This window comes from Hymenobacter daeguensis (assembly GCF_054780555.1).
Map to the genome: position 1 here is coordinate 1 of NZ_BAAGWC010000012.1, position 57,671 is coordinate 57,671.

General features: G+C 63.7%; 37 protein-coding genes, 2 tRNA genes and 1 pseudogene (1 of these 40 running past the window's edge). 24 read left to right on the forward strand and 16 right to left on the reverse strand.

Going from position 1 to position 57,671, the window contains the following annotated elements; translation table 11 throughout:
• Nucleotides 1-515 (forward strand): annotated as a pseudogene (locus tag ACYVHT_RS14010) (transposase); the annotation flags it as partial.
• Between the two features lie 67 nt (nucleotides 516-582).
• Here ACYVHT_RS14010 and fabF read toward each other — a convergent pair.
• From fabF to ACYVHT_RS14040, 6 genes are all read right to left on the reverse strand, one after another.
• Nucleotides 583-1,836 carry a beta-ketoacyl-[acyl-carrier-protein] synthase family protein gene (gene fabF / locus ACYVHT_RS14015; protein WP_460552819.1) on the reverse strand — a complete coding sequence of 418 codons (1,254 nt, stop codon included), beginning with the start codon at nucleotides 1,834-1,836 and terminating at the stop codon, nucleotides 583-585.
• Between the two features lie 116 nt (nucleotides 1,837-1,952).
• Nucleotides 1,953-3,512 (reverse strand): efflux MFS transporter permease, encoded by a 1,560-nt coding sequence (locus ACYVHT_RS14020; RefSeq protein WP_460552822.1) that lies wholly within the window; start codon nucleotides 3,510-3,512, stop codon nucleotides 1,953-1,955.
• Between the two features lie 48 nt (nucleotides 3,513-3,560).
• Nucleotides 3,561-4,157: a TetR family transcriptional regulator C-terminal domain-containing protein gene (locus ACYVHT_RS14025; RefSeq protein WP_460552825.1), complete on the reverse strand. Its 597-nt coding sequence runs from the start codon at nucleotides 4,155-4,157 to the stop codon at nucleotides 3,561-3,563.
• A gap of 182 nt (nucleotides 4,158-4,339) precedes the next feature.
• Nucleotides 4,340-5,395: a glycoside hydrolase family protein gene (locus ACYVHT_RS14030; RefSeq protein WP_460552828.1), complete on the reverse strand. Its 1,056-nt coding sequence runs from the start codon at nucleotides 5,393-5,395 to the stop codon at nucleotides 4,340-4,342.
• Nucleotides 5,396-5,443: 48 nt separating this feature from the next.
• Nucleotides 5,444-6,928, reverse strand: a complete 1,485-nt coding sequence (locus ACYVHT_RS14035; protein WP_460552830.1) for a glycosyl hydrolase family 28 protein — start codon at nucleotides 6,926-6,928, stop codon at nucleotides 5,444-5,446.
• A 263-nt stretch (nucleotides 6,929-7,191) separates the two neighbouring features.
• Nucleotides 7,192-8,520: a rhamnogalacturonan acetylesterase gene (locus ACYVHT_RS14040; protein WP_460552833.1), complete on the reverse strand. Its 1,329-nt coding sequence runs from the start codon at nucleotides 8,518-8,520 to the stop codon at nucleotides 7,192-7,194.
• A gap of 155 nt (nucleotides 8,521-8,675) precedes the next feature.
• Between ACYVHT_RS14040 and ACYVHT_RS14045 the strand changes: the two genes are divergently transcribed.
• The 7 genes from ACYVHT_RS14045 (at nucleotide 8,676) to ACYVHT_RS14075 (ending at nucleotide 26,836) form a co-directional block, all read left to right on the forward strand.
• Complete coding sequence (locus ACYVHT_RS14045; protein WP_460552836.1) at nucleotides 8,676-9,755, forward strand: glycoside hydrolase family protein; 1,080 nt, start codon at nucleotides 8,676-8,678, stop codon at nucleotides 9,753-9,755.
• 575 nt (nucleotides 9,756-10,330) lie between these two features.
• Nucleotides 10,331-13,528: a SusC/RagA family TonB-linked outer membrane protein gene (locus tag ACYVHT_RS14050; RefSeq protein WP_460552839.1), complete on the forward strand. Its 3,198-nt coding sequence runs from the start codon at nucleotides 10,331-10,333 to the stop codon at nucleotides 13,526-13,528.
• A gap of 91 nt (nucleotides 13,529-13,619) precedes the next feature.
• A complete protein-coding gene (locus ACYVHT_RS14055; RefSeq protein ID WP_460552842.1) occupies nucleotides 13,620-15,179 on the forward strand; it encodes a RagB/SusD family nutrient uptake outer membrane protein in 1,560 nt (519 codons plus the stop codon).
• 176 nt (nucleotides 15,180-15,355) lie between these two features.
• Nucleotides 15,356-18,373 (forward strand): glycoside hydrolase family 2 protein, encoded by a 3,018-nt coding sequence (locus ACYVHT_RS14060; protein WP_460552845.1) that lies wholly within the window; start codon nucleotides 15,356-15,358, stop codon nucleotides 18,371-18,373.
• A gap of 191 nt (nucleotides 18,374-18,564) precedes the next feature.
• Entirely contained in the window at nucleotides 18,565-20,988 is a 2,424-nt protein-coding gene (locus ACYVHT_RS14065) for a glycosyl hydrolase 115 family protein (RefSeq protein WP_460552848.1), read from the forward strand.
• A 221-nt stretch (nucleotides 20,989-21,209) separates the two neighbouring features.
• Nucleotides 21,210-24,581, forward strand: a complete 3,372-nt coding sequence (locus ACYVHT_RS14070; RefSeq protein ID WP_460552851.1) for a DUF4450 domain-containing protein — start codon at nucleotides 21,210-21,212, stop codon at nucleotides 24,579-24,581.
• Nucleotides 24,582-24,739: 158 nt separating this feature from the next.
• Nucleotides 24,740-26,836 (forward strand): hypothetical protein, encoded by a 2,097-nt coding sequence (locus ACYVHT_RS14075; RefSeq protein ID WP_460552854.1) that lies wholly within the window; start codon nucleotides 24,740-24,742, stop codon nucleotides 26,834-26,836.
• A 226-nt stretch (nucleotides 26,837-27,062) separates the two neighbouring features.
• Here the strand turns inward: ACYVHT_RS14075 and ACYVHT_RS14080 are convergent.
• Both ACYVHT_RS14080 and ACYVHT_RS14085 read right to left on the reverse strand, forming a co-directional pair.
• Nucleotides 27,063-27,137, reverse strand: a tRNA-Val gene (locus ACYVHT_RS14080).
• A gap of 90 nt (nucleotides 27,138-27,227) precedes the next feature.
• A tRNA-Val gene (locus ACYVHT_RS14085) sits at nucleotides 27,228-27,302 on the reverse strand.
• A gap of 258 nt (nucleotides 27,303-27,560) precedes the next feature.
• Between ACYVHT_RS14085 and ACYVHT_RS14090 the strand changes: the two genes are divergently transcribed.
• On the forward strand, nucleotides 27,561-28,460 hold the full coding sequence (locus ACYVHT_RS14090) for a tellurite resistance TerB family protein (protein WP_460552857.1): 900 nt from the start codon (nucleotides 27,561-27,563) through the stop codon (nucleotides 28,458-28,460).
• Nucleotides 28,461-28,556: 96 nt separating this feature from the next.
• Here ACYVHT_RS14090 and ACYVHT_RS14095 read toward each other — a convergent pair whose 3' ends face one another.
• Together ACYVHT_RS14095 and ACYVHT_RS14100 are read right to left on the reverse strand one after the other, a co-directional pair.
• Complete coding sequence (locus tag ACYVHT_RS14095; protein ID WP_460552861.1) at nucleotides 28,557-29,672, reverse strand: mechanosensitive ion channel family protein; 1,116 nt, start codon at nucleotides 29,670-29,672, stop codon at nucleotides 28,557-28,559.
• An 89-nt stretch (nucleotides 29,673-29,761) separates the two neighbouring features.
• Nucleotides 29,762-31,024 (reverse strand): ABC transporter permease, encoded by a 1,263-nt coding sequence (locus tag ACYVHT_RS14100; RefSeq protein ID WP_460552864.1) that lies wholly within the window; start codon nucleotides 31,022-31,024, stop codon nucleotides 29,762-29,764.
• A 302-nt stretch (nucleotides 31,025-31,326) separates the two neighbouring features.
• On the opposite strand from ACYVHT_RS14100, the gene queA reads away from it, so the two are divergent.
• Both queA and ACYVHT_RS14110 read left to right on the forward strand, forming a co-directional pair.
• Entirely contained in the window at nucleotides 31,327-32,376 is a 1,050-nt protein-coding gene (gene queA / locus ACYVHT_RS14105) for an S-adenosylmethionine:tRNA ribosyltransferase-isomerase (protein WP_460553129.1), read from the forward strand.
• A gap of 102 nt (nucleotides 32,377-32,478) precedes the next feature.
• Nucleotides 32,479-33,198 (forward strand): IspD/TarI family cytidylyltransferase, encoded by a 720-nt coding sequence (locus ACYVHT_RS14110; protein ID WP_460552867.1) that lies wholly within the window; start codon nucleotides 32,479-32,481, stop codon nucleotides 33,196-33,198.
• Nucleotides 33,199-33,261: 63 nt separating this feature from the next.
• On the opposite strand, the gene ACYVHT_RS14115 is transcribed toward ACYVHT_RS14110, so the two are convergent.
• Nucleotides 33,262-34,098: a hypothetical protein gene (locus tag ACYVHT_RS14115; protein ID WP_460552870.1), complete on the reverse strand. Its 837-nt coding sequence runs from the start codon at nucleotides 34,096-34,098 to the stop codon at nucleotides 33,262-33,264.
• 183 nt (nucleotides 34,099-34,281) lie between these two features.
• Here ACYVHT_RS14115 and ACYVHT_RS14120 point away from each other — a divergent pair, with 183 nt between their 5' ends.
• Nucleotides 34,282-34,881, forward strand: a complete 600-nt coding sequence (locus ACYVHT_RS14120; protein WP_460552873.1) for a DUF4142 domain-containing protein — start codon at nucleotides 34,282-34,284, stop codon at nucleotides 34,879-34,881.
• Between the two features lie 51 nt (nucleotides 34,882-34,932).
• Entirely contained in the window at nucleotides 34,933-35,535 is a 603-nt protein-coding gene (locus ACYVHT_RS14125; protein WP_460552876.1) for a DUF4142 domain-containing protein, read from the forward strand.
• 92 nt (nucleotides 35,536-35,627) lie between these two features.
• Here ACYVHT_RS14125 and uvrA read toward each other — a convergent pair whose 3' ends face one another.
• Nucleotides 35,628-38,492 (reverse strand): excinuclease ABC subunit UvrA, encoded by a 2,865-nt coding sequence (gene uvrA, locus ACYVHT_RS14130; RefSeq protein WP_460553132.1) that lies wholly within the window; start codon nucleotides 38,490-38,492, stop codon nucleotides 35,628-35,630.
• A gap of 492 nt (nucleotides 38,493-38,984) precedes the next feature.
• On the opposite strand from uvrA, the gene ACYVHT_RS14135 reads away from it, so the two are divergent.
• The 5 genes from ACYVHT_RS14135 (at nucleotide 38,985) to ACYVHT_RS14155 (ending at nucleotide 43,715) form a co-directional block, all read left to right on the forward strand.
• Nucleotides 38,985-39,704: a hypothetical protein gene (locus ACYVHT_RS14135; protein ID WP_460552879.1), complete on the forward strand. Its 720-nt coding sequence runs from the start codon at nucleotides 38,985-38,987 to the stop codon at nucleotides 39,702-39,704.
• 108 nt (nucleotides 39,705-39,812) lie between these two features.
• Nucleotides 39,813-40,232, forward strand: a complete 420-nt coding sequence (locus ACYVHT_RS14140; RefSeq protein ID WP_460552882.1) for a hypothetical protein — start codon at nucleotides 39,813-39,815, stop codon at nucleotides 40,230-40,232.
• Nucleotides 40,233-40,353: 121 nt separating this feature from the next.
• Nucleotides 40,354-40,848, forward strand: coding sequence for a hypothetical protein (locus tag ACYVHT_RS14145; protein ID WP_460552885.1), 495 nt, complete (start codon nucleotides 40,354-40,356; stop codon nucleotides 40,846-40,848).
• A gap of 114 nt (nucleotides 40,849-40,962) precedes the next feature.
• Entirely contained in the window at nucleotides 40,963-42,390 is a 1,428-nt protein-coding gene (locus ACYVHT_RS14150; protein ID WP_460552888.1) for an MBOAT family O-acyltransferase, read from the forward strand.
• A 47-nt stretch (nucleotides 42,391-42,437) separates the two neighbouring features.
• On the forward strand, nucleotides 42,438-43,715 hold the full coding sequence (locus ACYVHT_RS14155) for an alginate O-acetyltransferase AlgX-related protein (protein WP_460552890.1): 1,278 nt from the start codon (nucleotides 42,438-42,440) through the stop codon (nucleotides 43,713-43,715).
• A gap of 24 nt (nucleotides 43,716-43,739) precedes the next feature.
• Here the strand turns inward: ACYVHT_RS14155 and ACYVHT_RS14160 are convergent, their stop codons facing one another.
• Nucleotides 43,740-43,874 (reverse strand): amino acid--tRNA ligase-related protein, encoded by a 135-nt coding sequence (locus tag ACYVHT_RS14160; RefSeq protein ID WP_460553135.1) that lies wholly within the window; start codon nucleotides 43,872-43,874, stop codon nucleotides 43,740-43,742.
• A gap of 286 nt (nucleotides 43,875-44,160) precedes the next feature.
• On the opposite strand from ACYVHT_RS14160, the gene ACYVHT_RS14165 reads away from it, so the two are divergent.
• The 3 genes from ACYVHT_RS14165 to ACYVHT_RS14175 all read left to right on the forward strand — a co-directional run bounded on the left by ACYVHT_RS14165 (nucleotide 44,161) and on the right by ACYVHT_RS14175 (nucleotide 47,060).
• Nucleotides 44,161-44,376: a hypothetical protein gene (locus tag ACYVHT_RS14165; RefSeq protein WP_460552893.1), complete on the forward strand. Its 216-nt coding sequence runs from the start codon at nucleotides 44,161-44,163 to the stop codon at nucleotides 44,374-44,376.
• Between the two features lie 211 nt (nucleotides 44,377-44,587).
• Entirely contained in the window at nucleotides 44,588-45,898 is a 1,311-nt protein-coding gene (locus ACYVHT_RS14170) for an alginate O-acetyltransferase AlgX-related protein (RefSeq protein ID WP_460552896.1), read from the forward strand.
• Nucleotides 45,876-47,060: an alginate O-acetyltransferase AlgX-related protein gene (locus ACYVHT_RS14175; protein WP_460552899.1), complete on the forward strand. Its 1,185-nt coding sequence runs from the start codon at nucleotides 45,876-45,878 to the stop codon at nucleotides 47,058-47,060. Before ACYVHT_RS14170 ends, ACYVHT_RS14175 begins: the two co-directional genes overlap by 23 nt.
• Nucleotides 47,061-47,155: 95 nt before the next feature.
• Here ACYVHT_RS14175 and asnS read toward each other — a convergent pair whose 3' ends face one another.
• Nucleotides 47,156-48,550: an asparagine--tRNA ligase gene (asnS, locus tag ACYVHT_RS14180; RefSeq protein WP_460552902.1), complete on the reverse strand. Its 1,395-nt coding sequence runs from the start codon at nucleotides 48,548-48,550 to the stop codon at nucleotides 47,156-47,158.
• Between the two features lie 166 nt (nucleotides 48,551-48,716).
• On the opposite strand from asnS, the gene rpoN reads away from it, so the two are divergent.
• Nucleotides 48,717-50,309 (forward strand): RNA polymerase factor sigma-54, encoded by a 1,593-nt coding sequence (gene rpoN, locus ACYVHT_RS14185; protein ID WP_460552905.1) that lies wholly within the window; start codon nucleotides 48,717-48,719, stop codon nucleotides 50,307-50,309.
• A 124-nt stretch (nucleotides 50,310-50,433) separates the two neighbouring features.
• Nucleotides 50,434-53,208, forward strand: coding sequence for an ATP-binding protein (locus tag ACYVHT_RS14190; protein WP_460552908.1), 2,775 nt, complete (start codon nucleotides 50,434-50,436; stop codon nucleotides 53,206-53,208).
• Nucleotides 53,209-53,633: 425 nt separating this feature from the next.
• On the opposite strand, the gene ACYVHT_RS14195 is transcribed toward ACYVHT_RS14190, so the two are convergent.
• Nucleotides 53,634-54,335: a hypothetical protein gene (locus tag ACYVHT_RS14195; protein WP_460552911.1), complete on the reverse strand. Its 702-nt coding sequence runs from the start codon at nucleotides 54,333-54,335 to the stop codon at nucleotides 53,634-53,636.
• Between the two features lie 137 nt (nucleotides 54,336-54,472).
• Nucleotides 54,473-56,590: a TonB-dependent receptor gene (locus ACYVHT_RS14200; protein ID WP_460552914.1), complete on the reverse strand. Its 2,118-nt coding sequence runs from the start codon at nucleotides 56,588-56,590 to the stop codon at nucleotides 54,473-54,475.
• Nucleotides 56,591-56,760: 170 nt separating this feature from the next.
• Here ACYVHT_RS14200 and ACYVHT_RS14205 point away from each other — a divergent pair, with 170 nt between their 5' ends.
• Nucleotides 56,761-57,671 carry the beginning of an OmpA family protein gene (locus tag ACYVHT_RS14205; protein WP_460552917.1) on the forward strand. 1,153 nt of this gene lie beyond the right edge of the window, so 911 of the gene's 2,064 nt are visible here — the first part of the coding sequence; the start codon lies at nucleotides 56,761-56,763; the stop codon falls past the right edge of the window.

The following is a 57,671-nucleotide window of genomic DNA, read 5'->3' on the forward strand; positions in this document are numbered from 1 at the left end:
CGGCCCGGGACAAGCGGCGGGCGTGGGCGGGCCAACCGCCAGTTTGTCGAAGCCGTGCCGTGGCTGGCCCGCAACGGGGGGCGGTGGCGGGCCCTGCCGCCGGAGCGGGGCAACTGGCATGCGACGAACACGCGGTTCCAGCGCTGGGCGGCCCCGGGCGTCTGGCAACGCGTGTTCGAGGCCGTGCAGGACGAGGCCGCCCTGCACACGCTGCTGGTGGACCCGCCCCCCCGTGCGGGCGCACCAGCACGCTTCGGGAGCGCGCACAAAATACGGACCGCAGGCCCCGGGGCGCAGCCGCGGCGGGCCGACGACGAAAGTGCACGTGGCCGCCAGCCCCGCGCCAGCCCCGCGCTTGCGCGGGGCCCCGCTACGCTCAGCGCCACCCCGCCGAGCGGCTTTTTAGCCGCCTTAAACAATTTCGGCGCGTAGCCACCCGTTACGACAAGCTGGACCGGCCTTTTCTGGCGTTTATGCACTTAGCCGCAACCCTGCTTTGGTGGCGCCATTGTTAACACCCCCTAGTTGCGCGAGCGAGATGCCTAGGCTGCGCTCGGCACCACGGGCTGAGAAGTCACTGCGTTATTCGGCGAACTTCTTCACAATCAGCGTGGCCGTGTGGCCGCCGAAGCCGAAGGAATTGCTCATGGCGTACTCGATGGGCCGGTAAGCAGGCTGGCCCAGCGTGAGCTGGAGGTGGCCGGCAATGGCCGGGTCGGGGTGGGTGGTGTTGATGGTGGGCGGCACTCGGTCTTGCTGCACGGCCTGCACGCAGGCAATGGCTTCCACCGCGCCGGCGGCGCCCAGCAGGTGGCCGGTCATGCTCTTGGTGGCGCTGATGTGCAGGTGCGGCGCCGGCCCAAACACCCGCCCGACGGCCCGCAATTCGCTGGCATCGCCCAGGCCCGTGGAGGTGGCGTGGGCGTTCAGGTAGTCAATCTGGGCGGCGTGCAGGCCGGCATCGTCCAGCGCGGCCTGCATGCTTAGGTAGGCACCCTCGCCCTCGGGGTGGGTGCCGGTAAGGTGGTAGGCATCGGCGGCCATGCCGCCGCCCACCACTTCGGCCAGAATGGGGGCGCCGCGCCGCCGGGCGTGCTCGTATTCTTCCAGAATCAGGGCGCCCGCGCCTTCGCCCACCACAAAGCCATCGCGGGCTACATCGAAGGGCCGGGAAGCAGTGGCCGGGGCGTCGTTGCGGGTCGAAAGTGCCCGCAACGCGTTGTAGCTGCCGATGCCGGTTTCATTGATGGCCGCTTCGGAGCCGCCCGAAATCAGCACGTCGGCCTTGCCCCAGCGGATGTAGTTGAAGGCGTCAATCAGGGCCGTGGTGGAAGTAGCGCAGGCCGAAACCGTGGCGAAATTCAGCCCCCGCAGCCCGTGCTTGATGGAAATAAGCCCGGCCGCGATGTCGATTATCATCTTCGCGCCCAGGAAGGGGTTGAAGCGCGGCGTGCCGTCGCCGTGGGCAAACTCCGAAATCTGCTCCTGCAAGGTGCCCAGCCCGCCCACCCCCGAGCCCCAGATAACGCCAATGCGGTTGCGGTTCAGCTGGTCGAAATCCAGCTCCGCGTGGCGAATGGCCTCTTCAGCCGCCACCAGCGCATACTGCGTGAACAGGTCGTACTTGCGCACCTCCTGGCGGTCGAGGAAGTTGAGCGGGTCGAAGTTCTTCAGCTCGCAGGCAAAGCGGGTTTTGAATTTCGACGCATCGAAATGGGTGATGGGCGCGGCCCCACTCACGCCCGCCAGCAGCGCCCGCCCAAAGCTGCTGGCATCATTGCCAATAGGCGTAAGGGCACCCACGCCCGTAATAACCACCCGTTTGTAATCAGGCATAACGTTAGAAACAATGAGTAAAAAATGTAGGGTGCGGGGCTTGCCCCCGCCCGTCGTTGCACAGAACCGTTGAGGCGGGATTGACTCAAATGGCAGGCGGGGCTTGCCCCCGCCCTTTAGTGGTCCGACAAACTCACCTTCACGGGTCCGCCCGGCTGCCGCTTCACCACCAGCAGCAGCAGCGGCATGGCGGCCAGGAAAAAGCAGCCCACCAGCAGAAAAGCGTCGTTGTAGCTCATGATGCCGGCCTGCTGGTTCACGGCCGCGTCAAGCAGGCCATAGGCGCGGCGCTGGGCTTCCAGCATGGGCTGGCCCAGGCGCACCGCTACCAGCCGCGCCCCGGCGGCCAGGCGCTCGGCCACGCCGAGGTCGCCGGCCGTGAGGTGCGTCACCAGCGCCTGCCGGTGCACCGCAAACTGCGTGGCCAGAAACGTGTTGACGATGGCAATGCCAAAGGAGCCGCCCAGCTGGCGCATCATGTTGTTGAGGGCCGCGCCCTGGGCAATATCCCTGAGCGGCAGGCCCGACACCGCCAGCGCCGTGAGCGGCACCGTGAGCAGGGCCAGCCCCGCCCCGCGCAGAATCAGCGGCAGGTAGAAGTCGCCCTTGCCCGCCGTGCCATTCAGCAACGCCATGCGCCAGCTGAAGGCGAAAAACAGCAGAAACCCCAGCGCCACCACCACCGGAATCGGGACGCCGCTTTGCAGGGCGCGGGCGGTGAGTATCAGGCAGAAAATGGCCAGCACCGCCCCCGGCAGCAGCAGCAGGCCGGTATCGAGCACCGGAAAATGGAGCAGGCGCTGGGCAAAAACCGGCGTGAGATACACCGACGTAAACAGCCCCATGCCCGTGACGAACGTGAGGATGGCCGCCACTGCCAGCGAGCGGCTTTTCAGCACGCGCAGGTTCACGATGGGGAATTCGGTGGTCAGCTCCCACCAGATGAAGGCCCCGATGCCCACCGCCGCCGCCACGCTCAGCTGCGTGATGTAAGCGGTTTCAAACCAGTCTTCTTCCTGCCCGCGCTCCAGCACCACCTGCAGCGCGCCCACGCCCACTATCAGCAGAAACAGGCCCACCCAGTCCATGCGCAGCGTGTTGCGCGCCACCTGCACGGCCGGCTCCTTCACCAGAAAAAACGACGCCAGGGTGACCGCCACGCCGATGGGCACGTTCACCAGGAATATCCAGTGCCAGGTGCTCACGTCCAGAATGTAGCCCCCCAGCGTGGGCCCAATCGTGGGCCCGGTAAACACGCCGATGCCGAACAAGGCACTCGCCACCCCGCGCTTCGCCGGCGGAAAGGCTTCGAATACAATGGTCTGCGAAGTCGAAAGCAACGCCCCGCCGCCCAGCCCCTGCACGAAGCGGAAGACCACCAGCGTCCAGATGTTGCCCGCCGTGCCGCACATCACCGATGCCAGCGTGAAGAGAATTATCGACCCAATGAAGTAGCGCCGCCGCCCAAACCGCGCCGCTAAAAAACTGGTAATCGGGATGATAATGATGTTGGCAATGGCGTAGGACGTGATAACCCACGAGGTATCGGCCAGCGTGGCGCCCAGGTTGCCGCTCATGTGCGACAGCGCCACGTTCACGATGCTGGTATCAATCAGCTCCATTACGGCGGCGGCAATGACGGTGGCGCAGAGTAGGAAAAGGCGCAGAGGGCTCATTAGATAATGAATTTTATACCAATCGGTATAATTTTGAACAAAAAAATATCAGGCCACCAGCTCGGTTTCAATCAGGTGCTCGATGTGGTCGAGGCTGATGAAAAGGGCCGTGGAGCTGCCGGTGGCTTTCGAAACCAGAATGCCGCCTTCGGTGAGGGCGATGAAGAGGGTGGCGTAGCGGCTGGCGTCGGCGGCGGGCTTGATTTCGCCGGTTTGCTGGCCTTTTTCGATGAGGCGCACCACGTTGCGGTGCCAGCGAGCGAAGCTGTCCTGCACGCGCTGGAGCAGGGCGCTGGGCGGCGCATCGTCGGTTTCGACGGCGGCGTTGAGGATGGGGCAGCCGCCGTTTTGCCGGAGCAGCGGGTAGCGCTGGCGGTAGAATTGGGGCATGGCCAGCAGCTGCTCGCGCACCGGGGCGCTGCTGTTGGTGCCGGCGCGCAGGCCTTCCAGCACCAGCCCGAGGTTGTAGTCGAAGGCGGCCAGGGCCACTTCTTCCTTGTTCTCGAAGTTGCCGTAGATGGCGCCTTTGGTGAGGCCGGTGGCGGCCGTGAGGTCGTTCAGGGACGTGCCGGCGTAGCCCTGCTTGTTGAAAACAGGGGCCGTTTGCTCGATGATGAACTGGCGGGTGCGCTCGGCTTTGGACATGACGACGGTGCAAATATACCGTTTGGTATTTAAACTGCGGGGGAGCGGAAAAAGTTTTGGTTGGGCTGAAATTTTGCTTTGCCAGAACGATGTAGAGACGCGACGCTTCGCGTCTCGTCGTCTGCGCCATTAGAATCGCCTGCTTTGCATCGTTCAACGAGGAGACGCGAAGTGTCGCGTCTCTACATTCCTTTCAGCTTTTGCAGCCGCACAAACGTCGGTTTGTCGCGGTCGCAAGTCAGCTTTCCATTGTTGAATTCCAGCTCGGCTACCTGAATAACGCTGCGCCTGGCGGCGATGGAATTGGTAGGGGCGGGGTTGATTTTGGCGCGGCCGGGGTGGGTGAAGTAGAACACGTAGGCGCGGCCGTTGCTCACCACCACGTCGCAATGGCCGCCGATGGCCTGGTCGTCGCGGCCCTGGCCGGGCTGCTCAAGGAGGCGCTCGGGCTGGGGCTGCCAGTGCAGCAGGTCGGGGGAGTGGTACACGGCCATGCCTTTCCACTGGTCGATAATCATCCAGTACTGCTCGTGCCAGCGGAATACTTTGGGGCCTTCGCCGCGCTCGTTCAGGGCCTGGCCGTGGTCGGTCCAGTGGCGCAGGTCGGGGCTGTCGGCGTAGTAGATGGATTTGTGGTCCCGCTCGTTGTTGTACCACAGCCGCCAGGTGCCGTCGGGCAGTTTGAACACGCTGGCATCGATGACTTTATCAGTGACGAGCGGCAGGGTTTGCACGTACTGCCAGTTCAGCAAGTCGCGGCTGGTGAGCTGGATGATGACGCGCGAGTGGTTCCAGTCAGTGAAGGTGCCGGGCACGTAGGTCAGGAACATGTGGTACAGGCCCTTGTCCTCCACAATATCGGGCGCCCAGTGGGTGTAGCCTCTATCGGGCCGATAGTTGATGTTGGCCGTGTCGCGGTAGGTCCAGGTGGTGCCGCCGTCGCCGGATTCGGCAATGCCGATGCGGGTGCCGTGCACCCAGGTCACGCCGTGGGCGGTGGTGTCGGTGGCGCGGCGGTTGGTGTAGAACATCCACCACTTCTGCCGCTGCCTGTTCCAGACGAGCACGGGGTCGGCCGCGCCGTCGTAAACGGGGTCGCTGTAGAGGGGTTTGGGGGCGGGCTTGGCGGTTGCCTTAGGTGCTGAAGCCGCTTTTGAGACGTTGGCGCCGTTTTTCTGCTGCGCGAAAGCAGCGGATGCTCCGAAAAACAACAGGTAAAGCAGGAGTAGTTTATTCATGGCTCGCGGGCGTTTTCAATATGGCCGGCCAGGCGCTGCACGGCTATTCTAATACACAATGTCCGCGCTATCAGCAGCTGCATAATCGGGCTTTGCGCCAGTTGCCGATTTCACGTCCGTGAATTTCACGCGCTCGGCATCGTTGATGACCACCCTGGCGCGCTCGGGCATGAGGATGTTGCTGAATGCGACATTGCGCAGCCGGTGGGCCGGGTCTTTGAAGCCGTTGATGTTGATGGCCGGCTCAGCGGCCGAGGCTTCGGACAGGTCAATGTTCTGGAAGACGAAGTTCTCGAAGGTGGGCACTTCCGGGGCGGGCGCGCCGTCGTTGTTGTAGTTGACGGCCGAGAAAATGGTGATTTGGCGCAGCTGGCAATCCGTCACGGTGACGTTGCGCACGTAGCCGCCCCGGTCTTTGGTGCCCTTTATCTGCATGCCGTGCAGCAGGGGGCCGGCCTTGCAGTCCTGCACCAGCACGTCGCTCACGCCGCCGCTCATTTCGCTGCCGATGGAAATGCCGTGGCCGCGCCGGAAGTCGCAATCCGTAATCCGCACGTTGCGCGTGGGCTTGCCAATGGCGAAGCCTTCGGGGTTTTTGCCCGATTTGATGGCGATACAGTCGTCGCCGGTGTCGAAGCTGCAGTTGAAGATGTAGGAGTCGAGGGACGAATCGGGGTCGATGCCGTCGCCGTTGTGGATGCCTTTGGTGATGATGCTCAGGTCGTGGCAGCTGATGTTGCGGCTGTAGATGTAGTGGATGGTCCAGCAGGGCGGCTCCGTCACGGTGAGGCGCGAAATGCTTACGTCCTGGCAGCTCAGCAGGCAGATGAGGCGGCCCCGGCTGCGCAGGCCGTGGGCTTTGGTCATGGCATCGCCCAGCCGCCGCCCGCCGCCCGAGATGGTGCCGCCGCCCGTGATGCGCAGGTTGCTGACCGTGTAGCCGTTGCGGTCGAGCGTGCCGGCATTGAGCAGGCTGGCGTAGGTTTTCAATTCCCAGCCTTCGAAGCGGTTCAATATCATCGGCAGGTAGTCGTCCGGCGCGGTGGAGCCTTTCAGCACGCCTTCGATGCGCAGCGTCATGTTGCTTTTCAGAAAAAGCGCGCCCGATACGAAGGTACCTTGGGGAATCAGCACCGTGCCGCCCGCCGCGCAGGCATTTATGGCCGCCTGAATGGCTTTGGTATTGACAATGGCCGTGTCGCTTTTCGCGCCGTAGTCGAGCACGCTGTACACTTTGCTTCGGGCAGCGGTTTTGAAAGTGAGCAGCTTGCCGGCGTTGGCCGCATTGCCGGACGCCTGCTTCACGCGGAGCTGCAGGGCATACTGCGTACCGGGCGTCAGATGCGACAGGGTGTAATTCGTCTTGCTGGTAGACGCCAGGGCTTTGCCATTCAGCATGATTTCGTAAACTACTTTGGCCCCCACCTGCTTGTCCCACACGACGGTCACGGACTCGTCGGTGAGCGTGCCGGGCGCAATCAGCAGGTGCAAGCTGCCGACTGGCGCGGCCGTTGCCTGAGTTGCAAAAGCCACGAAGAAACTTAGCCAAAGCAGGCGGAAAATTGGGCTTGGAGAGGGTTTGCCAGTCATTTCAGGTGGATTTGTGTTATCGTAAGTCAAGTACGCCGAGCATCTCGCTCGCGCCGCCTGACGCCGAAACCTCCCCCCGGCCCCTCTCCCGCGGAGAGGGGAGCCGGACGATTTTTTAATGGGCATTGCCGGGGCCCCTCTTTTCTGGAAATGCGCTTCAAGCATTTTTCGGGGGCGGGGGTGAGGTTTTCGCAGGGCGACGTTTGCTAATTCCCGTCGGGCTTGGTGACGGCGCTGCGGGGGCTGTCGGGCCACACCCAGGCGGCCAGCGCATCCGGCCGGGCGGGGTCGAAGGCGGGCGTGTCGTTTTTCAGGAATTTCACCAGGCCCAGCTTGTTGGCTTTGATGCCTTCGACCACGCATTTGGCCAGCTCGTAGGCGCCGTAGGGGTTGAAGTGGGTGTTGTCGGCCAGCGGCTCGGGCTGGTTGGGGTAGGTGTTGGCGGGGTAGTGCACGAGGGCTTTTTTCGAGCCTTCCACGCCGAGGGCTTCGTAAAACTTCGCCGACATGGCGTTGAGGTCGATGAGGGCCACTTTCTCGTCGGCGGCGGCTTTGCAGGCGGCGGCGGGGAAGTCGCCGAGGCTGTTTTCAATCTTGCCGTCGGCCCCGAAGGTGCGGCGGCTGGTGGAGGTGACGATGACCGGGATGCCGCCCTTTTTGCGGGCCTCCTGCACGAAGAGGTGCAGCCGCTCGGTGTAGGCTTTCCAGGCGCCGTCGTTTTCGCCCTTGTCCTTCTGGTCGTTGTGGCCGAACTCGATGAACAGGTAGTCGCCCGGCTTCATCACGCTCAGCACTTTGGCCAGGCGCTTGGAGCTGAGGAAGCTGCCCAGCGTGAGGCCCGATTCGGCGTGGTTGGCCACGGCCACGCCGGGCCCCAGGAAGCGCGGCAGCATCTGGCCCCAGGCGGCCCAGGGCTCGTCGTCCTGGTTCACCACGGTGGAGTTGCCGGCCAGAAAAACCGTGGTGGCCTGCGGCGCGGGCGTGATTTCCAGCGCCGCCAGGCAGGGGTTGGTGCCGTCGAATTCGAGAGTGAGGCGGTCGTCCCAGTCCAGCTTGTGCAGCTCGCGGGGCTTGAGGGCCACGGTTTCGGTGTCGTTGATGCGGCGGCTCTTCACGTTGAGCGTGAAGGTTTGGGTGGTGAACTGGCCGGGCCTGGTGGCGGTGGTTTCGAGCAGCAGCCGGCGCGATTCGGCCTTCAGAAAGGTGCTGCTGGGGCCTTTCAGGTCGCCCAGCGTCACGGTCACGTTGTAGTTGCCTTCGGGCAGCTTCACCGAAAAGTAAAACGGCTGTTTGCTGGTCACGAAGTCGCTGCGTAGCGCATCCTTGCCGCCGCGGTCCACGCCCTCGACGGTGGTGCCGAAATCGAAGCCGTAGCCGGTGGCGTCGGAATAAGCTGCCGTGGGCAGCACCGGCTGGTAGCCGGCGGCCGTTTTGCCGGGCCCGAAGTCGAATTTGAACGTGGTGCGGGGCGTTTGGGCGGCTGCGGAGGCAGCCAGCAGCAGGCTGGCCCCGATGGTGAGGAAGGGAATTGTCATGGGGTGGGAAGTAACGACCGAGCTAAAAGTACCGGCCGCTTCTGCGGGGGCTTACCTGCACTGTCATGTTGCGGCAGAGTGCAGGAGAGTGCGGGGGGCACCAGGGGCTTTCTTGCTTCGTTTCCGGCTCATTCTCCCCACTCCCACCCTCGCTCATGCTGGCTCGCCGCACGTTTCTGACTGGTTTATTGCTGGCCCCGCTCACGCGCGCGCTGGCCGGTTTCGCGGGCCGGCTGATTGATTACCCCAAGGCCGATTTCTCGAAATTCAGCAAGCACCTGCGGCCCGTGGGCCGGGCCCTGGAGCTGCCCGACTACTACGTGTGGTGCAACTCGCCCATCTACGGCCCCGATGGCAAGGTGCACGTATTCTTCTCGCGCTGGGATGCCAGCAAGGGCATGGGCGGCTGGCTGAACGGCTCCGAAATAGCCCACGCCGTGGCCGAAAAGCCCGAAGGCCCCTATCAGGTGCTCGAAACCGTGCTGGCCCCGCGCGGCCCCGGCTATTGGGACGCCACCACCTGCCACAACCCCAGCATTCAGTTCGTGGACGGCAAATACTGCCTGTTTTTCATGGGCAACTCCAACGGCAAAACCGACACCAAGCGCATTGGCCTGGCCACCGCGCCCACCCTCAACGGCCCCTGGACGCGGCCCGACGCGCCGCTGCTGCTGCCCGGCCCCGCCGGCGCCTGGGACGACCATTGCACCACCAATCCGGCCTTCATCAAGCACCCCAACGGCCAGTACTGGCTCTATTATAAGTCGTGGAATACCAGGGAGTACGAAGAAGCCAAGGGCCGGGAAATTCGCGGCAACCGCAAGTATGGCCTCGCCATCTCGGATAAGCTGGAAGGCCCCTACCAGAAATTCGACGGCAACCCGGTCATCGACTTCTCGAAGCAGGGCAACAACAAGCAGTTCGAGGACGCCTTTGTGTGGCGGCAGCACGGCAGGTTTCAGCTGCTGGCCCGCGACATGGGCGTGTACAGCCAGGAAGTGGGGCTGTTTCTGGAATCGGAAGACGGCAAAACCTGGACCTTCCCCAAAATCGCCTTCCTGCCCCTGCGCGACTACGGCGTGACGGAGCCGCCCGCCCCGCCCAAGCTCAAGCGCTACGGGCGCCTCGAACGGCCGCAGCTGCTGCTGCGCGACGGCCGGCCGGAATACCTGTTCTGCGCCTCGCAGGGCGGCAAAAGCATGACGGCTTCGTCGTTTATTCTGAAAGTGGGGTAGTGGGGCGGCAGCGCGGCGGCGGCCTGCCGGGAGCACAGCGCTTCAGCAGAAAACCACCGGGACCGGACCGGGCGGGGCCTACTCAGTGACTGGCGGGGTGCCGGCCCCGCCCTTTCGCACCAGCCATTGGTGGGCACTCACTCAGAGAAAAGGTTGATTTGGAAGCGCCTGGGCCGTGAGCAGGAGGGTGCGGGAAGGCTACGCAATTGAGAAAGAGCAGCTTTGTGCAGCATTGGAAATTTGAGAGATGCCCCTCTCCGGCACTCAATGAAGCAGCCACTCACCGGCGGCTCTCCCCTGCACCTGCCTGCCTGTGACCGGGGGCTCACCGAAATCGGGCCGCCAAGCGGGCCTTTTGGGGGCCGATACCCGCCGCCCGGCTCCCGGCCCGGCTGCTTCCATGCTGGAACATACCTGCTAAGAAGCTACAAAAATTCCCCAAGATTTCATCTAAATGCCCCTGAGCAGTACGCTACAGGAGAGTAGGGGTAAAACAGGCCTCTAATATTGGCCTCAGTTCCGCCTCCCACGCGCTGCTTTTTTTCTTTTAAAAATCTCACCCACTCATTTCCCACATGACTAAATTTTACACCTGGCAACGTTTGCGGACTGCGGCGTGCCTGCCCATGCTTTTGGTAGCGGTGCCGCCTGTGGTGGCCACGGCCGCTGCCCACCCGGTTCGGCATGTAGCGGCTGAGTGGCCACTCACCGGCAAAGTAACCTCGCCCAACGGCGAAGGCCTGCCCGGGGTAACGGTGGTGGTGAAAGGAACCACGCTGGGCACTACCAGCAATGCCGACGGCTCGTTCAGCATTTCGGTGCCCGACAAGGCCGGCACGCTGGTGTTCAGTTTCATTGGCTACCAGACGCAGGAAAAATCGTACGCCGGCCCCGGCAACTACAGCATTAAAATGGCCGACGACACCAAGAGCCTCGACGAGGTGGTGGTGGTGGGCTACGGCACGCAGAAGCGCGCCGACGTGACCAGCGCCATTGCCACGATGGATGCCCGCAAGCTGGAAGAGCGGCCCATTGCCCGCGTCGACCAGGCGCTGGTGGGCCAGCTGGCCGGCGTGGTGGTGAAGCAGACCTCGGGCGTGCCCGGCCGGCCCTTCAGCATTCAGGTGCGGGGCGCGGGCTCTATCTCGGCCGGCAGCGAGCCGCTGTATGTGATTGACGGCTTCCCGCTCGAAACCGTGGGGGCCAGCGCCAACGGCCGCTTCGGCAGCGGCAACCCGCTCGACAACATCAACCCCAACGACATTGAGAAGATTGAGGTGCTGAAGGATGCGGCGGCGGCTGCCATCTACGGCTCGCGGGCAGCCAACGGCGTGGTGCTCATCACCACCAAGCGCGGCCGCACGGGCAAGCCCCAAATCAGCGTGAACTCCTACGTGGGCGGCTCGCGGGCGGCCAAAAAGCTGGACCTGCTGAGCGGCGAGGAATGGGCTTCGCGCGCCACCGAAATCATCAACAACAACTGGGTGAAATCGGGCGCGGGCCGCACCGCCGACCAAACCACGGCGCAGCGCCGCACCATTCTGGGCCTCACCGGCAACAACGTGAACCCCGACCTGATGCTGGACGACCGCTGGGCCATCCCGGGCCACCCCGGCCTGCAGTACATCGACTGGCAGGACCAGCTCTACCGCACGGGCATCAGCCAGAACTACCAGGTGAGCGCCTCCGGCGCAACCGACAACGTGAACTACTTCGTGTCGGGCAACTACAACGACCAGCAGGGCTTTGCCCTGGGCCTGGACTACAAGCGCTACACCATTCGGGCCAACGTGGAAGTGAAGGCCAGCGAAAAGCTGAAGTTCGGCGCCACCATCAACCCCAGCTACTCCGTTTCGACCGACCCCGGCATTGAGGGCAAGGACAACCGCTTTCACCAGCTGCTGTCGGAAACGCCGATTGTGGAAGACACGGCCGGCATCAACACCGCCTACGGCAAGAACGAGGCCTACCGCTGGGGCGTGAGCACGGCCAGCCCCATTGCCGTCATCAACAACTACTCGGGCGACACGCGCAACTACCGCACGCTGGGCACCCTGTTTGCCGAGCTGCAGCCCATCAGCGGCCTGCGCCTGCGCTCCACGCTGAACTTCGACAACAACGAGTCGACGTCGAAATCCTACCAGCCGCCCACCCGCAACCTGAGCACCTCGCTGGCCAGCGGCTCCTACAGCACTTACCGCCGCCAGACGTTTGTGAACGAAAACACGGCGACCTACAACAAAACCCTGGGCAAGAACGACTTCTCGGTGCTGGGTGGCTTCTCCTACAACTTCACCAAGCTGGACAACAACAGCCAGTCGTCGTCGGGCGGCTTCATCAACAGCACGGTGCAGACCCTGAACGGGGCCGTGCTCGTGAACAGCCCCGGCCCCACCGAGTCGCAGAGCGTGCTGATTTCGTACTTCGGCCGCCTGCAGTATTCCTATGATGGCAAGTACCTGCTCTCGGCCAGCGTGCGGCGCGATGCTTCGTCGCGCTTCGGCTTCGAAGACCGGGCCGGCGTGTTCCCGGCCGTATCGGCGGGCTGGCGCATTTCGCAGGAGCCCTTCCTGCAGCCCGTGACCGCGCTAAGCGACCTGAAGCTGCGCGCCAGCCTGGGCTACTCCGGCAACAACACCATTGGCGACTACAGCAGCATTGCCACGCTGGGCGCCTACAACTATACCTTCGGCGGCCTCATTGCCCCCGGCCAGGCCCCCAACAAGGTGGGCAACTCGCAGCTGAAGTGGGAGCGCAACCGCACCGTGGACTTCGGGGTTGATTTCGGCGTGCTGAAAAACCGCATCACGGCGTCGTTTGACTACTACACCAAAAACAGCCAGGACCTGCTCCTGAACGTGCCCGTGCCCACGGCCTCGGGCTTCGGCACCAACCTGCAGAACATTGGCGAGGTGCGCAACACCGGCTGGGAAGTGGAGCTGAACACCCGCAACCTGGAAGGCGCCCTGACCTGGACGACCTCGTTCAACGTGAGCCACAACGAGAACAAGGTGGTGCACCTGGGCCCCGGCGATGCCCGCATCGAAGTGCCCAACGGCCTCGATACGCCCAGCAACATCCTGCAGGTGGGCCTGCCCATCTACAGCATTTTCGTGGTGAAGCAAACCGGCATTCTCAGCCAGGCCGACATCGACAACGGGGCGGCCAAGTTTGGCAACGAAACCGCCGGCGACCCCAAGTATGAAGACTACAACGGCGACGGCAAAATTGACGTGAACGACCGCCAGGTGGTGGGCAACCCCAACCCCACCTACACCTACGGCATGACCAACACGCTGCGCTACAAGGGCTTCGACCTGAGCTTCCTGGTGCAGGGCCAGTACGGCGGCTCCATCTACTCGACGCTGGGCCGCGCCATCGACCGCACCAGCGTGGGCTACAAGGAAAACGCCTTGGGCCGCGTGCGCGACCGGTGGTTCTCGGCCGAAAACCCCGGCGACGGCATCAAGGGCAAAGCCACGGGCAGCTTCGGCTTCATCCGCAACACCGACTGGCTGTACTCGTCGAACTACTACCGCGTGCGTACCATCACGCTGGGCTACGACCTGGGCCTGCTCATCAACAAGCGCATTGCGCAGGGAGCCCGCGTGTATGTGACGGCTGAAAACTGGTTTGGCCACGACAGCTACTACGGCGGCCTCAACCCCGACGCCCTGAACACGGGCAACACGGGCACCTTCGTATCGGGCTCGGACTACGGCGGCCTGCCCCTGGCCAAAACCCTGGTGCTCGGCCTCAACCTCACCTTCTAATTAAATGTGGATGGGCTAAGAAAACGGTCCTGCTGAGCTTGCCGAAGCAGGACCGTTCTGCAACTCGCCTTTCTTACTCGAAAAATTCCCCATGAAAAAGATATTCCTCAGCTTGTCTCTGGCCTGCGCCCTCGTCACCCTGGGCGGCTGCGAAAAAGACCTGGACCAAACGCCCATCTCGAACGGCTCGGTGCCGGACTTCTACAAAACGGCGGCTGACTTCGACCAGGCCATGTCGTCGGTGTACAGCTCGCTGCGCGGCTTCCCTGACCGGGAGGTCATTCTTTCGGAACTGCGGTCCGACAACATGTTTGCCGTGAGCTCCATCGGCTCGCGCGACTGGGACCCCGTCAACAACTTCTCGGCGGCCCTGCTCACCATCAACCCCTACGTGGCCGATGCCTGGGCGTCGGACTACAGCACCATCTTCCGGGCCAACACCATGCTCGACCAGCTGGCCCAGAACGGGGCCGTGACGGGTTCGCTGCGCACCCGCTACGAAGGCGAAACCAAGTTTCTGCGGGCCTTTGCCTACCTGGATTTGGTGCGCAAGTTTGGCAAAGTGCCGGTGATTGACAAGCCGCTGATTCCGCAGGAAGTAGCCAAAATTTCGCGCAGCGAGGTAGCCGCCGTGTACGCCCTGATTGAGTCGGACCTGCGCACGGCCATTGCCAGCCTGCCCACGGCCTACACCAGCAACGGCGTGGGCTCGACCCTGGGCGTGGGCCGCGTGACGGCGGGTGCCGCCAAGGGCCTGCTGGCGCTGATGTACCTCACCAAATCGGGCCCCACCTACGGCATCAACGGCCCCGGCCTGGCCAGCAACGAGTACGACAAGGCTAATGTGCTGCTCGATGAGATTATCAGCGCCACCGGCACGGCCCGCTACGCCACGCAGGCCTCCTACGCCAACATTTTCTCGCCCACCAACGAAAACAACTCGGAGGTAATCTTCGACTTCCAGTACATCTCCAACGGCCTGGGCACGCTGGGCTCGTCGTTCATGAACGTGGTGGTGCCCGATACCTACTACACCGGCACCGTCGCCAACGGCAACCTGGGCCTGACTTTTTCGGCTGGCTCAGTCGAAATCAAGCCCGTTTCCAACGACCTGAACAACGTATCGTACGCCCTCACCGACACCCGCCGGGCCGTCAACATCCAGCAGGGCTACACCAATGCCGGCACCACCGATACCCGGCCGTTCTTCAAAAAATACGTGAACGTGGCCGGCAAAGGCACCAGCCGCACCGACTGGGCCACCAACTACATTGTGATGCGCTACGCCGACATTCTGATGATGAAGGCGGAATGCGAAGTGCGCGGCATCGGCGGCACGCCGGCCAGCGCGGCGGCCCGGCTCACGCCCCTGCGCACCCGCGCCGGCCTGCCGGCCCTCACCACCCTCACCCTGGAAACCCTGATGGAGGAGCGCCGCCGCGAGTTTGCCGGCGAAAACCTGCGCTGGAACGACCTCATGCGCTCGGGCCTGGCCCTGACCGTTATGAACGCCTGGGCGGTGCGCGAAGACGCGGCGCCACCGAACAATAAAATCGTGCGCCCCATCACGGCCAACCTGCTGCTGCTGCCCGTGCCGCAGGTGGAGCTGAGCTCGGCCCCCGGCCTTTACGACCAGAACCCCGGCTACTAAGCGCATTGAGTAGCCGAGGCGCTGCGCCCGGTTTTGGCTTCTGTCGGCAACCTGCCGGCAAAGCCAAAACCGGGCGCAGTTGCGTTTGGGCGGTGGCGGGCCGGCGCTACCGCACAGTACAGGAGGGTGCGCCCCGGAGCAGCCGCTTCTTTTGTTTCCTCCCCTATTCCCACTCAATGCTGAATCGCTCTTCTCGTTTGCTTGCGAAAGCAGGGCTGGCCGACTGGCTGACGCTGGCGCTGCTGTGCAGCCTGAGCGTGCGCGCGTGCGCCGCCCCGCCCGCCGCCGCGCGCCGGCAGTACAGCTTCAACCCCGGCTGGCAGGTGCGGGTGGGCGACGCGCCCGGCGCGGAGGCTGTCACATTTGACGACGCGCAGTGGAAAAAGGTGACCCTGCCCTACGCCTGGAACGAGGACGAAGCCTTTAGCAAGGACATCAAGGATTTGAGCACGGGCGTGGCTTGGTACCGCAAGCATTTCCGGCTGCCGGCCGGGGCGGCGGGGCAGCGGGTGTTCGTGGAGTTTGAGGGCGTGCGGCTGGCCGGCGAGTGCTGGCTGAACGGCCAGCGCCTGGGCCTGTCCGAAAACGGCGTGATGGCCGTGGGCTTCGACCTGACGCCCTACCTGAAGCCCGCGCCGGCCGACAACGTGCTGGCCGTGCGGACGGATAACGACTGGGATTACAAGGAGCGCGCCACCGGCCAGCTGTTTCAGTGGAGCAACCGCAACTTCAACGCCAACTACGGCGGCATTCCGAAGAACGTGTTTCTGCACGTCACGAGCCCGCTGCACCAGACGCTGCCGCTGTTTTCGATGCTGGGCACCACCGGCGTGTATGTGTATGCGCAGGATTTTGACGTGGCCGGCGGCCGGGCCACGGTGGTGGCCGAGGCGCAGGTGAAAAACGAGTTTCCCACGGCCCGCACCTTCACGTTCGAAACCTCGGTGGCCGATGGCGCGGGCAAAACGGTAGCGACTTTCAGCGGCGGCGAAACGACGTTGCAGCCGAGCGAAATGAAAACGGTGCGGGCGCAGCAGGCGCTTGCGGGGCTGCACTTCTGGAGCTGGGGCTACGGCTACCTGTACACGGTTTCGACGCGGTTAGTCGTCGATAAGCAGGTGGTCGACGAGGTGAAAACCCGCACCGGCTTCCGCAAAACGGAATTTGCCCACGGCCTCATCAAGCTCAATGACCGCGCTATAATGGTGCACGGCTACGCCCAGCGCACCAGCAACGAGTGGCCCGCCGTGGGCCTGGGCGTGCCCGCCTGGCTCTCCGACTACAGCAACGGCCTGATGGTGGCCGGCAACGCCAACCTGGTGCGCTGGATGCACGTCACGCCCTGGAAACAGGATATCGAAAGCTGCGACCGGGTGGGCCTGCCCCAGGCTATGCCCGCCGGCGACGCCGAAAAAGACGTATCCGACCGCCGCTGGGACCAGCGCCGCGAATTGATGCGCGACGCCATCATCTACAACCGCAACAACCCCAGCATCCTGTTTTACGAGGGCGGCAACGAGAGCATCAGCGCCGCCCACATGCAGGAACTGAAGGACATTCGGAACCAGTATGACCCGCACGGCGGCCGGGCCATCGGCTCGCGCGAGATGCTGGACATTCCGCAGGCCGAGTACGGCGGCGAGATGCTCTACATCAACAAAAGCGCCACCAAGCCCCTCTGGGCCATGGAATACTCGCGCGACGAGGCTCTGCGCAAGTATTGGGACGAGCTCACGCCGCCGTTTCACAAAGACGGCGCCGGCCCGCTCTACAGGGGCGCGAATGCCGCCGACTACAACCGCAACCAGGATTCCCAGGCCCGCGAGGACGTGATGCGCTGGTACGACTACTGGCACGAGCGGCCTGGCACCGGCACCCGCGTGAGCGCCGGCGGCGTCAACATCGTGTTTTCCGACACCAACACCCACTACCGCGGCGAGGAAAACTACCGCCGCAGCGGCGAGGTCGATGCCCTGCGCATTGCCAAGGACGGCTACTTCGCCCACCAGGTCATGTGGGATGGCTGGGTGGAGCCGGAGCACGCCCGCACGCATCTCATCGGCCACTGGAACTACCCGGCCGGCACCGTGAAAAACGTGGACGTGGTGTCGAACGGCGAAAAAGTGGAGCTGTTGCTCAACGGCAAGTCGCTGGGCTTCGGGCAGCAGCGCTACCGCTTCCTGTTTACCTTTCCGAACGTGGCCTGGCAGCCCGGCACCCTCCGCGCCGTGAGCTACGACGCCGCCGGCAAAAAAGTGAGCGAAGCCGAGCACCAGACCACCGGCCCGGCCGTGGCCCTGCGCCTCACCAACATTGCCAGCCCCACCGGCCTGCACGCCGACGGCGCCGACCTGGCCCTGCTGCAGGTCGAAGCCGTGGACGCGCAGGGCCGCCGCTGCCCCACGGCGCTGAACCTGGTGCATTTTACCCTCAGCGGGCCGGCCGAGTGGCGCGGCGGCCTGGCGCAAGGCCCCGGCAACTACATTCTGGCCCAAAGCCTGCCCGTGGAAGGCGGTGTGAACCGGGTGCTCGTGCGCAGCACCACCCAGGCCGGCACCATTAAAATCAGAGCGACTGTCGAGGGCTTGAAGCCGGCCACCGTCAGCCTGAAATCGCAGCCGGTGCGGGTGGAAAACGGCCTGAGCACGCAGCTGCCCGGCGCCGACCTGCCGGTGCGCCTGGGGCGCGGGCCCACGCCGGCCGGGCCGTCGTTCGCGGTGTCGCGGGTGGCGGTGCCCATCACCGCCGCCACGGCCAGCTCCAACGCCGCCAATGCCGCCTACAGCTTCGACGACAACGAGTTATCGGAGTGGATTTCGGCCCGCCAGGAGGCCCGGCCGTGGATTGAGTACACGCTGGCCCGGCCCGCCGCCATCAGCCAGGTAGCCATGAAGCTCACCGGCTGGCGCACCAGCACCTACCCCATCCGCATTCTGGTGGACGGGCAGGAGGTGTTCGGTGGCAAAACCGAGCGCAGCCTGGGCTACTTCACGGCCGTCTTTGCGCCCCGCACCGGCCAGCAAGTTCGCATCGAGCTGACCGGCCAGACCCAGGCCAAAGACGCCTTCAACATCACGGAGCTGGAAACGCCCAAAGTCCCCACCGCCGCCACCGACCAGGCCGGCCCGCCCGGCACGCTGGGCCTGGTAGAGGTGGAAGTATATGAAAAAGCGGCCGGCACGCCTGCTCCTTAAATTTGAACGTCATGCAGAGCGCAGCGAAGCATCTTGCCAGAGACATTACTGCACATTTCAACCGGCGCGGCTGGGTCACTTTCGGTCAATTAGTATTGGCCCTGTTTCTCATCTGCCCTCCCGCTTCCTACGCGCAAGGCCCCCTAACGGCTCCGCTGACAGCAGCATATTCTGCCACAGCTTTCCCGCTGGTGCACGCCCACCAGACGGCCCCGCTCTGCTTCGATGCCCGGGATGCCGCCGTGGTGCGCGTGGCGGCCGAGGCCTTTGCCGGCGACGTAGCGCGGGTAACGGGCCTGAAACCCCAGCTGCAAACCACTGGCAAAAGCCCCACCGGCCCGGCCGTCGTCATCGGCACGCTGGGCCAGTCGTCGCTCATCGATAAGCTCGTGGCCAGCGGCAAACTCCAGGCCGACAAATGGCAAGGGCAGTGGGAAAGCTACTGCATCGGCGTGGTCGAAAAGCCGTTTCCGGGCGTGGCGCGCGCCCTGGTCATTGCCGGGAGCGACCGGCGGGGCACGGCGTTTGGCGTGTTTGAAGTGGCGCGGCGCATGGGCGTGTCGCCGTGGGTGTGGTGGGCCGATGTGACGCCCGCCCACCACGACGCCCTCTATGTGCAGCCCGGCCAGGTGGTGCAGGGGCCGCCGGCGGTGCAGTACCGGGGCATTTTCCTGAACGACGAGGACTGGGGCCTGCGTCCCTGGGCCGCCCGCTCGCTCGATAAGGACGTGCAGGACATCGGTCCCAATACCTACGCCCATATCTTCGAACTGCTGCTGCGGCTGAAGGCCAACTACCTCTGGCCGGCCATGCACCCCGGCACCAGGGCCTTCTACCACTACCCGGCCGACCCCGTGCTGGCCGACCGCTACGCCATAGTGGTGGGCAGCAGCCACTGCGAGCCCATGCTGCGCAACAACGTGTTTGAGTGGAGCGAAAACTACGCGCATGAGTACGGCCAGAAGCCCGGCGAGTGGCGCTACGACCTCAACGGCCCGCAGATGTACCACTACTGGGAAGACCGGCTGAAGCAGTCGGCCAGGTACGAGTCCGTGTATACCGTGGGCATGCGCGGCATCCACGACGGCAGCATGCCCGGCCCGCCCGACCGCGCCGCCAAGGTGCGCCTGCTCGATACCGTCATCACCGACCAGCGCCGCCTGCTGAGCCAATACGTGAAGCCCATTGGCGGCCGCACCGTGCCCCAGATTTTCTGCCCCTACAAAGAGGTGCTGACGCTGTACCAGACCGGCCTGCAGCTGCCCGATGACGTGACCATTGTGTGGGCCGACGACAACCACGGCTACATCCGGCAGCTGTCGGACAAGGCCGAGCAGCGGCGCAGCGGCGGTAGCGGCGTCTACTACCACCTCTCGTACTGGGGCGCCCCGCAGGACTACCTGTGGCTGTCGAGCATTTCGCCGTCGCTGGTGAGCTATGAGCTGAGCAAAGCCTACGCGCTGGGCGCAAAACGGCTGTGGGTGGTGAACGTGGGCGACATCAAGCCCGCCGAGCTGGAAACCGAGTTTGCCCTGGACCTGGCCTGGAACGTGGACCGCTGGACGCCCGCCACGGCTGATGCCTACGCCGCGCACTGGGCCACCGAAACCTTCGGCCCCCGGCTGGCGCCCGCCATTGCCCGCCTCAAGCAGCAGTATTACCGCCTGGGCCACGCCGCCAAGCCGGAGCACCTCAGCGGGGTGCGCTTTAGCGCCGCCGAACAGGACCAGCGCCTGGCCGACTATCAGAAAATTGCGGCCGAGGCCGAAGCCTTGCAAAAGCAGGTTCCGGCCAGCTTGCGGGATGCTTATTTCGAGCTCGTCCTCTATCCGGTGCAGGGAGCGCGGCTGATGAACGAGAAGGTGTTTTACGCCGCCCGCAGCCTGGACCTGGCCCGGCAGGGCAACGACCAGGCCCTGGCATTTGCCCAAAAAGCCCAGGCCGCCTACGACCAGATTCAGGCCCTGACCCGCCGCTACAACGACGAAACCGCCGGCGGCAAATGGGCCGGCATGATGAGCGCCCACCCCCGCGACCAGAAGATTTTCGAGATGCCGCCCGTGGCCACCGCCGCGCTGGTAGCGGAAGGAAAAGCCGCCGCGAAAGCAGCTGGATTGGCCGCCACGGCCGCCGCTCCCGCCTCGGAAGCCGCGCCGGCCACCGCGCCGCTGCTGCTGCCCGCCACGGCCTTTAGCAGCAAGAAAGCCGCCCCGAATGAAACCCTCACGCCGCTGGCGGGCCTCGGTCTGGAAGGCACGGGCCTGACGCGGATGCCGTACGACGTGCCCGCGTTTGCGGCCGACGCGACCAACGCGCCGTATCTGGAATACCGCGCCAACCTCCCGGCCGGGCCGCACACCGTGGCCGTGCGCTGCCTGCCCACGTTTGGCCTGTATGCCGGCCGGGGCCTGCGCTACGCGGTTTCCATCAATGGCAGCCCGCCCCAAACCGTGGACGTGAACGTGCCCGCCGACTCGAAGCAGTGGAAGGAAAACGTACTGCGCGGCTTCTCGCAGGGCCAGACCACGCACGACGTGGCCACGGCCGGCCCGGCCACCATCCGGCTGTATCTGCTGGATGCGGGGCTGGTGGTTAATCAGATTCAGATTCAATGAGTGACGACCTGACAACACCTCACCCCCTGACCCCCTCTCCCAAAAAGAGGGGGCACCGGTTCGTGAGGGAGATTCTTGTAGCACACGCTTTAGCTTGTGCCAGTGAGGGATTTTGCTCAACCGCACAAGCTAAAGCGTGTGCTACAAGCACCTACCGCGCAAAGCCGGTGCCCCCTCTTTTTGGGAGAGGGGGTCAGGGGGTGAGGTTGACGTTAGCGACATTGCTATTCCTCCTCACCCTCCCCACCTACGCCCAAACGCCGCTCTGGCACAACCAGCCGCGCACGCTCCGCTACCGCCCCGAGGGCCAGGATTTCGTCATCGCCAACGGTACGCACCGCTTCACCCGCGCCCTGTACGGCACCAACACCGCCTTCCGCGTGGAAGCCGGCGACCTGCCCGAGTTTGCCCTCTACCTGCCCGGCATGGGCGGCAACCTGAAATTCGGCCTGCTGGCCAACGGCCAGAGCAAGTGGCTGATTAAGGCCGACAACATCGTGGCCCGCTACCGGCCGGGCATGATGCGCTACGACATCACCGACCCGCTGCTGGGCCCCGGCCGGCTACACCTCGAAGTGCTGGCCATGGCCGATGCCGAAGGCCTGCTGGTGAAGGCCCGTTTCGAGAACGTGCCCGCCGGAAAGGTGCAGCTGCTGTGGGCGTTCGGCGGAGCCACGGGCCGGAAGTTCAGCCGCGACGGCGACATCGGGGCCGACCCGGAATCCAGCTTTTACCTGAAGCCGGAATACTGCCAGGGCAATACGTTTGAGCTGAAAAAGAACGGCTTCGCGCTCAGCTACCGCGTGGCGGCCAAGGCCGGGGCGGCCCCGGAGCCGCCCCGCATGCTGCTGGGCCTGGCCCCGCCCACGTCCGCAACACGCCTTGCCGATGCCGCGCAGCAGCAGTCGCCGCAGCAGCTTTTGGCCTCGTCGGCCACGGCTGCGCCGGTGGTGGCGGGCCAGGTCGGCACCGGGGCGGGCCAGGACCTGTACTTCGCGGTGCAGAAAGCCGAAACGGCGGTACCGCTGAGCTACGCCGGCCTGCCGGCCGCTTTCGAACGGGCCGAAGCCGCCCGGGCCGCGCTGGCCGGCCGCGTCAGCGTCAGCACGCCCGACTCCTACATCAACACGCTGGGCGGGGCGCTGGCCGTGGCCGCCGATGCCATCTGGGAAGCGCCCTCCTACATGCACGGGGCCGTGGCCTGGCGCATGCGCCTCAACGGCTGGCGCGGCCCCTACGCCGCCGACCCGCTGGGCTGGCACGACCGCGCCGCCACCCACTTCCGCGCCTACGCCAAGTCGCAGCTGCTCAGTCCGCCCAGCGGCCCGGTGGTGCCCGATACGGCCCTGCACCTGGCCCGGCAGCTCGAAAAGCTGGGCACCACGGTGTTTAGCGAGGGCTACATCAGCCGCAACCCCGGCGGCGATTTCCGGCCGCACCACTACGACATGAACCTCGTGTTCATCGACGAGCTGCTGCGCCATTTCAACTGGACCGGCGACCTGGCGCTGGCGCGTGAGATGTGGCCCGTGCTCCAGCGCCACCTGGCCTGGGAGAAGCGCAACTTCGACCCCGACAACGATGGCCTGTACGATGCCTACGCTGCCATCTGGGCCTCCGATGCCCTGCAGTACAGTGGCGGCGGCGTCGCCCACAGTTCGGCCTACAACTACTTCGCCCACCAGAAAGCCGCCGAGCTGGCCCGGCTGCTGGGCCAGAACCCGACGCCTTACCGCGAAGAAGCCGCCCGCATTCGCCAGGCCATGCAAAGCCGGCTGTGGCTGAGCGCGCAGGGCTGGTACGCGGAGTATCAGGATGCGCTGGGGCTCAAAAGCCTGCACCCGGCCGCCGGGCTCTGGACCATCTACCACGCCCTCGATTCGGAGGTGCCCACCTTCCTCGAAGCCTACCAGGCCACGCGCTACGTCGATGCCGAGCTGCCGCACATTCCGGTGCGCGCCGCCGGCCTGCCCGATGCCGGCTACTACCTGCTCTCCACCACCAGCTGGCAGCCCTACGACTGGTCCTTGAACAACGTGGTGCTGGCCGAAAACCTGCACGCCAGCCTCGCCTACTGGCAGGCCGGCCGCCGCGACGACGCCTTCCTGCTCTGGAAAAGCGCCCTGCTCGAAAGCATGTACCTGGGCAGCAGCCCCGGCAACTTTCAGCAAATCAGCTTCTACGACAACTACCGGGGCGAGCTCTACCGCGACTTTGCCGACCCCATCGGCATGGCGTCCCGCTCGCTGGTGGAGGGCCTGTTCGGCATCCGGCCCGATGCCCTGCACGACACGCTGCTGGTGCGCCCCGGCCTGCCCGCCGCCTGGGATTCGGCCAGCCTCACGGTGCCCGACGTGGCGTTCCGCTTCCGGCGCCAGGGCCGGCGCGAAACCTACACCATTGCCCAGCAGCTACCGAAACAGCTGGCGCTGAAGCTGCAGGTGCCCGCCCTGGCCGACCATATTGCCTCGGTGAAAGTGAACGGCCGGCCGGCGGCCTGGCGCAATGTGGCCGCCGCCGTGGGCCGGCCCGCCATCGAAATCAGCTGCCCGCCCGCCGCCCGCTACGCGGTGGCAATCGAGTGGCAGGGCGAGGCCCCGGATACCGCCGCGCCACAGGCATCTGCGCCAGCGGGCGAAATCTTCGCCGTTGCCTTCCCCCACGCTGCAATCGCAGAAAATGCCGACCCGCAACAAGTGCTTCTGAAGCCCCAGGTCAGCGGCTCGAAGCTCACGGCGCAGGTAAGCGGCCAGCCGGGCGCGCGCACGGCCTTCGTCCGGCTGCGCCAGGGCGACCTGGACTGGTGGGAGCCGCTGCGGCTTGCCACGGCCCGGCCGGCAGCCCCACCGGCGGCGGCCAGCGCCCCCACCCACTGGCAAACCGTGGACCTCAGCCCCCACTTCAACGACCGGGTGACGCAGATTTTCCAAAATAAATACCTCACGCCCCGCGCCGCCACGGCCACGCTGGCGCTGCCCACGCAGGGCATCGGCAACTGGTGCTACCCGCTCACGCAGGCCACAATCGACGACAGCGGCCTGCGCCGGCTGGCGGGGGAAAAAGGCGAAGTGCGGCTGCCCAGCGGCGTGCCGCTGCGCACGCCTAGCGCGGCCGGCGCGAAAAACATCCTGTTTGTGTCGCAGTGGGACAACTATCCTGACCAGGCCACCGTGCCGCTTCGGGGCCGCGCCGCCCGCGCCACGCTGCTGCTGGCCGGCAGCACCAACCCCATGCAAAGCCAGCTGACCAACGGCGAAGTCACCATCACCTACGCCGACAACACCACCGCCACCCTGCCCCTGCGCAACCCCGACAACTGGTGGCCCATCGAGCAGGACCTGCTGGACGACGGCTTCGCCTTCCGGACCGGGGCGCCCCCGCCCCTGCGCATCCACCTCAAAACCGGCCTTATGCTTCACGATTTCAGCCAGTTCACCAGCATCAAGGGCTTCAGCACCCGCGCCATTGACGGCGGGGCCGCTACCGTGCTGGAGCTGCCGCTCGACCCGCAGAAAACCCTCAAAAGCCTCACCGTGAAAGCCCTGGCCAATGATGTAGTGATTGGGCTGATGGGCGTGACGCTGGTGCGTTGACCGGCACCTCACCCCCGACCCCTCTCCGGTGGAGAGGGGAGCCAGACGATTTAAAACAGCAGAATTCCCTTCCAATGAAAAGAACAAACCACCAAAATTCGTTAGGCTCCCCTCTCCGCGGGAGAGGGGCCGGGGGTGAGGTAACCCGCCTGGCAACGTTGCTCCTACTCCCGCTGCTATCCCACGCCCAGCCCATCAACCGCCAGGCCGTGGTGGAGCGCCACAAGGTCCACGTCAGCAACACCGACTCGCTCAATTCGCTCTCTGTGGGCAACGGCCGCTTCGCCTTCACCGTCGATGTGACCGGCCTGCAGACGTTCCCGCTGCACTACGAAAAGGGCCTGCCGCTGGGCACCGAATCGGAATGGGGCTGGCACCGCTTTCCCAATAAGGAGGGCTACAAATTCGACCAAAGCCTGCGCACCTACACCTTCAACGGACGCCCGGTGAGCTACGCGGTGCAGGTGAAAACGCCCGGCAACAAAGAAGCGGTGGACTACCTGCGAGCCAACCCGCACCGCCTGCAGCTGGGTAATCTGGGATTCCTCATTCTGAAAAAAGACGGTCAGCCGGCCGGCATTCGGGACCTCAAAAACATCCGCCAGGAGCTGAACCCGTGGACCGGCGAAATCCAGAGCCATTTCACGGTGGAAGGCACGGCGGTGGACGTGGTCACCGTTGGCCACCAGATGCAGGACGCCGTGGCGGCCAAAGTCACGTCGGAGTTGCTGAAAGCCGGCCGGCTGAAAGTGGCCCTGCGCTTCCCGTTCCCCACCGCCGGCTGGGCCGACATGGCCGTGGACTACACCCACGAGGCCGGCCACAAGTCGGCCATTGTGGAGCACGCCCCCGGCCGCGCCCTGCTCACCCACCAGCTCGATACCACGAAGTATTTTGTGGCCCTCGGCTGGACCGGCGCCGGCACGCTGGCCGTCGGCCGGCCCCACGAATTCATTCTCGCTCCCGACCGCAAAAGTGCCGTTCTGGACCTGAGCTGCCAGTTTTCGCCGCGTAAAATCGTCGCGGCGCCCGGCTTTGCCGCCACATCAGCCAACAGCCGCCAGCAGTGGCAGGCCTTCTGGCGCAGCGGCGGGGCCGTCGATTTCGGCGGCACCGCCGACCCGCGCGCCCAGGAGTTGGAGCGCTGCGTGGTGCTCTCGCAATACCTCACGCGCCTGCACAACGCCGGCTCGCAGCCGCCCCAGGAAACCGGCCTGCTGCTCAACAGCTGGTACGGCCGGCCGCACCTCGAAATGCACTGGTGGCACGCGGCCCACTTCGCCCTCTGGGGCCGGCCCGAAATCCTGGAAAAAAGCCTGACGTGGTATGCCCGGCCCGACGTGCAGGCCGTGGCCCGGGGCATTGCCCAGCGCCAGGGCTACGCCGGCTGGCGCTGGCAGAAAATGACCGACCCCTGGGGCGAGGAAGGCCCGTCGTCCGTCGGCGCGTTTCTGCTCTGGCAGCAGCCCCACACCATCTATTTTGCCGAAGAAGCCTACCGCGCCCACCCCAATGCCGCCACGCTGAAGCTGTATGGCGAACGGGTGCAGCAAACGGCCGAATTCATTGCCTCTTATCCGTTTTTTGAGAAAGACAAAGGCCGCTACATCCTCGGCAAAGGCGTGATTCCGGCCCAGGAGCGGTTCAAGGCCGAAGACACCTTCAACCCGACGTTCGAGTTGGTGTACTGGCACTGGGCGCTCGACATTGCCCAGAAATGGCGCGAGCGCCAGGGCCAGCCGCGCAACCCGCAGTGGGACGACGTGCTGGCCAAACTGTCGAAATTACCCGAGGCCAACGGCGTGTACCTGGCCGCCGAAAGCGCCCCCGATTCCTACACCAACCCCGAATACAAGACCGACCACCCCTCCGTGCTGGCGGCGCTGGGCGTGATGCCCGCCACCGGCCAGCAGGACGCCGCCACCATGCGCCGCACCTTCGACCTCATCTGGCGCGACTGGAGCTGGAACGACACCTGGGGCTGGGACTTCCCCATGACTTCCATGACGGCCACCCGCCTCGGCCTGCCCGAAAAAGCCGTGGATGCCCTGCTCATGAAGGTGCAGAAAAACACCTACCTCCCCAACGGCCACAACTACCAGGAAGGCCGCCTGCCCCTCTACCTGCCCGGCAACGGTGGCCTGCTGGCCGCCGTGGCCCTCATGTGCGCCGGCTACGACGGCTGCCCGGAAGCCAACCCCGGCATTCCCAAAAACTGGAAAGTGAAGTGGGAAGGGCTGCAGAAGATGCCATAGCGCGCCTCTTGCAGGTCCGTCATACAGCGCCCGTACAACTTCGCCATGGGCCGGGGCGAGTGCTTTGTGCACGCCCCGGCACTTGCCCGTTTTCCAGGGCCAGCCCTGGTGCTGCAAGCTTCCCGGCAAGCCCCAGGCACCGCTTCTTGGCCAGGGTGCCCTTTCCCACCAGACCGCCGCAAAAAAAACAGCCACCCGGTATCAAAACCGGGTGGCTGTTTTTGTGTGGGAAGTAAAGGATTCGAACCTTCGACCTCTTGCGTGTGAAGCAAGCGCTCTAAACCAACTGAGCTAACCTCCCAAAAAACACAGGCGTGGCCTGTGGCAATAATGCCCGAATCAAAAAGAAAACAGCCACTCAGCTTTGGGCCTAAGTGGCTGTTTCTCAATGTGGGGGATGTAGGGTTCGAACCTACGACCCTCTGCTTGTAAGGCAGATGCTCTGAACCAGCTGAGCTAATCCCCCGTGGGGTTGTTCCCGTTTGGGATTGCAAAGATGGGAGGAGTTTTCGAAAATGCCAAACACTCCCCTGCTTTAAAACACGGTTTTTTTCCTCCGAGAAGCTGTTTTTGGCACCAACAAATTCATTTTCAGGGCAAGAAAATTTTCCTGCAGACTCAAAAAAAGCTGAAATTTCTTTCTCGCCGGGCCAAGCAACGTATTCGGGGCCGGCCCGTTAAGGAGTCCGACCTGTTACTTTAAACACCTTAAATACCCCACCCCATGGACACGCAACTCCTTCAGAACTATTCCGAGCCGGAAAAAACGGCCTATCTGAGCGCCATTGCCAGCCTGGCCACTGCCGACCGGCAGGCCTCGGGGGCCGAAACGCAGTTTTTGCAGGCCCTGGCCCAGCAGGCGGGCCTATCGGGCGGAGCCACGCAGCAGGTGCTGGCTGCCGCGCAGGATGCCACCAACGAAAGCATTCAGCAGAACCTGGACGCGCTGAAAGGCAGCGACCTGCGCTTTTCGCTCATCACCGACCTCATCAGCTTTGCGCGGGCCGACGGGGCGTACGCCAACGACGAAGAAGCCATGATTGGCAAGATGTCGCAATACCTGGGCATCAACCCCGAGCAAAAACAAACCCTGGAAACGGTGGTGGACCAGGCAGCTACTGTGCCCCACGACCCGCAGGACCCGGCCAAGGAAGGATTTTTCAGTCGCATGGGCGACAAGCTTTCCAGCGTGGGCATTCCCAAAAGCGCCCTGATGACGGGCCTGCTGGGCGTGCTGGCCCCGGTGGTTATCTCCAAAGTGATGAGCAGCGGCCAAAGCTCCAGCGGCTACGGCGGCCAGAGCAGCGGCGGCGGCCTGCTGGGCGGTGGCCTGGGTGGCCTGCTGGGCGGCGCGGCCCAAAGCGGCATGGGTGGCCTGTTGGGCGGCTTGCTGGGCGGTGGCATGCTGGGCGGCCTGCTCGGCGGCAATTCTGATGCCACGGCCAACCTGCCGCAGCAGGGCTCAGCCATCGGCAGCGGCGGCCTGGGCTCGATGATGTCGATTCTGGGCGGCCTGGGTGGCCAGCCCAACTCGCAGCCGCGCAGCGCCGGGGGCGGTGGCCTGGGCGGCCTGCTCAATGGCGGCCTCGGTGGCATGCTGGGCGGGCTGCTGGGCGGGCGCTAGCCGGTGGGCATACTTAAGCACTGCAGCAGAAAGGCCCGCTCCTGTCCAGGAGCGGGCCTTTCTGCTTTTGCTGGGCAGGAATTCAGGCTTGAAAAGCTATGCCTTGGGGGCGGCAACTACTTGCGCGGGCGCGCCGGCAAACAGCCCGCCGTGCTGCTCCACCACTTCCACGATGCGGTAGTTGAGGTCTTCCTTCACGTCGAGGTATTCATCGTAGCTGGTGGTTTCGACGAAGTACTGCACGCTGACTTCCTTGCCGGCCGGCGTGAGGGCGTTGAATTTCATCTGCACATCCTGGGTCACCAGCTGATGCTGCTGCATGGCCGCGATGGCATCGGCAATGATGGCGTGGAGCTGGGCGCTGGTGGTTTTCTGGTCGAAGGTGAGGGTGAAGCCCACCCGGCGCGAGGTGCGCAGCGAGAGGTTGTCGAGGGGCTTATCAATCATGCTTTTGTTGGGCACGGTGACGTAGCTTTTCTCGGCGGTGCGAAGGCGGGTGCTGCGGAAGCCGATTTTTTCGACGGTGCCGCTCACGTCGCCGGCCGTCACGAGGTCGCCCACGCCGAAGGGCTGGTCGAGGAAGATGGTGAACGAGGCGATGAGGTTTTCGAGGCTCTCCTTGGCGGCAAAAGCCACGGCCAGGCCGCCGATGCCCAGGCCGCCAATCAGGGCCGTCACGTTCACGCCAAACACTTCGCCCAGTATCACCATGAAGCCGATAATGATGACCAGCACCTTAAGCAAATCCTTGGCGAAGGGCAGGAACTGACTATCGAGCCGGTTGCCGCCGGGCGTCACACGCAGCTCGTTGCGGCGGCGCACCACCAGCAGCGCAAAATCGACCAGGCGCAGCACCACCCACGTCACGGTGCCGATGAAGCCCAGCAGAAACACCCGCAGCAGCGCCACTTTGGGCCAGGGCTCTATACCAGGCACGACATTGGGCGGCATGGGGTAGCGCAACACCCCAAACGCCAGGTAGATGGTGACCAGAAACAGCAGCACCGACAGCGGCTGAATCAGCAAATCGTGCAGCTCGGGCTCGCTCACGCCGGCCGTGTAGCGCTTGGTGAGGCGAAACAGCACCTTGCTCAGCAGCCGCGACAGCAGCTGGCGCAGGGCCGCGCCCACCAGCAAAATCAGCACGGCCAGCGCGTATTGGCCCACCGTGTTGCCCAGCAGCTCGTAGTTGAAAAAAGGAGGTAGCGTCATGCAGAAGTTGTAGCGCGAACGGTGCAGTTCGCGTCCCGGAACGGTTTGAAAGGCGCAAGGGCGCGAGCTGCAAAGTTCGCGCTGCACCGCTACTTCGACCGGATGGCAATCACCGGGTCCAGGTTGGAGGCCAGCACGGCGGGCACAATGCCGGCAATGATGCCAATGCCCACCGAAATGAGCAGGCCCAGCGTGACGCGGGCGGCCGTCATGGTAAGCGGCAGGGCATCCTGCGGAATAAGTGTCAGAAGCCAGACCAGCGCAATGCCCGCCCCGCCGCCAATCAGGCACAGGAAAATGGCTTCGAACAGGAACTGAAACAGGATAAAGAAATTCTTGGCACCCAGCGACTTCTGAATGCCGATGATGTTGGTGCGCTCGCGCACCGACACAAACATGATGTTGGCAATGCCGAAGCCGCCCACCAGAATGGCAAACGAGCCGATGATGCCGCCCACCAGGCCAATCACGCCAAACAGCTTGCCCACGGCCGAGGCAATCATCTCGGGGCGGTTCAGGGCGAAGTTGTCTTCCTCGCGGGGCTTGAGGCCGCGAATGTTGCGCATCACGCCCCGCATCTCGTATTCCAAATCGAGCAGGCCAGGGTCTTCGTCGCGGCCCTTCACGGCAATGGTAGCACTGGGCCCGCCCCCGAAACCACTGGTGCTCAGCGCAAACATCTTGGTGAACATATTGAACGGGATGATGCAGTTGGCGTCGTTGCTGGAAATGGTGATGAGCTTTTTGCCTTCCTTCTGCATCACGCCAATCACGGTCAGGGTCTGGCCCCGGGCCTTGAACTGACTGCCCAGCGCGTTGCCGTTCGGAAACAGGTTTTCGGCAATGGTGGCCCCAATGATGGCCACGGGGCGGGCCGCATCCATCTCCTGCACCGTGAAATAGCGGCCCTCCTTAATGGGGACGTTGCTCACCACGCGGAAATCGTAGCTCACGCCCTGCAGCACGCAGTCGGCCACCGAGTTGGAGCCGGCTTTGAAGGTGTTGCCGTTGTTGGCGGCGAAGATGGCAATGCCTTTGTTGTTGGGGCCGAGCTGCTTGCGGAGCTGCTGGTACTCGCGCGGGGTGGGCACGGGCCGCTTGAAATACTTCCACCACGGAAAGTCCGACTCGAAGGCAAAGGGCCACTTCGAGACGTAGATGATTTTGTCGCCCACAAAGTCGAGGCTGCTGCGAATGTTGGCTTCGAGCGAATCGACGATGGTGAAAACGGCGATGATGGCAAAAATGCCCACCGTGACGCCCAGCAGCGACAGGATGGTGCGCAGCAGATTGGATTTGAGGGCATCCCAGGCAAAACGGAAGCTTTCGAGGGTGAGGCGCAGGGTCAGCATAGAAGGAAGATGCTCGGATAAGCCGGCTTCAGCGCCTAAAGGACGGAAACCGGCGGGGAAGTTGCGGCATCGGCGCCCGGGCGAAGCGGCCCGCGCCCCCGTGGCCGGCAAAAGAACATATCGCGCCCGCGCTAGTTGAATTACGACAAGTCATCCAAGCGCGTGAAGACGTTTCGCTGTGCTCAGGATGACAAAGAGTTAAGTACGGCCGGTATTTTCCGGAAAAATTAAAGTTTCGGGAAAAAGCCGTACTTTTGCCTCCCCAAAATTCCGTATATTCCCCCAAATACTGCCCTATGGCGATGAAATTGCACGAGTTCAAATTTGAACTCCCTGAGGAGCTGGTGGCCATGCACCCCGCCCGCAACCGTGACGAGAGCCGTTTGATGGTGGTACACCGCGCTACCGGCCAGATTGAGCACCGCAACTTTAAGGATATTCTCGATTATTTTGATGAGGGCGACGTGTTGGTGTTCAACGACACCAAAGTATTCCCGGCCCGCCTCTACGGCAACAAAGAAAAAACTGGCGCGAAGATTGAAGTTTTCCTGCTGCGCGAGCTGAACAAGGAGCTGCGCCTGTGGGACGTGCTGGTGGACCCCGCCCGCAAAATCCGCGTCGGCAACAAGCTCTATTTCGGCGAGTCGGACATGGTGGCCGAGGTGATTGACAACACGACTTCGCGCGGCCGCACCATCAAATTCCTGTTCGATGGCACCGACGAGGAGTTCCGCAAGGCCCTGTACGAGCTGGGCGAAACCCCGATTCCGAAAGAAGTTATCAACCGCGAAACCGAGCCCGCCGACAAGGAGCGGTACCAGACCATCTACGCCGAGCACATTGGCGCGGTGGCGGCCCCCTCGGCCGGCCTGCACTTCACCCGCGAGGTGATGAAGCGCATGGAAATCAAGGGCGTGGAGCCAGCGTTTGTGACGCTGCACGTGGGCCTGGGCACCTTCCGCACGGTGGATGTGGAAGACCTGACCAAGCACAAGATGGACTCGGAGAACTTCATCGTGACGGCCCCGGCCTGCGAAGTGGTAAACAAAGCCCTCGATGCCAAGAAGAAAGTATGCGCCGTGGGCACCACCACCATTCGCGCCATGGAGGCGTCGGTGTCGGCCAATGCCCGCATGAAGCCCACGCAGGGCTGGATTGACCGGTTCATCTTCCCGCCCCACGACTTCAAAATTGCCAACTGCATGCTCACCAACTTCCACATGCCGGAGAGCACGCTCATCATGCTGGCGGCGGCCTTCACCGGCTACCCGCTGCTGATGGAAGCCTACAAGGAGGCCATCAAGGAGAAATATAAGTTCTTCAGCTACGGCGACGCGATGCTGATTCTGTAGTCCGGCGAGTGAATTTTTGACTGTTTTGAGTGAAGGCCCGGCTGTATTTGCAGCCGGGCCTTTTGCTTTGTCTAAATTTTCTCAGCATATCCCCCGCTGCACATGGCTCCCCCCTCCTCCCCTTTTTCCCACTCAAGCGTCGCCCCGGCGCGCTTTGCCATTCTGGTGGCGGGCGGCAGCGGCACCCGCATGGGGGCCGACCGGCCCAAGCAGTTTCTGCTGCTGCACGGCGAGCCGGTGCTGCTGCACACGCTGCGGCGCTTTGCCGAGCCGGCCTTGGGCGTGCACGAAATTGTGGTGGTGCTGCCCGCCGACCAGCTCGACACCTGGCGCGCGCTGTGCGCGCAGTTCAACGTCACGATTCCGCACCGGCTGGTAACGGGCGGGGCCACGCGCTGGGCTTCGGTGAAAGCCGGGCTGGCGGCCTTGTCGGCCCACACCGAGGGCTTGGTGGCCGTGCACGACGGGGTGCGCCCGCTGGTGCCGCGCCTAGTGGTGGAGCGCACCTACGCCGCCGCCGCCACCCACGCCGCCGCCGCCGCCGCCGTGATGCCCAAAGACTCGGTGCGGCTGGTGTCGCAGCACGGCTCGGCGGCCCAGAACCGCAGCCGCCTGCGCCTGATGCAAACGCCCCAGACCTTCGAGCTTGACCTGCTGCGCCGTGCCTACGCCATGCCGGAGCTGGCCACTTTCACCGACGACGCGACGGTGGTGGACGACCTGTGCCGCGTGCAGCTGACGGATGGCGACTACCGCAACCTGAAAATCACCACGCCCGAAGACCTGGTGATTGCCGAAGCGCTGATGGCGGCCGGCTTATAAAAACCAAAAAGCCGCCCCGGTCAGGGGGCGGCTTTTTTTATTGGCTTGCGGAGCTGCCGCTTTTTAGCGCAGGGTGATGGTGCGGGTGCGGCCGTTCACCGATACGGTGGCGGTGTTGTCGCAGGCGCCATTGCCGTAGTCCAGCGTCATCGTTTTGTTGTTGGAGTTGGTGATGCTAATCACGCCCGACACGTAGTATTTGAAGCAGTCGCCGCGCTTCACCAGAGGAGTTTGCACGGTGGTGGTGTAGCTCACGTTCCGGCGGTTGGTGCCGCTTGCCGAGCCGGTTACGCTGTACACGTCATCGGATACGGCGGGAGTGTTGTAGCCGGCGGTGCGGGTGAAGGTCCAGTTGGCGGTCCAGGAGTGGGTGCCGCCGTTGTTGGCCCGGATGATGCTGGCGTTGGTAACGTCAACCGTGAAGGACCCGGCCCCGGTGTCGGTGAAAGTGCGGGTGGCGGTGTGCTGGTTGTCGTTCACGAAGTAGTTCTGGCGGGTGACCACTGCCCCGGCACGGCGGTTGAGCACATCGGTGGTGAACACCACGACGATTTGGCCCCGGCGGTAGCGGCCATCGGGGCACAGGCAGTTGGTGGGCCCGAAGTCGATGGTCAGGGTTTTGGTGGTGGCGTTGTAGGTGCGGGTAGCGCAGGCCCCGAAGCGGGCATGAAATTCGGCTTCGGTGGTGAGGTTGGGCGAGTTGGCCACCGTGGGGTCGGTGGGGCCGGCCTGCATGGCTTCGGAGCTGATGGCCGTTTCGATGTTGTCCTCGCTGCGGTCCTCGGCCGTGGTGATGTCGTCGGTGGGGGTCGCGTCATCTTTGCGGTTGCAGCCGGTGGTGAGCAGCAGGCCGCTGGCGAGGCAGGCAAAAGTCAGGGAACGAAGGGAAAGCGTGAACATGGCGACAATAAAAAAGTATATGAATGAAGTGGTTGAACTGCGTTTGTGGCGGTTGGAAGCCGATGTGCCGGGCAGGTTTAAGCCGGTGGGCAAAAAACTTGAGCCGCCGCTTAAAAACCCCGGGGCGGGGCCAGCGTATAGCGCTGATACTAAAGCAGCCCTGCTTTTTTCAACCCCAACCATATGTCTGTTTTTTCGCGCTCCAGCTGGTCTTTTCGCACCGTGGCTGGCACTTGCACCCTGCTGGTAGCCGCCGCCTGCTCTTCGGGCGATGGCCACGGCAACGATGCCGTGGACAAAGCCCTGGCGCAGAACGAGCAGCAGATTGACGCGGCCGACATCACCAAAAAGCAAATCGCCGATGCGACCTTCCTGGTCCGCGCCACCAGCAACGCCCTGCTGGAAATAGAGCTGGGCAAGCTGGCCCAGGCCCGTGCCGGCAATCCGGTCCTGCGCGACTACGGCACCCGGCTGGTGCAAAACCGCCTGGAGCTGCTGACGGCCCTGCGCACCCTGGCCGAAACCAAAAAGCTGGCCCTCCCCTCGGCCCTGGGCGAGGACGAACAGGCCGCCTACCACGAAACCAGCACCCGGCAAGGTCCGGAGCTCGATAAGCACCTGCTGGCTTTGCTGGTGAAGACTCAGAAACAGGACGAAGATGCTTTCGACGACATGAGCGACGATGCGCTCGACGGCGACATTCGCGGCTTTGCGGCCAAGTACCACGAGCCGGTAGAAGCGCAGCTGGATGCGGCGAAAGAGGCAGCCGACAAGCTGCCCTAACCCTGTGTTTGCCCTATTTTCTTACTTAACCAACCCTCTTTCCTTTTCCCAATGAAACGCCCCATCATCACCCTGCTTAGCGCTGCGGCGCTATTGATTGCCGCAGCCGGCTGCAACTCCAACGATTCGGTGAAGCAGGCCCAGGAAGCCAACGAAGTGAAAGCCGATAGCGCCACGACCAACACCGACATGGGCAAAATCGAAGAAAAAGGCATGGATTACGACTCCGAATTCCTGACCAAAGCGGCCAGCGGCGGCATGCTGGAAGTGGAGATGGGCAAGCAGGTGGCTGCCCGCGCCGTGACGCCCCAGGCCAAGGAATTTGCCCAGAAAATGGTGGACGACCACACCAAGTCCAACGCCGAGCTGATGGCCCTGGCCGCCAAGAAGAATATCACTCTGCCTACCACCCTCGGCGACAAGCACGAGGATGTGCTGAAAGACGTGACCGAGGAAAAAGGCGTGAAAATGGACCAGGAATACATGAAGGAGATGCTTAAGGACCACGAGGAAGACGTGAAGGAATTCACCGATGCCTCCGTTAAAGCGTCCGACCCGGATATCAAAGCCTTCGCCACCAAGAATGTGCCCGTGCTGAAAATGCACCTCGACATGGTGACGAAGATGAAAGTGGCCGTGGATGCGGCCAAGTAGTGGATTATAGATTTTGAAAAAGCCGGTTACGTCTCGCAACGTAACCGGCTTTTGCGTTTAGGGGCGCAGGCTGAAGCATGCGCTACAGGAATTTACACCGTGGCGTACTTGCTCGTGCGCAACTCCTCGGCCAGGAAGCGGGCGGTGTGGCCTTTGCCGGCCTTGGCCACCTGCTCGGGCGTGCCCTGGGCCACGATGGTGCCGCCGCCCGCGCCGCCCTCGGGGCCGATGTCGATGACGTGGTCGGCCACCTTAATCAGGTCGAGGTTGTGCTCGATGATGAGGACGGTGTTGCCCTTGTCGGCCAGCTTCTGCAGCACGTCGGCTAGGTGGTTGATGTCTTCGAAGTGCAGGCCGGTGGTGGGCTCGTCGAGGATGTAGAACGTCTTGCCTGTGTCCTTCTTGCTCAACTCGGTGGCCAGCTTCACGCGCTGGGCCTCGCCGCCGCTTAGCGTGGTGGCCTGCTGGCCCAGCGTGAGGTAGCCCAGGCCCACCTCGTTCAGGGTTTTGATTTTGCGCAGGATGCGGGGCTGGAACTCGAAGAACTCCACGGCCTTCTCCACCGTCATGTCCAGAATGTCGGTGATGGACTTGCCCTTGAAGCGCACTTCCAGCGTTTCGCGGTTGTAGCGGCGGCCTTTGCAGGTTTCGCAGGGCACGTGCACGTCGGGCAGGAAGTTCATCTCAATGGTGCGGATGCCTGCGCCCTCGCAGGTTTCGCAGCGCCCGCCCTTCACGTTAAAGGAGAAGCGGCCGGGGCCGTAGCCGCGGATTTTGGCCTCCGCCATCTCGCCAAACAGCTGCCGGATTTCGGTGAACACGCCCGTGTAAGTGGCCGGGTTCGAGCGCGGCGTGCGGCCGATGGGCGACTGGTCTACCTCAATCACCTTGTCCACCAAATCCAGCCCTTCGATGCTGCTGTAAGCCAGCGGCTCCTTCTTGGCGTTGAAGAAATGCTGATTCAGAATCGGGTACAGCGTGTCGTGGATGAGCGTGGATTTGCCCGAGCCCGACACGCCCGTGACGGCCACCAGCTTACCCAGCGGCACCTTGAGGGTTACGTTTTTCAGGTTGTTGCCCTTGGCGCCCTTCAGCACCAGCTCGGTGCCTTCGCCCTTGCGCTTCTTTTTCTGGATTTCGATGTGCTTCTGCCCACTCAGGTACTGCGAGGTGAGCGAGCCGGAGTTGAAAATCTCCTGCGGCGTGCCCGAGGCCACGATGTGGCCGCCGTGCACGCCCGCGCCGGGGCCAATGTCGAGCACGTGGTCGGCGTGCAGAATCATGTCCTTGTCGTGCTCCACCACAATCACCGAGTTGCCGATGTCGCGCAGGTGCTGCAAGGCCTTAATCAGCCGCTCGTTGTCGCGCTGGTGCAGGCCGATGCTGGGCTCATCCATGATGTAGAGCACGCCCACGAGCTGGGTGCCAATCTGGGTGGCGAGGCGGATGCGCTGGCTTTCGCCGCCGCTCAGCGTACGCACCGGACGGTGCAGGTTCAGGTAATCCAACCCCACTTCGAGCAAAAAGCCGATGCGCTTGCGGATTTCCTTTAGCAGCTCGCGGGCAATCACGTTCTGGCGCTCGCTCAGGCGGCTTTCCAGCCCCTCGAACCAGGCGGCCAGCTCGTTGAGGTCCATCACCGACAGCTCGCCGATGTGCTTGCCGTCCATCCGGAAGTGCAGGCTTTCCTTCTTGAGGCGGTAGCCCTGGCACTCGGGGCAGGGCTGGGCCTGGGCGTACTGCGCAATCCACTCCCGGATGTTGTCCGACTCCGAGTCCATCTGCCGGCGCAGGAAGGGGATAATGCCCTCGAACGCCTCGTTGTACATGCCCTTGCCGCTGTCGGCCTCGTCTTCCGAGATGCCGTGCAGCAGGCGCTTCAGCAGCTCCTCGGGCAGCTTCTCAATCGGCGTGTTCAGGGTGGCCTTGTTCTTCTTGAGAATGAGCTGCAGCTGCTGGAAAATCCAGATGTCGCGGTACTCGCCCAGCGGCGCGATGCCGCCCCGGCTGATACTCAGCTTGCGGTCAGGCAATACGGCTTCTTCGGTGATTTCCTGCACCTCGCCCAGGCCGTTGCAGGTGGGGCAGGCGCCGTAGGGCGAGTTGAAAGAGAACGTGTTAGGCGCCGGGTCGTCGTAGGCGATGCCGGTGGCGGGGTCCATCAGAAAGCGCGAGAAGAACTGCGGCGCGGCCTTTTTGGCGTCGGGGTCGAGCACCAGCATGGTGCCTTTGCCGTGCGTGAGGGCGTTTTGCACCGAGCCCGAGAGGCGGAACCGGTCTTCTTCCTTCACCAGCAGCCGGTCAATCACAATTTCGATGTCGTGGATTTTGTAGCGGTCCACCTGCATCTTGGCCGTGATGTCGAGAATTTCGCCATCGACGCGCACTTTGGTGAAGCCCAGCTTGGCAATCTTCTGGAAATCTTCACGGTAGTGGCCTTTGCGGCCTTTCACCACGGGCGCCAGCACTACCAGCTTCTTGCCGTCGAAGTGCTTGAGGATGTAGTTGATAATCTGGTCGTCGCTCTGCCGAATCATCTTCTTGCCCGTGGCGTAGCTAAAGGCCTCAGCGGTGCGGGCATACAGCAGGCGCAGGAAATCGTAAATCTCCGTGATGGTGCCCACCGTGGAGCGCGGGTTGCGCGAGGTCGTTTTCTGCTCGATGCTGATAACCGGCGACAGGCCCTCAATCTTGTCCACATCGGGCCGCTCCAGCCCGCCCATGAAGCTGCGGGCGTAGGCCGAAAACGTCTCCATGTACCGCCGCTGTCCCTCGGCATAAATGGTATCGAAGGCCAGACTCGACTTGCCCGAGCCCGAAATGCCCGTGAACACCACCAGCTTGTTGCGCGGGATTTTAACCGACACGTTTTTCAGGTTGTGCTCGCGCGCGCCGTACACTTCAATGAAGGGAGCATCGATGTGATGCGATGAGCCATTAACGGTGGTGCCGGTCATGGTCACAGGCGGCAGCACATCAGGCGTCTGATGCTGGAGAGCAACTTCCACACTGGCCGGGTTGGGCTGGCTGGCCGTAGCGGCAGCCGGTTCGGTAAGGGTCCCGGCCAACTGTTTTTTCAGCGTGGCGGCAGTGGTTTTGGGAGCTTTTGGGGCTTTGGCAACCGGAGAAGCAGTGGATTTTTTGGCCATTCAGAAACGCAGCGAATAAGTGCGTAAAGGTACGTAGAAGGGGCCCCGAAGGCTAATGGAATAGGCATATTTGCCAGTCGCGTTAGTTTATGCCGGGCCGGGGCGTTGGTGCACAACAGCCAGGGCGCGGCATTTGTGCCCGGCATTCCAATAGAAAATAAACCGGCGACGATTCAGGGCAGTTGGCCGACATTTTTGGTCCCTGAGGCTACTCCGCTGGGCATCTTGGCACTTGCCTTGCATCTATTGAAGAGCAGCGCCGTTAGTGGCCTGTTATCGTTTTTCATTCAATCAATTAACATGAAACCCCTCGCAAGATTGTTTGGCGCGGCCCTGGTGGGCGCGTTTGCCCTGTTGGCCACGCCGGCCGCTCAGGCGCAGGTGGGGGTGAATATTAATATCGGCGTACCGGCCTGGGGCCCCCAGGTTCCTTATGGCACGCAGTATTACTACATCCCCGAGATTGATGGTTATTACGACCTCTACAACCAGCAGTATATTGTGTATCAGGACGGCTACTGGGTGCCGCTGCCCGAGTTGTATGGCTACGACCCCTACCAGTTTCATCCGGTGGTTGTGGACTACCGCGGCCCGCAGCCCTGGCTTCAGGTGAGCTACTACCGCCAGCGCTACGCCTACCAGCCCTACCGCAACTACGGCCCCAGCCGGGGCTACTACAACGGCGGCTATGGCTACGGCAGCAGCTACGGCCGCCCGCGCTACGACAACCGCGGTGGCTATTCCAACGGCCGGGGCTACGACGGCCGCAACGACCACGACAACCGGGGTGGTTACAGTACCCCGCGTGGCAACCAGATTCCCCCACAACCCCAACAGCAGCCTCAGCCCGGTGGCTATAATCCTGGCCAAGGGCAGGGCAACCACGGTGGCATGGGCGGCAATCAGGGCGGCAATGGTGGCGGCCGGGGCAACCAAGGGCAACCGGGTGGCGGCAATGGCGGCGGGCGCGGCAACAATGGCGGGGGTGGCAACCACGGTGGTGGTCGTGGCCGGGGCTAACGTTCATTTGGGTCGGCACTCAACTTGCTTATCCCAATCCTAGTATACAGCACCCGGCGCTACATCAGGGGCCGGGTGTTGTAGTTTTTACCTTTAATTCAGTCCATCATGAAATTGCTTCCCACCCTCCTCTGTGCCACGATGCTCGGGGGAATTTCACTCACTGCTGCCCCGGCCGCTCAGGCGCAGGTCAACGTTAATATCAACACGGCACCGCCCGTGGTAGTGGGCGCGCCAGCCGATGCGCAGTACTACTACGTGCCCGAAATCAACGGCTATTACGACGTGCCGGCCCGCCGTTACATCGTACAACGCAACGGCAAATGGTCGCGCCTGGAGCGCATCGACGGTTACAATCCCGCCAATTTCCACCCCCAGTACATCGAGTACCGGGGGGCCGAGCCCTGGACCTACCGGGGCGGCAACCCCCACGGCCTACCCCCCGGCCAGGCCAAAAAAATGTACCGCCACGACGAGCATCACGACGATGACCATGGCAGAGGCCATGGCAAGGGCAAAAAGCACTAGCCCCCTGCGCGTTTCCTAATCAGGCCCCGCCCTCATCCGGCGGGGCTTTTTGGTAACGCCCGGGTTTGGCACCTTCCTTGCCTTTCGTGCGTATCAGCTCTGCTTCTTTTTTCAATCAGCCATGAATTTCCTATCCAGAACCTTCTATACGGTGCTGCTCAGCGCGCTGGCCCTGACGGCCGCCCAGGCCCAGGTGAATGTGAACGTGGGCCGCCCCGCCTGGGGCCCTGCCGTGCCGCAGGGCACGCAGTTCTACTACATTCCTGAAATCGATGGCTATTACGACCTCTATGCCCAGCAGTACATTGTGTACCGGGGCGGCCAGTGGGTGCCGGTGGCCGTGCTTGATGGCTACGACCCCTACCAGTTCCATCCGGTGGTGCTCGACTACCGGGGCCGCGAGCCCTGGGTGTACGTGCGGGCCAACCGCGCCCGCTACCCCCGCGCCGTGGTGGTGCGGCCGCGCACGGTGGTGGTGCGGCCCCGCCCCGTGATAGTAAACCGTGGCCTGCCCCCCGGCCAGGCCAAAAAAATGTATCGCGAAGGCTACCGCGAGGGACGGCAGGACGGCAACAGTCAGGGCCATGGCCACAGCCGGGGCCGGGGCCGGGACTAACCCGGCAGCAAGTGTAATGGAAACGAAAAAGGACCTGCGGTGGCAGGTCCTTTTTCGTTTCCATCCCTTGGATGCTACATAACTTTGGCGGGGTTTTTCTTTTCCTTCCGCCATATGGTTTTCAGCAGTACGCTCTTTCTCTTTTATTTTCTGCCGGGTTTCCTGCTGCTTTACTACGCAGTGCCGGCCCGGTTCAAAAACACCGTGGCCCTGCTGGCCAGCATTGGCTTCTACGCCTGGGGCGGCCTCAATTTTCTGGGCTTGTTCCTGGGCTCGGTGGTGGTCAATTTCGTGCTCATCCGCTTCATGGATGCCACGGCGGAGCGCTGGAATCAGCGCATTTTCCTGATAATGAGCATTGTCATCAACGTGAGCATGCTCTTCTATTTCAAGTACGCCAACTTCTTTCTCGAGAATGCCAGCGCGATGCGCGCCTACTTCGGCGGTCCGCCCCTCACCTGGGAAAAAGTAGTGCTGCCCATCGGCATCTCCTTTTTCACTTTCGAGAAGCTCACCTACACCATCGACGTGTACCGGGGCGTGAACAAGCCGCTGAAATCCTTCTGGGACTTCATGCTCTACATCATGCTGTTTCCGAAGATGATAGCCGGCCCCATTGTGCGCTTCCACGAAATCGCGGGCCAGCTCACCGACCGGGCCGCCTTCGATACCATCGACCACAAGCTGGCCGGCGCGTTTCGCTTCGTGCTGGGCCTGGCCAAAAAGGTGCTCATCGCCAACGTGCTGGGCGAGCAGGCCGACCACATTTTCACGGCCGCCCCCAATACGCTGGCTTCCGGCCAGGCCTGGCTGGGGGCGCTGGCCTACACGTTCCAGATTTACTTCGACTTTTCGGGCTACTCCGACATGGCCATCGGCATCGGCCGCATGATTGGCTTTCAGTTCCCGGAGAACTTCAACAACCCCTACGTCTCGCGCTCCATCACCGAGTTCTGGCAGCGCTGGCACATCACGCTGGGCCGCTGGATGCGCGACTACCTCTACATTCCCCTCGGCGGCAACCGCGTACACCCCAGCCGCCTCTACGTCAACCTCTGGACGGTGTTCATCCTGTCGGGCTTCTGGCACGGCGCGGCCTGGAATTTCATTGCCTGGGGCGCCTACCACGGCCTGTTTCTGGTGCTGGAGCGGCTGTTCCTGCTGAAGCTGTACAAGAAAATCGGCGTACTGAGCATCGTGCCGACCTTCGCCATCACCGTCGTTGGCTGGGTGCTGTTCCGGGCCGAAACGCTGGCCGGGGCCCTGCAATACCTCAAAACCATGATGGGGCTAGCGGGTGCGTCTGTTTCGTCCACCTATTTCAATACGGAGTTCTGGTTTACACTGGGTCTGGCCTCGCTGGTTGCCTTCGCAGCCGCCTGGCCAGCTGTGGAGCGCTGGGAGCTGAGCACGCTGGCCCGTGGTCACTTCAGCCTGCGCGGGGCGTTCAGTCTTACAATGGTAACGGCCCTGCTCTTAGTGCTTAGCATCAGCTACGTGCTCGGCAGTACTTTCAACCCCTTCATATACTTTCGGTTCTAGCACCCCAACTGGACTGGTAATGAAACGCATCAGCCACATTCTTGCTAATGAAGCACTTATTATTATCCTTTCTACTCCTTTTACTCATTGCCCCAGCGCTACAGGCCAAGTTTCATTGGCTACCCGAGCCCGCACTGGGAGGGGCCTACATCACCGCGGAGCACCCCGAGCTAACTGCCAATAGCCTGACTAACGGCGAATACCAGGCGCAACTGGAGCACTACCTGGAGGACCGCCTTGGGTTCCGGCCATGGCTGGTGCGTCTGCGCAACCAGCTGTCCTTTTCGCTGCTCGGCGTGGCGCGCTCCACCGAGCTTGTTATCGGCCGCGACAATGTGCTCTATCAGCCCGGCCCGGTAGATAGCTACTTGGGCAAGGACTTTTTGGGGGAAGCCGAGATTCGCCACCGCGTGCGCCGGATGCGGAGCGTGCAGCAGGCCCTAGCCGAGCGCGGTGTTCCGTTCCTGTTCATGATGGCGCCCAATAAGGCACGCTACCAGCCCGAAGACCTGCCCGCCTATTTGAGCCAGCAAAAACAGCCGCACTCTAACTATGAAGTGTTTATGCAGGAGATGAAGGCGAACAACATCAATGTATTGGATTTCTGCCCGTTGTTTCAGCGCTGGAAGGACACTACCCGTTACCCCTTGTTTCCGAAAGGGGGCACCCACTGGAGTGGCTACGCTTCGACCCTGGCCGCCGACACTTTATTCCGGCGGATGGAACAGCTCGGGTCGTTCAACCTCCTCGATTTCCGGCGCGAGGGGCCGATACAGGTCAGCCGTGATACAATGCGCAGCACCGACGGAGACTTGAGCAGCCCATTGAATCTATTGCAGCCTTACCAGAACTACCCGATGGCTTATCCGCACATTGTGTTCAGTCCCTTGCAACCGGGTGAGCAGCGGCCCAATCTACTGGTTTCGGGCGACAGCTTCGGGGCAGCCCTCATGCAGTTCAACCCATACATGCAAACCTTGTTCTCCCCAGATTCCCGCTACTGGGGATTGGAGGAAACCATCTTTCTGTTCAGCGACAACTCTGCCAGAACGGGGGAAAATCTGAACCAGTTGGATTTTCGCCAACAGATTGAATCCCGGCAGTTTATCATGATTCTCATAACGGAGCAGAACCTAGCCTCTGACAGCTTCATCAATCGCCTTTACGACTTGTATCATCCCCTCACGCCCGCCGACCGGGCCCGAATCGAACAGCTAAAGGAAACGCTGGCCCGCAACGCCACTTGGGAGGAAGGCAGCGACCCCTATTTCACCGATAAAATGTATCAAAAGGCCTACATCCTCTTCAACAAAGAGCGCGAATAACCCTCCATACACAAAGCTGTGCGCTTAAGAAGCAGCATTCTTCGGATAGCGCGGGAAGGAAATTATGTCGCGGATGTTGCTCGTACCCGTCACCAACAGCACCAATCGCTCGAAGCACAGGCCAAAGCCGACATGCGACCACGTGCCGCAACGACGGATACTATCACCAGTTTATGCCCTGTCTCTGCGGACACTCCGGCAAGACGCGGTAGCCCAGCTAACCTTTGTGCCGCTGATGGCCCAGTGGAAAAAACCTTCAGCCTATCCGCCTTTCGCTCGGGCTGGTACGCACTGGGCGCATGAGGGGCTGCGCTGGCAGCGTGGATATATCCATTAACCAGACAGAGCCCTTTTTTACACAGAACACGTGAGGTAAGACATCGATTTGTGGCAGCAGCTGGAGTCACCCGCTTCGTCGTCTTACCCTCCTACCTAACACAACTTGGTGAAAAAAGAATTCGAATTCACGAACCAGGCTTACCTACTCTATCATCCTCTTACACATAGTAATAGAACTGCCATTGACCAGCTGGTTAAAAAGCGGATGGCGGATGAGCTTGCCGAGAATCCTGGCTCTGCGTGGGCAAAGCAGGTGAAAGGCGGCGCTTACCTGGAGCAGGTTTGCAGAAAGGTAGAAGCAGTCTATCAAGACAGACGTTAAGAGGAATTGCGTACCCTTTCTGTCTGACGCACCCGGCCGCGGCAGCCCGCTGCCAGAACTTATAAATTCGAATTTTCAACGTCGCCCAAAAGCAAGTTTGGTGGCCAAATGAATTTATAAAACCGTGTGCTTCGAGCAACCGGTTTATCAATGAGCCCCGGCCTGCTAATCGGCCATTGGGCAGCAACAGTTGGAATATCCCTTTTTGCGCGTGATTACTATTCTTAAATGGCTGTTTTTATGGGTGCTGCTGGCCATGCTGCTGGTCCCAGCCATTCAGGGACGCGTCCACTTTTCGAAGGAAGCGGGCCTGGATGGGGCGGTCACGCCCGCGCCGCGCCCGGAATTTTCCTGGGCCGGGCTGCGCGCCGGCACCTACCAGCCGGCCCTGGAGCAGTACCTGGCTGAGCATCTGGGGTTTCGGCCGTACCTCATTCGCTTTCGCAATCAGTTGCTGTACTCGTGGTTTCGGGTAGCGAAGTCGCACGACATCGTGGTGGGGCTGCACCGGGTATTGTTTCAGCCCGCGCCCATCGGCAGCTGCCTGGGCCACGACCGGCTGCCCGCTGCCGAGGTACGCTTCCGGGTGCGGCGGCTGCGCGCGGTGCAGCGGGCGCTGGCGCGACGCGGTGTGGAGCTGCTGTTTGTGCTGGCTCCCAACAAAGCCCGCTACCAGCCCGAAGACCTGCCGGCCCAGCTGCGGCCCGCGCCGGGCACCGTTACCAACTATGACCTGTTTACCCAGGCCCTGCGCGCCGACAGCGTAAACCTGCTGGATATGGTGCCGGTATTTGCCCGCTGGAAAGCCACGAAGCCGTACCCGCTGTTTCCGCGCGACGGTATTCATTGGAGCGGCTACGGGGCCACGCTGGCCGCCGATACGCTGCTGCGCCAGCTGGAGCTGCTGGGCCGGCTGCGCTTCCCCACGGTGCGTACGGTGGCGCCGCCCCGCCTCGTGCGCGAAGCCCAGGGCCTGCGCGGCACCGACAACGACCTCGGCTGGCTGCTCAACCTGATGTACCTGCCAGCCCCTACGCCACTGGCTTACCGGCAGCTGGCCTTCGACCCGCCCCGGCCGGGCCAGACCCGGCCCTCTGCACTGTTCGTGGGCGACAGCTTTGTGTGGGCGCTGATGCTGGTGAGCCCCTACATGCAGCGCGAGTTTGCCGATGACACCCGCTTCTGGTACTACAACAACGCCGTGCACCTGCCCGACAGCACGTACCACGACACCGGCGAGCGGGTGGGCAGCCTCGACCTGCGCCCACAGCTGGAATCCCGAAAGTTTGTAATCGTATTGGTTACGGAGCACAACCTGGTGGAAAACGAGTTTGGTTTTACCGAGCAAGTGTACCGCCTCTACCACCCCCTCACGGCTACCGACCAAGCGGCCATCGACCAGCTGACCCGGAAACTGGCCAGCGCGGCCACCTGGAAAGAGCAAACCGAAGACCCCGAAGGATTCGCCCAGCGCATCCGCCAACGGGCGCAGGACCAGTATGAGCGCCAGCAACTCCGATAGCCGGGCCACTGCGCCCACCCGCACCAAGCGCCGGCTGCTGCGGGCCCTGTTTGTGCTGTGCCTGCTGCCCGCCCTGCAAACGGCGCTTCACATGAAAATATTCCGGCCGCCGGCGGCGGGGTTTGAGGCGGCCCGCCGCCGGCCTGATTTCAGCTGGCAGGCGCTGCGGGCGGGCACCTACCAGGATTCGCTGGAGCAGTACGCCACCCAGAAGCTGGGCTTTCGCTTCTGGCTGTCTCGGCCACGCAACCAGCTGCGCTACAATCTTTTCGACCAGGCATCGACTTCTGAAATAGTGCCGGGCCGACAGCATCAGCTATTCGAGCGGGGCCCCCTGCTGGGCTACCTCAACCGGCAGCGGCAGGTGCCCGAAACCGAAATCCGGGAGCGGGTGCAGGTGCTGCGGGCCGTGCAGGATTCGCTGGCCCGGCGCGGCAAGCTGCTGGTGTTTGCCATTGCCCCGGCCAAGCCCTCGTTCTACGCGGAGCTGCTGCCCGATTCGTGCCAGCCCCTGGGCCCCCCGGCCCGCAACTACCGGCTGTATGCCCACGCCATGCACGCCGCCGGCATCAATCTCCTTGACTTCAGCGCCTTATTCAAGGCCTGGAAGCCGAGCAGCCCTTACCCGCTGTTTCCCCCCGGCGGCACGCACTGGAGCGGCTACGGAATGACGCGCGCCGCCGATACGCTCTTTCGCCTGATGGAGCAGCGCGGCCACTTCCGACTGCCCACAGTGCGCCGCACCGGCCTGGAAATCAGCCGCCAGCCGCGCAGCACCGATGACGACCTTGCCCGCGTGCTCAACCTGGTGGTAGCTCCTGCCGGGCCGTTGGCCTATCCCACACTGGCTTTTGAGGCCCCCCGCCACGGGCAGACGCAGCCCCGGCTGCTGCTGGTCGGCGACAGCTTTGGCTACAGTCTGTTCGAGTTTTATCCTTACCTGCAGCACCTTTTTGCGCCGGCAAGTCATTTCTGGTATTACAACCAGGAAGTGACGTATCCGCAGCCCAGCGGCCCGGCCCCGCGCGTGAGCGACCTGAACCTGCGCGAGCAGCTTGCCGCCCACGACGTGGTGCTGCTGCTATTTACCGAGCACAACCTAGTCGATTTTGACCACGATTTCAGCCGGGCGGCCCTGCCGGTCCTGCAGGCCGGGCAGTAGGTTTCGGCCCGATAGCCCGGACAGCGGCGGTGCTACAAACGCAGGCGGCGGCCCCGTTACCGGAGCCGCCGCTTGTGCTTATGCTGGTGACGCGCTTAAAACGCCGCGTTCTTGGGGTAGCGCGGGAAGGGAATCACGTCGCGGATGTTGCTCATGCCCGTCACGAACAGCACGAGGCGCTCAAAGCCCAGGCCGAAGCCGGCGTGCGGCGCGGTGCCGAAGCGGCGGGTGTCGAGGTACCAGTCGAGGTCGTCGGCGGGCACGTGCATCTCGGCCATGCGGCCCAGCAGCTTCTCGTAGTTCTCCTCGCGCTGCGAGCCGCCGATGATTTCGCCGATGCCGGGAAACAGCACGTCCATGGCGCGCACGGTGCGGCCGTCCTCGTCCAGCTTCATGTAGAAGGCCTTGATTTCCTTCGGGTAGTTGGTCAGGATGACGGGCTTTTTGAAGTGCTTCTCCACCAGATACCGCTCGTGCTCGCTCTGCAGGTCGGTGCCCCAGTCCACGGGGAATTCGAACTTCTGCCTGGCCGATTTCAGGATTTCGACGGCCTCGGTGTAGGTGAGGCGCTGGAAGGCGTTATCGACCACGAAATGCAGACGGGTGAGCAACTCCTTGTCGTACTGGTCGTTGAGGAACTGTAGGTCGTCGGCGCAGTGCTGCAGGGCGTAGCGCACCAGGCTCTGGAGGAAATCCTCGGCTAGGTCCATGTTTTCTTCCAGCTCGTTGAAGGCCACTTCGGGCTCAATCATCCAGAACTCGGCCAGGTGGCGGGCGGTGTTGGAGTTTTCGGCCCGGAAGGTGGGACCGAAGGTGTAGATGCTGCCCAGCGCCATGGCCGCCAGCTCGCCCTCGAGCTGGCCCGACACGGTGAGATTGGTCTGCTTACCGAAGAAGTCCTGGGTGAAATCGACGGAGCCGTCCTCGGTGCGGGGCGGGTGCTCGGGCGGCAGCGTGGTCACGCGGAACATCTGGCCCGCGCCCTCGGCATCGGAGCCGGTGATGATGGGCGTGTGGACGTAATAGAAGCCGTGGCGGTTGAAGTAGTCGTGGATGGCAAACGCCAGCGCGTGCCGGATGCGCAGCACCGCGCCAAACGTGTTGGTGCGCGGGCGCAGGTGGGCGATGTCGCGCAGGTGCTCCAGCGAGGTGGCTTTCTTTTGCAGCGGGTAGGCTTCGGCATCGGCGGTGCCCAGAACCGTTATTTCGGCAGCCTGAATTTCTACCGCCTGGCCCTTGCCCTGCGAAGCCACAAGCTGGCCGCGAATGGCCACGCAGGCCCCGTTGCCCACGCCGTTGAGGCTTTCCTCGGGAAATTTCTCGGCATCGGCCACGGCCTGAATGGTGTGGATGGTGGAGCCATCGTTGACGATGATGAACTGCACATATTTGTTGCCGCGGCGGGAGCGAACCCAGCCTTTCACGAGGACTTCGCGGTCGAGGTCCTGGCTGGCCAGAAGCTCTTTGACGGTGGACCGTTTGAGGGACATGGTGTTGAAATAGCAGATTGTAATTGGGGCAAAGGTAGGCCCTGGCATCAGTAGCACGAAGTTTGCAGGGCGCGGCGCGGCCGCAACACGGCGTCTGTCGTCAACTTTTAACGCCAAACCGTAGTAAAATTGACCTCTGCCGTCGCCTTTCCGTACTTTCGCTACTATGCAACGCCTCGACCTTAAACAGCTCCTCTCCCAAAAGCTTAGCCCGCAGCAGATTCAGTTCATCAAGCTGTTGCAAATTCCGACGGCGGAGCTGGAAACGCGCATCAAGGAAGAGATGGAGGTGAATCCGGCCCTGGAAGAAGACGAGCCCGACGACGCCGAAGAGCTGGACCGCGACGACTCGGACGACTCGGACGATGACGACCCCGATGCCAACCTCGACAACGACGAAAACACGCTGGATGAGGACTTTGACGACCGCAGCAGCACCGACTCTGAAATGGCCGACGACATGCCCGAACCCGACCTCTCGCCCAAAGACGATGGCCCGGCCGACAGCGACACCGCCCCCGACAACACCGACCTTGACCTGAGCGACTACCTCAACGACGACGAAATAGCGGGCTACAAGATGCAGGGCGACGGCCCAGGCGAGGAAGAGGAGCGCGACACCCCGCTGGCCGACACCAGCGGCTCGCTGCTGGATTCGCTGCTCGACCAGCTGCACTTTGCCGACCTCGACGAGCGCCAGGAGGCCATCGGCCAGCAGCTCATCGGCTCGATTGACGGCGACGGCTACATCCGGCGCGACCTCTCGGCCATTGCCAACGACCTAGCCTTTAGCCAGAACCTGGAGGTGACGGTGGCCGAGATTGAAGCCGTGCTGCGCGTGGTGCAGGGCTTCGACCCGCCCGGCATTGCGGCCCGCGACCTGCCCGAGTGCCTGCTGCTGCAGCTGGAGCGCCGCCCGCAGGACGAGAACACCGTGAACGCCGAGCGCATCCTGACCGACACGTTTGAGGAGTTCAGCAAGAAGCACTACCCGCGCATTCAGCAGAAGCTGGACCTGGAAGACGACGAGCTGAAAGAGGCCATCAACGTGATTCTGAAGCTGAACCCCAAGCCGGGCGGCAGCGGCCCCAGCGGCCTGGGCAAGACGCAGTACCTGATGCCGGACTTCATTCTGACGAACGACAACGGCGTGCTCAACCTGACCCTGAACGCCCGCAACGCCCCCGAGCTGCGCGTGAGCCCGGCCTACACCGAGATGTTCCGGACCTACGACAAGGCGGCCAAGAAAGACACCAAGATGAAGGAAGCCGTGACCTTCGTGAAGCAGAAGCTGGACTCGGCCAAGTGGTTTATCGATGCCATCCGGCAGCGGCAGAATACGCTGCTGCGCACTATGAACGCCATTGTGGAGTTGCAGCGCGACTTCTTCATGGAAGGCGACGAGGGCAAGCTGCGGCCGATGATTCTGAAAGACATTGCCCAGCGCATCGGCATGGACATTTCGACGGTGAGCCGCGTGGCCAACTCGAAATCCATCCAGACGGAGTTCGGCATATACCCGCTGAAATACTTCTTTTCCGAGGGCATTGCCACCGACTCGGGCGAGGACGCCAGCAGCCGCGAGGTGAAGAGCATTCTCAAAGACCTCATCGGCAAGGAGAGCAAGGAGCGGCCGCTGAGCGACGACAAACTGGAGAAAATGCTCAACGCCCGGGGCTACAACATTGCCCGGCGCACGGTGGCCAAGTACCGCGAGCAGCTCAACATTCCGGTGGCGCGGCTGCGCAAGGAGCTCTGATTTCTGTTAACAGGCTTCTGCCGTGCGCCCGGAGCGGCTTCTATCTTTGGCTGATTCCCGTTGAGGCGATTGTTCATGATGGGCCGGCAGCAGTGGCGCAGGCCTGTTAAATGCTAATTGATACATGCTAGACGACCTCTCTCCCGCCGAGCTTCGGAAACAGCTGCTGACTGAGCGCGCCCGCCGCGAGGAAGCGGAGGCCGAAATCGAGCGAATGCGCTTCGCGGGCCGCATTCCGATGCTTAACCCCAACCCGGTGCTGCGCATCAGCGCCGAGGGCAAGCTCTTGTTTTCCAACACGGCAGCCACCTCGCTCCGGCAGGAGATGGAATCGACGGGGCCGTCGCGGGTGCGGCCGCAGCTGGTGCAGGCCGCCACCCAGGTGCTGCGCACTGGCGAGGGCCTGCACGGCGAGCTGGTGGCCAACGACCAGCACTTTCTGATGTTTGCCGTGCCGGTGGTGGAAGCCAACTGTGCCCTGCTCTACCTCACCAACGTGACGGCCCAGCGCGCCGCCGAGCAGCAAACCCGCGAGCAGCGGGCTTTCTACGAGGCCATTATGGCGCACCTGCCGGCCGTGGTCACGGTGCTCGCCCCCAATCAGCGCTACCTCTACGTGAGCCCCTACGCCGAGCCCGACCCGGTGGAGCGCCGCGACCGCATCGGCCGCACCTTTGCCGACCACTGCGTGAAGCACGGGCTGCCGCTCTCGCTGGCCAGCCGCCGGCAGCGCCTGTTTGAGCGGGCCGTGCAGGCCCGCGAGATGGTGAACTGGGAAGAGCACTGGCCCGGCCCCACCGGCGAGCCCGAGAAATACTGGCTGTGCTCCTACCAGCCCCTCTTCGGGGCCGACGGGGTGCTGCGCGAGGTGATGTGCTACGGCCTCGACATCACGAACCGGCGGCAGGCCGAGGCCCGCAGCCGCGAGAGCGAAGCCGCCGTGCTGGCCCAGCAAACCTTCACCAACCTGGTGCTCGACCTCAACCCCAACTTCATCTGGGTGCGCGATGCCCGGGGCAACACCGTGTTTGAGAATGCCCAGATGCAGGCCCTGCGGCAGCGCATGCAGGAGCTGGCCGGCACCGAAACCATGGAGGCCTCCATGGCCAAGGAGGAGATTCAGGCGGCGGTGATGGCCGACCAGGTGGTGTTCAATACCGGCCAGCCGCTCACCACCCAGCTGTCGATAAGGCTGGCCAATGGCGAAACCATGTGGCTGCAAACCGTGCGCTGCCCGCTGGTGCTCACCGACGGCACGGCCCAGGTGCTGGGCGTGAGCACCGACATCACGGCCCTGAAGGCGGCCCAGCACGCGGCCGAAGCCGCCGCCACGGCCCGCGAAAACTTCCTGGCCAACATGAGCCACGAAATCCGCACGCCCCTGAACGGGGTGCTGGGCATGACCAGCCTGCTGGCCAAAACCGGCCTCAACGAGCAGCAGCACAACTACGCGGCCATCATTCAGCACTCGGGGCGGCACTTGCTGAACGTGGTGAACGATGTGCTCGACATGGCCAAAATCACCTCCGGCAAGCTGGAGCTGGAGCAGGTGGCCTTCAACCTCTGCGACTCGATGGCCAACGCGGCCCAGCCCCTAGCCCTGCAAGCCCAGGAAAAGGGCATTCGGGTGCTGGGCACGCGCCTGAAAGACTCCTGCCCCCACCCCTGGGTGGTGGGCGACCCCTACCGCCTCAACCAGGTGCTGCTCAACCTGCTTTCCAACGCCATCAAATTCACGCCCGTGGGCGGCACCATCACGGTGGCGGGCCACTTTGTGAGCGAAACCGAGGACACGCTCACCACCGAGTTTCGGGTGACGGACACGGGCATCGGCATTGCGCCCGATAAGCTCGAAAGCATCTTTCAGGAGTTTACCCAGGCCTATGCCGACACCACCCGGCAGTTTGGCGGCACGGGGCTGGGCCTGAGCATCAGCCGGGCCCTGGTGACGCAGATGGGCGGCCGCCTCTCGGTGCAGAGCGAGCCCGGCAAAGGCAGCTCGTTTTCCTTCATCACCACCCTGCCCAAGGCCAGTGCCGAGGCCCGGCAGGCCGTGCTGGCCCCACTGGCGCCGGTGCAGGAGGCGGCCGTGCGCGGCAGCCGCGTGCTGCTGGTAGAAGACAATGCCGTGAACCGCGAAGTGGCCCAGCTGCTGCTCGAAGGCCACGGCGTGCTGGTGGACGAGGCCGCCAGCGGCCTGGAGGCGCTGGAGCTGTTTGAGCAGCGCCGCTACGACGTGATTCTGATGGACATTCAGATGCCGGGCATGAACGGCCTGGAGGCCACGGCCCGCATTCGGGCGCACGCCAACCCGGCCCGGGCCGCCACGCCCATTCTGGCCCTTACCGCCAACGCCTTCCGGGCCGATGCCGAGAAGTACCAGGCCGCCGGCATGAACGACACCCTGCCCAAGCCCTTCGAGGAAAGCGAGCTGCTGAGCAAGCTGGCCTCGCTGATTGCGGGCGTGGAAGGCCCGCTGGTGGACGCGGCTCACCCCGCCCCGGCCCCGCGCAAGCCCCGCAGGCCCAAAGCCGAGCCGGCCGCTCCCGCACCGGCCGCCCCCGCCCGGCCCTACGACCTGGCCCTGCTGCACGAGCCGGCCCACGGCAGCACCGTGTTCATGAACCGCATCCTGACGTCCTTCCATACCAACACGCCCGGCACGGTGGCCGACCTGCGCGCCGCCCGCGCCGCCGCCGACTGGCCCGCCGTGGCCGCGCTGGCCCACAAGCTCAAGCCCTCGCTGCGGCTGGTGGGGGCGGCTGGCCTCACGCCCGTCATCGCCGCGCTGGAAGCGGAAGCTACGCCGGACACGGCGCGACAGGAAGCGACGGAAGCCTTCGTGGCCGGGCTGGAGGAGCTGCTGGCGGAGTTGCCGAAGGAAGTGCCGGCCACGTAGTCAGCGGGAGCATGTTTGTTCTCCGCCCCGCTTCTGGCTGGCGCGCGTCTGCGACGCGCTGCCGACTGGCGACGAGCTTGTGGCTCGGGGGCGTATTCGGTACGGCAGGTCCCGTTGAACAGCCCGCAAGCCCGAGCCACAGGCTCGGTACCAACCGGCAGCGCGTCGCAGACGCGCGCCAGCCGGGGGCTTTATTCATGAAGAAGTGTGGTGCCTACCGCCGCGCATCGGTGCAACAGGCATGGGAAGTGTGGTGGCATGGCTTACACACGCCTGCGGGCCACCCCACCACAGTGGCGAAGGGTACCGCACCGACGTGCGAGCCCTATAACCAGTGTGGCGAAGGGCATCGCAACGTCTTGCGACGGCCTTCGCCACACTGGTGTACCCCATCGCAACGCGTTGAGATGGTTTTTCCGGTCAGGCTATAGGGAGCCGCCGGCCGGGGCGTCTTTGTTGGGCTTGGGGCGTTGCAGCAGGCCGTAGTTGAAGTACAGCTCGGCTTGCTCGGGCTTTTCCCAATAGGCGGCCAGGGCCGTGCAGTGCACCTGCCACAGCAGGCGGCAGGCGGCGGCCCACTGCCCGCCCAGCGCGCCAATGGTTTCCCTGGTGGCTTTCAGGCCGGCGTCTTTGGCGGCGGTGGCGGCGGTGAGCTCGGTGAGGAAGGCGGCGGCCTGCTTGCCGGGGTCGGCCCCGAGGTCGGCCTGGTGGGCGGTAAGGGCTTTGGCAAAGGCTTCGAAGCGCACCGGGAAGTCAGTGTTGTTGGCTTCGGTGAGGTGCATGAGGCCCTGGGGCAGCAGCTCCTTCAGCTTGTCGGGCTGCTGGCGGTAGGCGGGCACCAGCTTCACGGCGTTGGTGTCCTGCACGAAGGCGCGCATGGCGCGCAGCACCTCCTTGCGCGTGCGGGTGAGGGTTTGGCCGGTGCCGTCCTGGCCTTCGCGGGCCACCACGTTGCCGGCCAGGGCATCGGCGGCGGTGTGCAGGCCGGCGCTCAGGGCCTGCACGGCGGCCGTGGGGCTGGCGGCGGTGGCCGTCACGGTGTAGTTGAGAAACGCCAGGAAGGTGGCCCGGCTGCACCGGATGTTCTCGAAATGGTTGACGTAAAGGTCGTGGCAGGGAGCTGCCATCGGGTTGAAATGGTTGGGGTTAGGTTGTGAGGCGGGAAGATAGCACCGTAGCGCGAACTTTGTGGTCCGCGTTACTGCGCCGTTTGGAAATACTAGAAATAAGGCAGCGGCGCGGACTACAAAGTCCGCGCTACGTGCTACCGCCGGCCCACCCGCCACTCCGCCGCCAGCTCAAAGTAGGGCAGCACCCGGCGCGTGTCGCGGTCCAGGTCCAGGGCCGTGTAGCTGCTGCCGGAGTAGGTGCCCTTGCCCCGCGTGTAGGTCGAGTACGTGCGCATCCACTGCAGCCAGATGCTGGCCGTGAGGTTGAAGCTGCCCGCGCCCGAGTGGCGCTCCACGGCCAGCTCCGGCCCCTGCTGCCGGGTGATGTTGTGCAGGTAGATGAGCGAGGTGGCCGGCCCGGTGGGGTTGTCGAGCACCAGCGCGGCGCGGCCGTAGTTGCGCTGCTCCAGCAGACGGTAGCCCAGGCGCAGGCTGGTGCTGCCTTTGGGGCCCACCCAGCTTTGCCGCCCGCCAATGGAGAGGTCGTGCGTCACGCTGGTATCGAGCGGGCTTTCGCGGAACTGCGTCCAGTTGAGCTGGCCCACCCGGTTTTCGCGGCGCACGTAGTCGGCCAGCAGCAGCAGGCGGGGCCGCAGCTGGTAGGTGATGCTTTGGGTTTGCTCCAGCACGCGGCTGGCGCGGTTGCGGGCCTGCTCGGCGGCCAGGTCGCGCACCTGGTAGCTCACCCACAGGTGGTACTGCGAGCGGATGCTCCACTTGCCCGGGGCCCAGGTGAAGCCCGGCTCCCAGTGCAGCAGGTGGTCGCCGTAGTTCTCGGCACTCTGGCTGGCCCGGATGAAGATGGTCTGGCGGTACTCGCCCGCCACGCCCAGCGTGGTGCGGAAGGCCCCCGCCCAACGCCCCGTCCAGGTGAGGCGCAGCAGGTGCTGGGCCTCGTCGCGGATTTGCTGGTTGTCCTTGCTCGGGGCATCCACGCGCAGCAGCTGGGCCGTGCCCCCCAGCGCCACCGAGTGGCGCGGCGAGGGCAGCCAGGTCATATTCCCCTGCCACAGAATGGTCTGCTCGGTGATGTCCTTCACCTGCTCGCGGGCCAGGGCCACGGCCAGGCGCGGCGCGCTCAGGTAGCGGGAGTTGTCGAGGTAATACGCCCGTGTGCGCTCGTGGTAGCTGAAGCTGAGAGAGGTTTGCAGCTTGGGTTGGGCAAAGCGCAGCTCCTGGCGGGTATCGAGCTCGCGCTGGCGGTAGCCCACGTCCTGCAGGGTATCGGCCCGCTCGCCCAGCCGCCGGTAGCGAAAAGCCCGGTTGGGCACCAGCAGGCTGTTATCGGAGCGCAGCGTGGTAAACTCGTTCAGCTTATAAGAAGCCCCCGCCTGCACCGCAATGGTATCGGACTGAATGCGCTGCACCGAGCCCAGCAGGTAGTCCTCGGCGCGGTTGGTGCGGTAGCCCAGGCGGCCCTGCACCGTGAGCGGCGCCCCTTCCAGAAAGGCCTGCTCCCCCACCGCCTCGGCCACCAGCCGCTGCATGATGCGCGGCCCCAGGTTGGCGCGGGTGCCCAGCACGCGCACGGCCAGCGGCGCGGCCCCCGGCCCGTTGGCAAAGTAGATGGCCGCCGCATCGAAGCCGTAGGCCGCGCCGGCATCGGAGCGGCCGTTGCGGGTGTCGGTGGCCAGGCCGCCCAGCAGCGTCAGGCGCATCTGCGACAGCGTATCGGTGGCGTGGCCGGGGCGCAGGCGGGCCTGGTAGCCCAGCCGGCCCAGCCACAGGCCGGTGCGGGTGGCGTTGGCGCGGCTTTGGTCGTAGTGCAGCTGCTGGCCCACCTGCCAGTGCTGGGCCGCGTCGAGGGTGTAGATGTGGGCGAGGTCGGCCCCGTAGTCTTCGCGCACGAAGGGCGGCTCGCCGCGCGAGTCGTAAATCATGTCGGTGCCCACCCGGTAGCGCACCTGCTGCTGGCCAAATTGCAGGTAGCCCCGCGCCCCACTCGTTTGCACGAAGGTGCTCACGCCCACCCGCCGGGCCCGCGCCACCAGCAGCAGCGAGGTGTCGGCCCCCGCCGGCCGCAGCCCCCGAAACACCGGCCCGAACGCCGTGGCCCCCACCAGCACCTGCGCCCGCCCGGCCAGCGGCAGCAGGCCCAGCAGCAGCAGCAGCCCGGCCACGCGCCGGCTGCCCGCCGCGCCGTGCGCTACGGTTGCCTTACCCGCCGAGAACCATTGGTTTACCACGTCCGTTCGGCCTTCGACTGACCGCATCGGCGGGCCGTAGCGGAAAGGTAACAGCTAGGTTCCAGAGGTTCATAAAATAGTTTTTTACTAAGTTAGCTGCCGCAAAATATCACTCTCCCAGCCACGCCGATGTAAATTTGCCCAGCATCGTTGTGTGACAACTGTTTTCTGCTATCGTTACCCTAAATAGTTATCTTATGAGGAATCTACTGGCCGCCGTGCCCATCGGCCTTGCCCTATTCACCGCCCATTCTGCCCAGGCTCAGCACGTACAATGGGCTGCCCGCCTGGTGGCCGTCTCGTCGCAAAAGTCTGAAGGCAAGGAGCCTTTCTCCCCTTCGCAGGTGCTGAGCACGCCCAACGCGCTGCCGCTCGGCCAAATCAGCAACGACGCCTGGATTCCGCGCAAGGAGGGCCCGAACGAGTTCATCGAAGTGCGCTTTGCCCGCTCCGTGGCGGCCCAGCAGGTGACGATTGTGGAGAACTTCAACCCCGGCTCCATCACCAAAGTGGAGCTGGTGGACACCAAGGGCGAGCACCACGAAGTGTACACCAACGACAAGCCCGGCCCGCTGCCCGAAGCCTACCGCACCCTCGAAGTGAAGTTCCCGGCCGCCGAATACCGCACCCTGGGCGTGAAGGTGTACATGAACACGGCCAAGGTGGAAGGCGTGAACCAGATTGACGCCATCGGCATCGCCGACGTGCCCTCCACGATGGTGAAGCAGGCCTTCACCGAGCCGAAAGGCCCCGATGCGGTGAAGTCGACGCAGTTCGACTCCTCACTGGTGAGCCTGGGGCCGAACGTGAACACCCGCTACGTGGAAACCCACCCGGTGATTTCGCCCAACGGCCGCACCCTGTACTTCGCCCGCGAAAGCAACCCCGACAACGTGGGCGGCAGCCGCGACCCGCAGGATGTGTACTACTCCACCCTCGTCAGCGGCAAAAACAAAACCTGGAGCCTGGCCAAAAACCTCGGCGGCCCCGTGAACACCCCCGACGACCCCAACGGCATCGCCTCGGTGTCGGCCAACGGCCAGAACGCCATCCTCATCAACATCTACAACCGCGACGGGACCATGGACCCGCTCGGCTGCAGCATCAC

Coding starts and splice junctions, on each gene's coding strand:
- fabF (WP_460552819.1), bottom strand. CDS start 1,836: ATGCCTGATTACAAACGGGTGGTTATTACGGGCGTGGGTGCCCTTACG.
- ACYVHT_RS14020 (WP_460552822.1), bottom strand. CDS start 3,512: ATGAGCCCTCTGCGCCTTTTCCTACTCTGCGCCACCGTCATTGCCGCC.
- ACYVHT_RS14025 (WP_460552825.1), bottom strand. CDS start 4,157: ATGTCCAAAGCCGAGCGCACCCGCCAGTTCATCATCGAGCAAACGGCC.
- ACYVHT_RS14030 (WP_460552828.1), bottom strand. CDS start 5,395: ATGAATAAACTACTCCTGCTTTACCTGTTGTTTTTCGGAGCATCCGCT.
- ACYVHT_RS14040 (WP_460552833.1), bottom strand. CDS start 8,520: ATGACAATTCCCTTCCTCACCATCGGGGCCAGCCTGCTGCTGGCTGCC.
- ACYVHT_RS14045 (WP_460552836.1), top strand. CDS start 8,676: ATGCTGGCTCGCCGCACGTTTCTGACTGGTTTATTGCTGGCCCCGCTC.
- ACYVHT_RS14050 (WP_460552839.1), top strand. CDS start 10,331: ATGACTAAATTTTACACCTGGCAACGTTTGCGGACTGCGGCGTGCCTG.
- ACYVHT_RS14055 (WP_460552842.1), top strand. CDS start 13,620: ATGAAAAAGATATTCCTCAGCTTGTCTCTGGCCTGCGCCCTCGTCACC.
- ACYVHT_RS14060 (WP_460552845.1), top strand. CDS start 15,356: ATGCTGAATCGCTCTTCTCGTTTGCTTGCGAAAGCAGGGCTGGCCGAC.
- ACYVHT_RS14090 (WP_460552857.1), top strand. CDS start 27,561: ATGGACACGCAACTCCTTCAGAACTATTCCGAGCCGGAAAAAACGGCC.
- ACYVHT_RS14095 (WP_460552861.1), bottom strand. CDS start 29,672: ATGACGCTACCTCCTTTTTTCAACTACGAGCTGCTGGGCAACACGGTG.
- ACYVHT_RS14100 (WP_460552864.1), bottom strand. CDS start 31,024: ATGCTGACCCTGCGCCTCACCCTCGAAAGCTTCCGTTTTGCCTGGGAT.
- queA (WP_460553129.1), top strand. CDS start 31,327: ATGAAATTGCACGAGTTCAAATTTGAACTCCCTGAGGAGCTGGTGGCC.
- ACYVHT_RS14110 (WP_460552867.1), top strand. CDS start 32,479: ATGGCTCCCCCCTCCTCCCCTTTTTCCCACTCAAGCGTCGCCCCGGCG.
- ACYVHT_RS14115 (WP_460552870.1), bottom strand. CDS start 34,098: ATGTTCACGCTTTCCCTTCGTTCCCTGACTTTTGCCTGCCTCGCCAGC.
- ACYVHT_RS14120 (WP_460552873.1), top strand. CDS start 34,282: ATGTCTGTTTTTTCGCGCTCCAGCTGGTCTTTTCGCACCGTGGCTGGC.
- ACYVHT_RS14125 (WP_460552876.1), top strand. CDS start 34,933: ATGAAACGCCCCATCATCACCCTGCTTAGCGCTGCGGCGCTATTGATT.
- uvrA (WP_460553132.1), bottom strand. CDS start 38,492: ATGACCGGCACCACCGTTAATGGCTCATCGCATCACATCGATGCTCCC.
- ACYVHT_RS14135 (WP_460552879.1), top strand. CDS start 38,985: ATGAAACCCCTCGCAAGATTGTTTGGCGCGGCCCTGGTGGGCGCGTTT.
- ACYVHT_RS14140 (WP_460552882.1), top strand. CDS start 39,813: ATGAAATTGCTTCCCACCCTCCTCTGTGCCACGATGCTCGGGGGAATT.
- ACYVHT_RS14145 (WP_460552885.1), top strand. CDS start 40,354: ATGAATTTCCTATCCAGAACCTTCTATACGGTGCTGCTCAGCGCGCTG.
- ACYVHT_RS14150 (WP_460552888.1), top strand. CDS start 40,963: ATGGTTTTCAGCAGTACGCTCTTTCTCTTTTATTTTCTGCCGGGTTTC.
- ACYVHT_RS14155 (WP_460552890.1), top strand. CDS start 42,438: ATGAAGCACTTATTATTATCCTTTCTACTCCTTTTACTCATTGCCCCA.
- ACYVHT_RS14175 (WP_460552899.1), top strand. CDS start 45,876: ATGAGCGCCAGCAACTCCGATAGCCGGGCCACTGCGCCCACCCGCACC.
- asnS (WP_460552902.1), bottom strand. CDS start 48,550: ATGTCCCTCAAACGGTCCACCGTCAAAGAGCTTCTGGCCAGCCAGGAC.
- rpoN (WP_460552905.1), top strand. CDS start 48,717: ATGCAACGCCTCGACCTTAAACAGCTCCTCTCCCAAAAGCTTAGCCCG.
- ACYVHT_RS14190 (WP_460552908.1), top strand. CDS start 50,434: ATGCTAGACGACCTCTCTCCCGCCGAGCTTCGGAAACAGCTGCTGACT.
- ACYVHT_RS14195 (WP_460552911.1), bottom strand. CDS start 54,335: ATGGCAGCTCCCTGCCACGACCTTTACGTCAACCATTTCGAGAACATC.
- ACYVHT_RS14200 (WP_460552914.1), bottom strand. CDS start 56,590: ATGCGGTCAGTCGAAGGCCGAACGGACGTGGTAAACCAATGGTTCTCG.